Source organism: Streptomyces sp. NPDC029152 (assembly GCF_055564355.1).
Genome location: NZ_JBVHWR010000025.1, coordinates 1 through 57,023, shown reverse-complemented (window position 1 = coordinate 57,023; position 57,023 = coordinate 1). Strand labels below are relative to the sequence as shown.

At 73.2% G+C, this 57,023-nt stretch carries 48 protein-coding genes and 3 pseudogenes (1 of these 51 running past the window's edge); 41 read left to right on the top strand and 10 right to left on the bottom strand.

Going from position 1 to position 57,023, the window contains the following annotated elements:
* Window positions 1–1,440, top strand: the 3' portion of a protein-coding gene (locus ACZ4V6_RS32885; protein WP_467834436.1) for an FAD-dependent oxidoreductase. Its footprint begins 36 nt before the window's first position; the window shows 1,440 of its 1,476 coding nt (coding positions 37–1,476); the start codon falls outside the window, past its left edge; the stop codon is at window positions 1,438–1,440.
* A gap of 62 nt (window positions 1,441–1,502) precedes the next feature.
* Complete coding sequence (locus ACZ4V6_RS32880; RefSeq protein ID WP_467834435.1) at window positions 1,503–3,008, top strand: FAD-dependent monooxygenase; 1,506 nt, start codon at window positions 1,503–1,505, stop codon at window positions 3,006–3,008.
* Window positions 3,009–3,224: 216 nt separating this feature from the next.
* Here ACZ4V6_RS32880 and ACZ4V6_RS32875 read toward each other — a convergent pair whose 3' ends face one another.
* Window positions 3,225–4,310 carry a methyltransferase gene (locus ACZ4V6_RS32875; protein ID WP_467834433.1) on the bottom strand — a complete coding sequence of 362 codons (1,086 nt, stop codon included), beginning with the start codon at window positions 4,308–4,310 and terminating at the stop codon, window positions 3,225–3,227.
* 250 nt (window positions 4,311–4,560) lie between these two features.
* Here ACZ4V6_RS32875 and ACZ4V6_RS32870 point away from each other — a divergent pair, with 250 nt between their 5' ends.
* From ACZ4V6_RS32870 to ACZ4V6_RS32785, 18 genes are all read left to right on the top strand, one after another.
* The gene (locus ACZ4V6_RS32870; RefSeq protein WP_467834432.1) at window positions 4,561–5,658 is read left to right on the top strand and encodes a ScyD/ScyE family protein; all 1,098 of its coding nucleotides are present in this window, start codon (window positions 4,561–4,563) and stop codon (window positions 5,656–5,658) included.
* A gap of 273 nt (window positions 5,659–5,931) precedes the next feature.
* Window positions 5,932–7,062, top strand: coding sequence for an inositol-3-phosphate synthase (locus ACZ4V6_RS32865; RefSeq protein ID WP_467834431.1), 1,131 nt, complete (start codon window positions 5,932–5,934; stop codon window positions 7,060–7,062).
* Window positions 7,063–7,202: 140 nt separating this feature from the next.
* Window positions 7,203–8,045, top strand: coding sequence for an SCO3242 family prenyltransferase (locus ACZ4V6_RS32860; RefSeq protein ID WP_467834480.1), 843 nt, complete (start codon window positions 7,203–7,205; stop codon window positions 8,043–8,045).
* Window positions 8,042–8,887, top strand: a complete 846-nt coding sequence (locus ACZ4V6_RS32855; protein WP_467834429.1) for a sugar phosphate isomerase/epimerase family protein — start codon at window positions 8,042–8,044, stop codon at window positions 8,885–8,887. The genes ACZ4V6_RS32860 and ACZ4V6_RS32855 overlap by 4 nt, the downstream gene beginning before the upstream one ends.
* The gene (locus ACZ4V6_RS32850; RefSeq protein WP_467834427.1) at window positions 8,884–9,483 is read left to right on the top strand and encodes an EboA domain-containing protein; all 600 of its coding nucleotides are present in this window, start codon (window positions 8,884–8,886) and stop codon (window positions 9,481–9,483) included. The genes ACZ4V6_RS32855 and ACZ4V6_RS32850 overlap by 4 nt, the downstream gene beginning before the upstream one ends.
* The gene (locus tag ACZ4V6_RS32845) at window positions 9,483–10,355 is read left to right on the top strand and encodes a TatD family hydrolase (protein WP_467834425.1); all 873 of its coding nucleotides are present in this window, start codon (window positions 9,483–9,485) and stop codon (window positions 10,353–10,355) included. Before ACZ4V6_RS32850 ends, ACZ4V6_RS32845 begins: the two co-directional genes overlap by 1 nt.
* Window positions 10,356–10,359: 4 nt before the next feature.
* Window positions 10,360–11,529, top strand: coding sequence for a metabolite traffic protein EboE (gene eboE, locus ACZ4V6_RS32840; protein ID WP_467834423.1), 1,170 nt, complete (start codon window positions 10,360–10,362; stop codon window positions 11,527–11,529).
* The gene (locus ACZ4V6_RS32835; protein ID WP_467834421.1) at window positions 11,526–12,962 is read left to right on the top strand and encodes a nucleotide pyrophosphatase/phosphodiesterase family protein; all 1,437 of its coding nucleotides are present in this window, start codon (window positions 11,526–11,528) and stop codon (window positions 12,960–12,962) included. Before eboE ends, ACZ4V6_RS32835 begins: the two co-directional genes overlap by 4 nt.
* Before the next feature lie 345 nt (window positions 12,963–13,307).
* Window positions 13,308–13,745, top strand: coding sequence for an Rrf2 family transcriptional regulator (locus tag ACZ4V6_RS32830; RefSeq protein WP_467834419.1), 438 nt, complete (start codon window positions 13,308–13,310; stop codon window positions 13,743–13,745).
* A 120-nt stretch (window positions 13,746–13,865) separates the two neighbouring features.
* Window positions 13,866–14,864 carry a quinone oxidoreductase family protein gene (locus ACZ4V6_RS32825; protein WP_467834417.1) on the top strand — a complete coding sequence of 333 codons (999 nt, stop codon included), beginning with the start codon at window positions 13,866–13,868 and terminating at the stop codon, window positions 14,862–14,864.
* A 28-nt stretch (window positions 14,865–14,892) separates the two neighbouring features.
* Window positions 14,893–15,375 (top strand): GNAT family N-acetyltransferase, encoded by a 483-nt coding sequence (locus tag ACZ4V6_RS32820; protein WP_467834416.1) that lies wholly within the window; start codon window positions 14,893–14,895, stop codon window positions 15,373–15,375.
* Between the two features lie 407 nt (window positions 15,376–15,782).
* Entirely contained in the window at window positions 15,783–16,112 is a 330-nt protein-coding gene (locus ACZ4V6_RS32815; RefSeq protein WP_467834414.1) for a 4Fe-4S dicluster-binding protein, read from the top strand.
* Entirely contained in the window at window positions 16,109–18,040 is a 1,932-nt protein-coding gene (locus tag ACZ4V6_RS32810; RefSeq protein ID WP_467834412.1) for a hypothetical protein, read from the top strand. Before ACZ4V6_RS32815 ends, ACZ4V6_RS32810 begins: the two co-directional genes overlap by 4 nt.
* 63 nt (window positions 18,041–18,103) lie before the next feature.
* On the top strand, window positions 18,104–19,504 hold the full coding sequence (locus tag ACZ4V6_RS32805) for an amidase (protein ID WP_467834411.1): 1,401 nt from the start codon (window positions 18,104–18,106) through the stop codon (window positions 19,502–19,504).
* A 3-nt stretch (window positions 19,505–19,507) separates the two neighbouring features.
* Window positions 19,508–21,013 carry a type I glutamate--ammonia ligase gene (locus tag ACZ4V6_RS32800; RefSeq protein ID WP_467834409.1) on the top strand — a complete coding sequence of 502 codons (1,506 nt, stop codon included), beginning with the start codon at window positions 19,508–19,510 and terminating at the stop codon, window positions 21,011–21,013.
* 101 nt (window positions 21,014–21,114) lie between these two features.
* Window positions 21,115–22,401 (top strand): adenylosuccinate lyase, encoded by a 1,287-nt coding sequence (gene purB, locus ACZ4V6_RS32795; protein ID WP_467834407.1) that lies wholly within the window; start codon window positions 21,115–21,117, stop codon window positions 22,399–22,401.
* Window positions 22,385–22,789 (top strand): GNAT family N-acetyltransferase, encoded by a 405-nt coding sequence (locus tag ACZ4V6_RS32790; protein ID WP_467834405.1) that lies wholly within the window; start codon window positions 22,385–22,387, stop codon window positions 22,787–22,789. The genes purB and ACZ4V6_RS32790 overlap by 17 nt, the downstream gene beginning before the upstream one ends.
* A gap of 183 nt (window positions 22,790–22,972) precedes the next feature.
* Window positions 22,973–23,743, top strand: coding sequence for a response regulator transcription factor (locus ACZ4V6_RS32785; protein WP_467834403.1), 771 nt, complete (start codon window positions 22,973–22,975; stop codon window positions 23,741–23,743).
* A 57-nt stretch (window positions 23,744–23,800) separates the two neighbouring features.
* On the opposite strand, the gene ACZ4V6_RS32780 is transcribed toward ACZ4V6_RS32785, so the two are convergent.
* Window positions 23,801–24,838: a transcriptional regulator gene (locus tag ACZ4V6_RS32780; protein WP_467834401.1), complete on the bottom strand. Its 1,038-nt coding sequence runs from the start codon at window positions 24,836–24,838 to the stop codon at window positions 23,801–23,803.
* 373 nt (window positions 24,839–25,211) lie between these two features.
* Here ACZ4V6_RS32780 and ACZ4V6_RS32775 point away from each other — a divergent pair, with 373 nt between their 5' ends.
* The 5 genes from ACZ4V6_RS32775 (at window position 25,212) to ACZ4V6_RS32755 (ending at window position 33,189) form a co-directional block, all read left to right on the top strand.
* Window positions 25,212–26,774 (top strand): MDR family MFS transporter, encoded by a 1,563-nt coding sequence (locus tag ACZ4V6_RS32775; protein WP_467834400.1) that lies wholly within the window; start codon window positions 25,212–25,214, stop codon window positions 26,772–26,774.
* 598 nt (window positions 26,775–27,372) lie between these two features.
* The gene (locus ACZ4V6_RS32770) at window positions 27,373–29,373 is read left to right on the top strand and encodes an FAD/NAD(P)-binding protein (protein WP_467834398.1); all 2,001 of its coding nucleotides are present in this window, start codon (window positions 27,373–27,375) and stop codon (window positions 29,371–29,373) included.
* A complete protein-coding gene (locus tag ACZ4V6_RS32765) occupies window positions 29,370–30,914 on the top strand; it encodes a nitrosuccinate lyase (protein WP_467834397.1) in 1,545 nt (514 codons plus the stop codon). Before ACZ4V6_RS32770 ends, ACZ4V6_RS32765 begins: the two co-directional genes overlap by 4 nt.
* Window positions 30,911–32,452: an FAD-dependent monooxygenase gene (locus tag ACZ4V6_RS32760; protein ID WP_467834395.1), complete on the top strand. Its 1,542-nt coding sequence runs from the start codon at window positions 30,911–30,913 to the stop codon at window positions 32,450–32,452. Before ACZ4V6_RS32765 ends, ACZ4V6_RS32760 begins: the two co-directional genes overlap by 4 nt.
* Entirely contained in the window at window positions 32,449–33,189 is a 741-nt protein-coding gene (locus tag ACZ4V6_RS32755; protein WP_467834394.1) for an SDR family oxidoreductase, read from the top strand. The genes ACZ4V6_RS32760 and ACZ4V6_RS32755 overlap by 4 nt, the downstream gene beginning before the upstream one ends.
* A 239-nt stretch (window positions 33,190–33,428) precedes the next feature.
* Here ACZ4V6_RS32755 and ACZ4V6_RS32750 read toward each other — a convergent pair whose 3' ends face one another.
* Window positions 33,429–34,205 carry an alpha/beta fold hydrolase gene (locus tag ACZ4V6_RS32750; protein ID WP_467834392.1) on the bottom strand — a complete coding sequence of 259 codons (777 nt, stop codon included), beginning with the start codon at window positions 34,203–34,205 and terminating at the stop codon, window positions 33,429–33,431.
* A 337-nt stretch (window positions 34,206–34,542) separates the two neighbouring features.
* Here ACZ4V6_RS32750 and ACZ4V6_RS32745 point away from each other — a divergent pair, with 337 nt between their 5' ends.
* The 3 genes from ACZ4V6_RS32745 to ACZ4V6_RS32735 all read left to right on the top strand — a co-directional run bounded on the left by ACZ4V6_RS32745 (window position 34,543) and on the right by ACZ4V6_RS32735 (window position 38,278).
* Window positions 34,543–35,745, top strand: a complete 1,203-nt coding sequence (locus ACZ4V6_RS32745) for an FAD-dependent monooxygenase (protein ID WP_467834390.1) — start codon at window positions 34,543–34,545, stop codon at window positions 35,743–35,745.
* Window positions 35,746–35,934: 189 nt separating this feature from the next.
* Window positions 35,935–37,446: an FAD-dependent monooxygenase gene (locus ACZ4V6_RS32740; protein ID WP_467834388.1), complete on the top strand. Its 1,512-nt coding sequence runs from the start codon at window positions 35,935–35,937 to the stop codon at window positions 37,444–37,446.
* 67 nt (window positions 37,447–37,513) lie between these two features.
* On the top strand, window positions 37,514–38,278 hold the full coding sequence (locus tag ACZ4V6_RS32735) for an SDR family oxidoreductase (RefSeq protein ID WP_467834387.1): 765 nt from the start codon (window positions 37,514–37,516) through the stop codon (window positions 38,276–38,278).
* A gap of 90 nt (window positions 38,279–38,368) precedes the next feature.
* Here ACZ4V6_RS32735 and ACZ4V6_RS32730 read toward each other — a convergent pair whose 3' ends face one another.
* The gene (locus ACZ4V6_RS32730; protein WP_467834385.1) at window positions 38,369–38,611 is read right to left on the bottom strand and encodes a DUF6059 family protein; all 243 of its coding nucleotides are present in this window, start codon (window positions 38,609–38,611) and stop codon (window positions 38,369–38,371) included.
* Window positions 38,612–39,109: 498 nt separating this feature from the next.
* Between ACZ4V6_RS32730 and ACZ4V6_RS32725 the strand changes: the two genes are divergently transcribed.
* The 5 genes from ACZ4V6_RS32725 (at window position 39,110) to ACZ4V6_RS32705 (ending at window position 44,395) form a co-directional block, all read left to right on the top strand.
* Window positions 39,110–39,742 (top strand): cupin domain-containing protein, encoded by a 633-nt coding sequence (locus tag ACZ4V6_RS32725; protein ID WP_467834383.1) that lies wholly within the window; start codon window positions 39,110–39,112, stop codon window positions 39,740–39,742.
* A gap of 52 nt (window positions 39,743–39,794) precedes the next feature.
* Window positions 39,795–40,358, top strand: a complete 564-nt coding sequence (locus ACZ4V6_RS32720) for an NADPH-dependent FMN reductase (RefSeq protein ID WP_100044786.1) — start codon at window positions 39,795–39,797, stop codon at window positions 40,356–40,358.
* 198 nt (window positions 40,359–40,556) lie between these two features.
* Window positions 40,557–42,116, top strand: a complete 1,560-nt coding sequence (locus ACZ4V6_RS32715; protein WP_467834382.1) for an FAD-dependent oxidoreductase — start codon at window positions 40,557–40,559, stop codon at window positions 42,114–42,116.
* 157 nt (window positions 42,117–42,273) lie between these two features.
* The gene (gene qcrB, locus ACZ4V6_RS32710) at window positions 42,274–43,923 is read left to right on the top strand and encodes a cytochrome bc1 complex cytochrome b subunit (protein WP_467834380.1); all 1,650 of its coding nucleotides are present in this window, start codon (window positions 42,274–42,276) and stop codon (window positions 43,921–43,923) included.
* 100 nt (window positions 43,924–44,023) lie between these two features.
* A complete protein-coding gene (locus ACZ4V6_RS32705; protein ID WP_467834379.1) occupies window positions 44,024–44,395 on the top strand; it encodes a DUF3099 domain-containing protein in 372 nt (123 codons plus the stop codon).
* A 67-nt stretch (window positions 44,396–44,462) separates the two neighbouring features.
* Here ACZ4V6_RS32705 and ACZ4V6_RS32700 read toward each other — a convergent pair whose 3' ends face one another.
* The 4 genes from ACZ4V6_RS32700 to ACZ4V6_RS32685 all read right to left on the bottom strand — a co-directional run bounded on the left by ACZ4V6_RS32700 (window position 44,463) and on the right by ACZ4V6_RS32685 (window position 48,356).
* A complete protein-coding gene (locus ACZ4V6_RS32700) occupies window positions 44,463–45,575 on the bottom strand; it encodes a ParB/RepB/Spo0J family partition protein (protein WP_467834377.1) in 1,113 nt (370 codons plus the stop codon).
* A complete protein-coding gene (locus ACZ4V6_RS32695) occupies window positions 45,562–46,734 on the bottom strand; it encodes a ParA family protein (protein ID WP_467834375.1) in 1,173 nt (390 codons plus the stop codon). The genes ACZ4V6_RS32700 and ACZ4V6_RS32695 overlap by 14 nt, the downstream gene beginning before the upstream one ends.
* Window positions 46,735–47,158: 424 nt before the next feature.
* The gene (locus ACZ4V6_RS32690) at window positions 47,159–47,698 is read right to left on the bottom strand and encodes a hypothetical protein (protein ID WP_467834373.1); all 540 of its coding nucleotides are present in this window, start codon (window positions 47,696–47,698) and stop codon (window positions 47,159–47,161) included.
* Between the two features lies 1 nt (window position 47,699).
* Window positions 47,700–48,356 (bottom strand): hypothetical protein, encoded by a 657-nt coding sequence (locus ACZ4V6_RS32685; protein ID WP_467834371.1) that lies wholly within the window; start codon window positions 48,354–48,356, stop codon window positions 47,700–47,702.
* Window positions 48,357–49,077: 721 nt separating this feature from the next.
* Between ACZ4V6_RS32685 and ACZ4V6_RS32680 the strand changes: the two genes are divergently transcribed.
* Window positions 49,078–49,959 carry a 2-hydroxy-3-oxopropionate reductase gene (locus ACZ4V6_RS32680; protein WP_467834370.1) on the top strand — a complete coding sequence of 294 codons (882 nt, stop codon included), beginning with the start codon at window positions 49,078–49,080 and terminating at the stop codon, window positions 49,957–49,959.
* 79 nt (window positions 49,960–50,038) lie between these two features.
* Here ACZ4V6_RS32680 and ACZ4V6_RS32675 read toward each other — a convergent pair whose 3' ends face one another.
* Window positions 50,039–50,449, bottom strand: a complete 411-nt coding sequence (locus tag ACZ4V6_RS32675; RefSeq protein ID WP_467834369.1) for a RidA family protein — start codon at window positions 50,447–50,449, stop codon at window positions 50,039–50,041.
* Between the two features lie 77 nt (window positions 50,450–50,526).
* On the opposite strand from ACZ4V6_RS32675, the pseudogene ACZ4V6_RS32670 reads away from it, so the two are divergent.
* The 3 genes and pseudogenes from ACZ4V6_RS32670 to ACZ4V6_RS32660 all read left to right on the top strand — a co-directional run.
* Window positions 50,527–50,886 (top strand): annotated as a pseudogene (locus tag ACZ4V6_RS32670) (winged helix-turn-helix transcriptional regulator); the annotation flags it as partial.
* Between the two features lie 181 nt (window positions 50,887–51,067).
* Window positions 51,068–51,874 carry a MerR family transcriptional regulator gene (locus ACZ4V6_RS32665; RefSeq protein ID WP_467834367.1) on the top strand — a complete coding sequence of 269 codons (807 nt, stop codon included), beginning with the start codon at window positions 51,068–51,070 and terminating at the stop codon, window positions 51,872–51,874.
* On the top strand, window positions 51,871–52,872 hold the full coding sequence (locus ACZ4V6_RS32660; protein WP_467834365.1) for a BtrH N-terminal domain-containing protein: 1,002 nt from the start codon (window positions 51,871–51,873) through the stop codon (window positions 52,870–52,872). Before ACZ4V6_RS32665 ends, ACZ4V6_RS32660 begins: the two co-directional genes overlap by 4 nt.
* Window positions 52,873–52,969: 97 nt before the next feature.
* Here ACZ4V6_RS32660 and ACZ4V6_RS32655 read toward each other — a convergent pair.
* Window positions 52,970–53,643 (bottom strand): annotated as a pseudogene (locus ACZ4V6_RS32655) (DEAD/DEAH box helicase); the annotation flags it as partial.
* Between the two features lie 284 nt (window positions 53,644–53,927).
* On the opposite strand from ACZ4V6_RS32655, the gene ACZ4V6_RS32650 reads away from it, so the two are divergent.
* The 4 genes and pseudogenes from ACZ4V6_RS32650 (at window position 53,928) to ACZ4V6_RS32635 (ending at window position 56,699) form a co-directional block, all read left to right on the top strand.
* Entirely contained in the window at window positions 53,928–54,296 is a 369-nt protein-coding gene (locus ACZ4V6_RS32650; protein ID WP_467834363.1) for a MerR family transcriptional regulator, read from the top strand.
* A gap of 47 nt (window positions 54,297–54,343) precedes the next feature.
* Entirely contained in the window at window positions 54,344–55,360 is a 1,017-nt protein-coding gene (locus ACZ4V6_RS32645) for a zinc-binding dehydrogenase (RefSeq protein WP_467834361.1), read from the top strand.
* Window positions 55,351–56,146: pseudogene (locus tag ACZ4V6_RS32640) on the top strand (helix-turn-helix domain-containing protein); the annotation flags it as partial. The gene ACZ4V6_RS32645 and the pseudogene ACZ4V6_RS32640, both read left to right, overlap by 10 nt.
* A gap of 256 nt (window positions 56,147–56,402) precedes the next feature.
* The gene (locus ACZ4V6_RS32635; RefSeq protein ID WP_467834359.1) at window positions 56,403–56,699 is read left to right on the top strand and encodes a hypothetical protein; all 297 of its coding nucleotides are present in this window, start codon (window positions 56,403–56,405) and stop codon (window positions 56,697–56,699) included.
* Window positions 56,700–57,023: the final 324 nt, after the last annotated feature.

Below are 57,023 nucleotides of genomic sequence, written 5' to 3'. Positions count from 1 at the left end.
GTCGGGGCCGGTCCCGTCGGGCTGATGCTCGCCGGTGAACTGGCCCGCGCCGGCGTCGGCGTGGTCCTCCTGGAGAAGCGGCACGCCCCCGGCAACGAGTCACGGGCCTCCACGCTGCACGCCCGCACCATGGAGATCCTCGACAGCCGGGGGCTGCTGCCCGACTTCGCCACCCCGCCGGACGAGCCCCGCGGCCACTTCGGGGGCGTCCCCCTCGACCTCACCCTGCCCAGCACCCACCCGGGGCAGTGGAAGGTGCCGCAGACCAAGACCGAGGCGGTCCTGGAGGAATGGGCGCTGGCGCTGGGCGCCGAGCTGAGGTGCGGGCACGAACTCGTCGCCGTCGGCGAGGTGGGGGACTGGGTGGAGGCCGAGGCGACCGGCCGGGACGGCGTGCTGCGCCTGCGCTGCCGCTACCTGGTGGCCTGCGACGGCGAGGACAGCACCGTGCGCCGCCTGCTCGGCGCCGACTTCCCCGGCCAGGACGCCGGGCGGGAGCTGATCCGCGCCGACGTCGACGGCATAGAGATCCCCGGCCGGCGCTTCCAGCGCCTGGACCAGGGCCTCGCCATCGCCGCGCGCCGCCCCGACGGCGTGACCCGGGTGATGGTGCACGAGTTCGGCTCGTCCGCCCGCGAGCGCACCGCCGACGCCTCGTTCGAGGAGATCGTCACCGTCTGGAAGCGGGTCACCGGCGAGGACATCAGCGGCGGGACACCGCTGTGGGTCAACGCCTTCGGCGACGCCTCCCGCCAGCTCACCCACTACCGGCACGGCCGGATCCTGTTCGCGGGCGACGCCGCCCACCAGCAGATGCCGATCGGCGGGCAGGCCCTCAACCTCGGCATCCAGGACGCCTTCAACCTCGGCTGGAAGCTGGCCCTGCACCTGGGCGGCAAGGCCGGCGACGAGCTGCTGGACACCTACCACACCGAACGGCACGCGGTCGGCCGGCGGGTGCTGGCCAACATCCGGGCCCAGGCCCACATGCTGCTCGGCGACCGCAGCGTGGAGCCCCTGCGCACGGTGCTCAGCGAGCTGATCGCCCAGGAGGACGTGCGGGCCCACCTCGCGGGCATGATCAGCGGCCTGGACGTGCGCTACGACGTCGGCGGCCCCGCGCACCCGCTGCTCGGCGCCCGGATGCCGCACACCGTGCTGCACACCGGCCGCAGCCGGCTCCACCCCGCCCAGCTGCTGCGCACCGGCAAGGGCGTCCTGCTGGACCTGCGCGGCGGCGACCCGGCCGGGCCGCCCGACGGCTGGACGGACCGGGTGGGCGCGGTGGCGGCCCTCCCGGAGGACCCCGGCCCCCTGCACGGCGCCGACCGCGTGCTGCTGCGCCCGGACGGCCACGTCGCCTGGGTGGGCGAGGGCTCCCGCGAGGAGGGGCTGCGCACAGCCCTGAGCCGCTGGTTCGGCCCGCCCGCGGGCCGGTAGGCCGCCCCGGCCCCCTCCCCCCACCGCAAGCGCCAAGGACGATTCTGAAGAAAGGGAACACCATGGAAGGGACAGCGGTGGACACCGATGTCGTCGTCGTGGGCGCGGGGCCGACCGGCCTGATGCTCGCCGGGGAACTCGCCCTCGGCGGAGCACGCGTCGTCGTGGTCGAGAAGCTGACCGAACCCACCATGCAGTCGCGCGGCCTGGGCTTCACCGCCCGCACGATGGAGACGTTCGACCAGCGCGGACTGCTGCCCCGCTGGGGCGGCCTGGAGACCATGCCGGTCGGCCACTTCGGGGGCGTGCAGTTCGACTACTCCGTGCTCCCGGACTCCCACTTCGGCGCCCGCGGCGTGCTGCAGTGGAAGACCGAGGAGGTCCTGGAGAAGTGGGCCACCGAACTGGGCGCGGACATCCGGCGGGGCTGGGAGTTCGCCGAGCTGGCCGACGGCTTCCTGGACGGCGACGCCGTCGAGGTCGCCCTGGAGACCCCCGAGGGGCCGCGGCGGCTGCGCGCCTCGTACCTGGTGGGCTGCGACGGCTCGCGCAGCCGCATCCGCAAGGCGGCCGGCTTCGACTTCCCCGGCATCCCGGCCAGCCGCAAGATGTACGTCGCCGACGTCGTCGGCTGCGAACTGCGCCCGCGCTACCTCGGTGAGCGGCTGCCCAGGGGCATGGTCATGGTCGGCCCGCTGGGCGACGGCGTGAACCGGCTCATCGTCTGCCCGCACGGCACCCCGGCCAGCGACCGCGACGCGACCGTCCCGTTCGAGGAGGTCGCCGACGCCTGGGAGCACATCACCGGGGAGGACATCCACCACGGCAGCGCGAAGTGGGTCAGCTCCTTCACCGACGCCACCCGCCAGACCTCCCGGTACCGGCGCGGCCGGGTCTTCCTGGCCGGCGACGCCGCCCACATCCACCTCCCGGCCGGCGGGCAGGGGCTGAGCACCGGTGTGCAGGACGCGGTCAACCTCGGCTGGAAGCTGGCCCTGGTCACGCGCGGGGCGGCACCCGAGGCGCTGCTCGACAGCTACCACGCCGAGCGGCACCCGGTGGGCCGGCGGCTGCTGATGAACACCCGCGCCCAGGGCACCATCTTCCTCGGCGGCGAGCAGGCGGACCCGCTGCGCGAACTGTTCGCCGAACTGCTGCAGTACGAGGACGTCAAGAAGCACCTCTCGGGCGTCGTCAGCCACCTCGACATCCGCTACGACCTCGGGGAGCAGGAGGCCGACGGCCACCCGCTCGTGGGCCGCAGGATGCCGCCGCGGACGCTGGTGGGCGAGGACGGCGAACTTCGGATCGCCGAACTGCTGCACGCCGGGCGCGGGGTGCTGCTGGACCTGGCCGACGACGCCGGGGTGCGGGACGCGGCGGCCGGCTGGCAGGGCCGCGTGGACGTGGCGACCGTGACCGCCGCGGACGCCGCCGGCACCGAGGTGCTGGCCGGGGCGACGGCCGTCCTGGTCCGCCCCGACGGCTACGTGGCCTGGGCCGGCGCCCCGGCGGCCGCCGGTCTCGCCCCCGCCCTGGAACGCTGGTTCGGCCCGGCGGCCCGCTGACCCGCCTCCCCTCCGGCCGCCCGGCCTCCGGCGCACACCCCCCGTCGCACCGGACCGCCGGGCGGCCGGCCCCTTCCCCGGCGCGCGTCCCTCCCCCGCCCGGCCCCGCCCACCGGCGGGGCCGGGCGCACGGCCGAGTGCCCCGGCCGACGACCGAGGCCCCGGCCGCGCCCCTCACGGGGCGCGGCCGGGGCCTCGACGGATCCGGTGGGACGATCAGACCGGTACGGCCTCGACGACCGACACCGCGGCCGCCGTCTCCACGACGCGCTCCAGCCGGAAGCCGGCGCGGGCCAGGAGGTCGGCGTACTGGCCGGCCGTGCGCTCCCGGCCGCCGACCAACAGCATCAGCCACAGGTCGACCAGCTTGCCCGAGTGCGGCTGGTCGCCCTGCTCCGGCACGACCATCTCGACCAGCAGCAGCTTGCCGCCCGGCCGCACGGCCGCCCGCACGTTCCGCAGGATCCTCAGCGCCTCCTCCTCGGGCCAGTCGTGCACGATGTGCTTGAGGACGTAGGCGTCGGCGCCGGCGGGCACCGGGCCGAACATGTCACCGGCCACGGTCGTGCAGCGGTCCGCGATCCCCTGCCGGGCGAGGAACTCGGCCGCCCCGTTGGCCTCGACGCGCGGGTCGAACAGGATGCCGCGGGTCTGCGGCGCCTCGCGCAGGATGCCCGACAGCAGCCCGCCCTGCCCGCCGCAGAAGTCCAGCACGGTGCCGAAGGCGGAGAAGTCGTAGGCGGCGGCCACCGGGTCGGTCTCGGTGGCGGACATGTTGCCCATGCCGTTGATGAAGACCGCGCCGTACTCCGGGTTGCTCTCCAGGTACTCGAACGCGCTCATGCCGCGCAGCTTGGGCAGGCTGGGCTCGCCGGTGACCACCGTCTCCAGGAAGGCGCTCCAGTCCTCCCAGTGGGTCGGGTGCCCCATCAGCAGCGCGATGTCCCGCATCGTCATCGGGTGGTCGGCGCGCAGTGCCTCGCCCATCGGGGTCAGCCCGTACGTGCCGTCCGGGTGGCCTGCGAAGACGCCCTGACTGGCCAGCAGCCGCAGCACCCGGCCCAGGGCGTCCGGGTTCGCGCCGACGCGCCCGGCGAGCTCCTCCGGGGCGAGCGGGCCGTCCGCCAGCGCCTCGGCCACCCGCAGCTCGGCGGTCGCCCGCAGGGCCTGCGTGATCATCGAACCCATGATCAGTTCCAGCAGGGCGAAGGGCGGCGGCGCCATTTCCCTGACCTGCTTCTGGAGTTCCGCCCGCTGTTTTTCCAGGTCGCGGACCACTGAAGGGGGCGGCAGTTCGGGCATGCGATTCCTCCCGTGCAGTAAATGCTCGTTCCGTCCCAGCCGCCGAACGGGCAAGGGACCCGGCTGTCCACGGTAGGAATAATTTTCGGGACTCACTGGAGGGCCGCTCGAATTCCGATCGCGCCCGAATTAACTCTGTTTAAGTGCGGAAAATAAGCGGTCAAACACACCCGTCAGCTCCCCTATGGTGGCGCAGGTTTCGCATCCGGCTCTCCGAAAAATCGGGGGAAGCATGCAGCGAAGGAGAGACATGTCGAATTCACTCACCTCCTGGAAGAAGGTCCTGCCGGCGGCCGCCGCCGCGGCGCTGATGCTGACGGCCACGTCGGCCGCCGTCCCGGCCCAGGCGGGGGCGGAGGAGAAGCCCGCGGCCACGCTGACGGTCATCGCCTCCGGCCTGAAGAACCCCCGCGGCATCACCGCCCAGTCCGACGGCTCGGTGCTGGTGGCCGAGTCCGGCGAGGGCCTGCCGGGCTGCGCCGCGGGCACCCGGTGCCTGGGCGCCACCGGCGCCGTCGTCAAGGTGCCGTTCGGCGGCACCATGAGCCGTGTGGTGACCGGCCTGCCCTCCGTCGCCGTCGGCGCCGCCGACCCCACCACCGTCAACGCCAGCGGCCCGTCCCAGGCCGTGCGCAGCACCACCGCGGGCGGCGGCTACACCGTGCTGTCCGCCTTCGGCGGCCCCGGCACCCCCGAGCTGCGCTCCTCCCTCGGCGACTCCGCCAAGCCGCTGGGCACCGTCTACCGCACCGGCGACGGCAAGATCCTCGGCGACCTGGTCACCCACGAGGCCACCTTGAACCCCGACGGCGGGGACATCAACGGCAACCCGTGGCGGTTCGTGCAGGACGGCACGGGCTTCCTGGCCACCGACGCCGGCTCGAACGACGTGATCGCCGCTCCGGGCGACGGCACCACCTCCACCAAGTACCTGATGCCGAAGAACGGCACCGCCGAGTCGGTGCCCACCGGCATCGTCAAGAGCTCGGACGGCACGCTCTACATAGCCGACATGGGAGGCGGCCAGGTCGGCGGCTCGCGCATCTGGAAGGTGCCGCCGGGCCAGCAGCCGCAGGTCTTCGTCTCCGGGCTGACCAACATCGTGGACATCGCCTTCGACTGGAAGGGCGACCTGCTGGCCCTGTCCTACAGCTCCTCCTCGCTGGCCGGGGCTCCGACGCCGGGCTCGCTGTCCGAGATCGACCTGAGCACCAAGAAGGTCACCACCATCCCGACCGGCGACAGGCTGCGGCAGCCCTCCGGTCTCGGGGTCGACATCTTCGGCTGCGTGTACGTCACCAACCACTCCGTCGGCACGAACGGCCAGCTGGTGCGCGTCTGGTACTGAGGCCGGCCCGACACGGACCCACCGCGCCTCCCCCGAGGCCGCCCTTCCCCTCACGGCCCCGCCGGCTCCCCCCGCCGGCGGGGCCGCTGCCGTGCCCGGGCCTGCCCGGGACGCGGAGCACGAGGTGGTCGAGCGGTGGCCGGGCCTCCGGTGGGGAACCGCTCGGCCGCCGCTCGACGGCGACCGGAGAGGGACGGCTGCCGGCCGCACGGATCGGCATTCTGGCCGGGCATCCGCTTGCGCGGACCCATCCGACGTCCAAGGAGGCCGCCCGTGTCCGTACACGCCCACACTCCCGCCGCAGCAGGGCCCACCGGCGTGTGGCTGGTCGGTGCCCGGGGCTCGGTCGCCACGACGACCGTCGCCGGCTGCGCGGCCCTCGCGGGAGGGCTGCTCGCGCCCACCGGCCTGGTCACCGAGACGCCCGCGTTCGCCCACAGCGGTCTGCCCGAGCTGTCCTGCCTGGTCTTCGGCGGCCACGACACCAGCAGCAGCCCGCTGCCCAAACGGGCCGAGCAGCTCGCCGCACAGGGCGTGCTGCCGCACTGGCTGCCGGGCGCCGTGCACGCCGAACTGGCCGCCGCCGACAGCCGCATCCGCCCCGGCGGTCCGCTGGCCGGCGACGAGCGCGGCACCGAGGAACTGATCGACGCGTTCGCCACGGACCTGCGGGAGTTCACGCGCGCCACCGGCGCCGTCCGCACCGTCGTGGTGAACGTCGCCTCCACCGAGCCCGTCCCCGGCCCCGGCGAGTGGCCGGCCAGCTCCCTGTACGCGGCGGCCGCCCTGCGCACCGGCTGCTCCTACGTCAACTTCACCCCCTCGGCCGGACTGGGCCATCCGCGACTGGCGGACGAGGCCGCCCGCGCGGGGACGCCGTACGCGGGCCGGGACGGCAAGACCGGCCAGACCCTGCTGCGGGCGGTGCTGGCGCCGATGTTCCGCCAGCGGGCCCTTCACGTGCGGGCCTGGTCGGGCACGAACCTGCTCGGCGGCGGCGACGGGGCCGCGCTCGCCGACCCGGCGGCCGCCGCCGCGAAGAACGCCGGCAAGGAGCGGGTGCTGGTCGACAACCTGGGCATGCGGCCCGAGGGCGACGTGCACATCGACGACGTCCCCGCGCTCGGGGACTGGAAGACGGCGTGGGACCACGTCGCCTTCGAGGGCTTCCTCGGCACCCGCATGGTGCTGCAGACCATCTGGCAGGGCTGCGACTCCGCGCTCGCCGCGCCGCTCGTGCTGGACCTGGCGCGACTGCTGGCCCGCGCCCACGAGGCGGGCCTGTCCGGGCCCCGGCCCGAGCTCGGCTTCTACTTCAAGGACCCCGACGGCGACAGCACGTCCCTGGCCCAGCAGTACGCGGCCCTGCTGGCGTTCGCCGACCGGCTGGGGGAGCACCGGTGAGCCTCACCTCCACCGGCGTGGTCCGGCGGCTGCGGCCCCGCCCCGCCGCCACGGCGCGCACCGCCTCCACGGCCGTCACCGCCGGCCGCGCCGCCCGCCCGGCGGTCCCCGTCGCCGCCACCGCCCGGGCCTGGGCCGAACTGCTGCGGGCTCCCGCGGTGTTCACGGTGCCCGGCGACGCGCTGGCCGGCGCCGCGGCCGCCGGGGCGCGGCCCGGACGGACGACCGCCCTCGCGGTGGGCGCCTCGGTGTGCCTGTACGAGGCGGGCATGGCCCTCAACGACTGGGCGGACCACGAGGAGGACGCGGTGCAGCGCCCGCACCGCCCGCTGCCCTCGGGCCGCGTGCGGCCGCGTGCCGCGCTGGCGGCGGCGGGCACGCTGACGGCGGCGGGCCTGGCCCTGGCCGCCTGCGCCGGCCGGCGGACCCTGGCCGTCGCCGTACCGCTGGCGGCCACGGTGTGGGCGTACGACCTGAAGCTGAAGCACACCCCGGCCGGTCCCGCCGCGATGGCCGCCGCGCGCGGACTGGACCTGCTGATGGGGGCGGCCGCCACCGGCCGCCCGCTGCGCCCGGCGCTCGCCCCGGCGGCCACCCTGGCCGGCCACACCTGTGCCGTCACCCTGGTCTCCCGCCGCGAGACCGAGGGCGGCTCGCCGGCGGCCCCGCTCACGGCGCTCGCGGCCACCGCGGCCGTGACCGCGAGCCTGCTGCCCGCCGCGCACCGCCCGGCCGCGGACCGGCACGCCGTACGCACCGCCCTGGCGCTCGGCTACCTCTCCACGGCCGCCCCGCCGCTGGCGCACGCCGCCCTCAACCCCTCGCCCGTGCTCGTCCAGCGGGCGGTCGGCGCCGGGATCAGGGCCACCGTCTGTCTGCAGGCGGCGCTCGCGGCCCGGGCCGGGGCGCCCGTGTCCGGTCTGCTGACCGCGGCGCTGGCCCCGGTCGCGGCCCGGCTGGCGCGGAAGGTGAGCACCACATGAGCCGGCTGAACCTGGGCTACGGCACCAACGGGCTGACCGACCTGCGCCTGGACGACGCGCTCGCCCTGCTCGCCGACCTCGGCTACGACGGCGTCGGACTGACCCTCGACCACATGCACCTCGACCCGCTGGCGGCGGACCTGAGCGCGCGCACCGCCCGCCTCGCGCGCCGCCTGGACCGGCTCGGGCTGCAGGTCACGGTGGAGACCGGCGGCCGCTACGTCCTGGACTCGCGCCGCAAACACGCGCCCACCCTGCTGGACGAGGACGAGGACGCCCGCGGGATGCGCGTCCGGCTGCTGGTCCGCGCCCTGCGGGTCGCCGCCGACCTCGGCGCGCACGCCGTGCACTGCTTCAGCGGCGTGACACCGGCCGGGACCGATCCGGACACCGCCTGGAAGCGGCTGGCGAACGCCCTCGAACCGGTCCTCGACGTCGCGGAGGACACCGGGGTCCCGCTCGCGATCGAACCCGAGCCCGGTCACCTGCTGGGCGACCTGGCCGGCTTCCACCGGCTGCGGGCCGACCTCGGCGACCCGCCCCCGCTCGGCCTGACCCTCGACATCGGCCACTGCCAGTGCCTGGAGCCCCTGCCGCCCGCCGACTGCGTGCGCGAGGCCGCGCCCTGGCTTAGGCACGTGCAGATCGAGGACATGCGCCGCGGCGTCCACGAGCACCTGCCGTTCGGCGAGGGCGAGATCGACTTCCCGCCCGTCCTGGCCGCGCTGGCCGCCACCGGCTACCGGGGGCTGACCGTGGTCGAACTGCCCCGCCACTCGCACGCCGGACCCGAACTCGCCGCGCGATCCCTGCACTTCCTGCGAAACGGAGGCACCGGATGACCGCCGTCCACGCCGAGACGGACCCCGCCGTCCCCCCGCCCGCACCCGGCGCCGGACAGGAGGCGCGCGAATGGCTCGCCCGGTCCTGCGCCGCGGCCGCAGCCGGGGACCCGGGCTGGGAGCTGCTCTTCGCCCAGGCCGGCCGCCGCTGCCGCGCCCTCGGCGACGCCGCCCGGGTGGACCTGCTGGCCGCCGCCCGGCCCGACGCGGCCACCGTGACCCGGCTGTACCGGCAGGGCACGGCCGCCGAGCGCCGCGCCGTGCTGCTGGCCCTGCCGCGGCTGGACCTCGCGCCCGCGCACGGAGTGCCGCTGGTCGAGGACGCCCTGCGCACCAACGACACCGGCCTGCTGGCCGCCGCCGTCGGCCCCTACGCCGCCCGGCACCTGGACGCCCACGCCTGGCGGCACGCGGTGCTCAAGTGCCTGTTCACCGGCGTCCCGGTGAGCCGCGTGGGCGCCCTGGCCGAGCGGGCCCGCGGGGACGGGGAGCTGGCCCGGATGCTGCGCGCGTTCGCGGACGAACGCACCGCCGCCGCACGAGAGGTCCCCGAGGACCTGCACCACGCGCTCGCCCTGACCGAGGAGGAACGGTAATGCGCATCTTCGACCCGCACATCCACATGACGTCCCGGACCACCGACGACTACGAGGCCATGTACGCCGCGGGGGTCCGGGCGGTGGTGGAACCCGCGTTCTGGCTCGGCCAGCCCCGCACCTCGGTCGCCTCCTTCCTCGACTACTTCGACACGCTGCTCGGCTGGGAGCCCTTCCGCGCCGCCCAGTACGGCATCGCGCACCACTGCACGATCGCCCTCAACCCCAAGGAGGCCAACGACCCGCGCTGCCTGCCGGTCCTGGACGAGCTGCCCCGCTACCTGGTGAAGGACCAGGTCGTGGCGGTCGGGGAGATCGGCTACGACTCCATGACCCCGGCCGAGGACACCGCCCTGGCCGCACAGCTCCAGCTCGCCGCCGACCACGGCCTGCCCGCCCTGGTGCACACCCCGCACCGCGACAAGCTCGCCGGGCTCCACCGCACGCTGGACGTCGTACGGGAGTCCGCCCTGCCGGCCGGGCGGGTGCTGCTGGACCACCTCAACGAGACCACCGTCGCCGCGGCCCGGGAGGCCGGCTGCTGGCTCGGCTTCTCCGTCTACCCGGACACCAAGATGGACGAGCGGCGCATGGTCGCCGTGCTGAAGGAGTTCGGCCCCGAGCGGGTGCTGGTCAACTCGGCCGCCGACTGGGGCAGGAGCGATCCGCTGAAGACCCGCAAGGTCGGCGACGCCATGCTCGCCGCGGGGTTCACCGAGGACGAGGTGGACCTCGTGCTGTGGCGCAACCCGGTCGCCTTCTACTCCCTCAGCGGCCGCCTCGACCTCGACGTCGCCGCCACCGGCCCCACCCACGAGGGCAACTCGATCCTGCGCGGCGCCCCGGCGCACCCCGTGCCCGCCGGGCGGTGACCCGGTGCGCTTCAGCCACCCGGACGGCAGCGTCGTCCACCTCGCGTACTGCACCAACGTGCACCCCGCCGAGGACCTCGACGGGGTGCTCGCCCAGCTGGGCGCCCACTGCGCGCCCGTGCGCCGTCGCCTGGGCGTGGACCGGCTCGGCGTCGGCCTGTGGCTGGCCGCCGGCGCCGCCCGCACCCTGGACAGCGACCCGCGCGCCCTGCGCACCCTGCGCGACGAACTCGACCGCCACGGGCTGGAGGTCGTCACCCTCAACGGCTTCCCCTACGAGGGATTCGGCGCCGGCGAGGTCAAGTACCGCGTGTACCGGCCGGACTGGGCGGACCCGCGCCGGCTCGCCCACACCCTCGCGCTCGCCCGGATCCTGGCCGGCCTGCTGCCCGACGACGTCGCCGAGGGCACCGTCTCCACCCTGCCGCTGGCCTGGCGCACCGCCTACGACGACACCCGCGCCGACAAGGCCCGCGGCGCCCTGGTCACCCTGGCCGAACGCCTCGACGTCCTGGAGGAACTGACCGGCCGCTCCATCCGCGTCGGCCTGGAACCCGAGCCCGGCTGCGTCGTGGAGACCACCCACGACGCGATCGCCCCGCTCACCGCGATCGGCCACGACCGCATCGGCGTCTGCGTCGACACCTGCCACCTGGCCACCTCCTTCGAGGAGCCGGAGACCGCCCTGCCCGCGCTGACCGCGGCCGGCGTCGGCGTGGTCAAGGCCCAGGTGTCCGCGGCACTGCACGTCGAACACCCGGACCGCCCCGAGGCACGGACCGCCCTGGCCGCGTTCGCCGAGCCGCGCTTCCTGCACCAGACCCGCACCCGGACCGCCGCCGGCCTGCGCGGCACCGACGACCTCGCTCCCGCCCTGGCCGGCACCCGGCTGCCCACCGACAGCCCCTGGCGCTCCCACTTCCACGTGCCGCTGCACGCGGCGCCCACCCCGCCCCTGACCTCCACCCTGCCCGTGCTGCGCCGCGCGCTGTCCGTCCTGGTGGGCGGCGACCGGCCGCTGACCCGGCACCTGGAGGTGGAGACGTACACCTGGCAGGCGCTGCCGCCGGACGTGCGCCCCCGCGACGCCGACGGGCTCGCCGACGGCATCGCCGCCGAGCTGTCCCTCGCCCGCGACCTGCTGACCGACCACGGCCTGAAGGAACTGCCATGACCCGCCCCGAAGGGCCCGCACCCCTGCTCGTGCTGGACGTCGTCGGCCTGACTCCGAAGCTGCTCGCCCACATGCCGCACCTGGCCGCGCTGGGCGAGCGGGGCTCGAGCGCCCCGCTGGAGACCGTGCTGCCCGCGGTCACCTGCTCGGTGCAGGCCACCTTCCTCACCGGCCGCTCCCCCGCCGAGCACGGCATCGTCGGCAACGGCTGGTACTTCCGCGAACTCGGCGAGGTCCTGCTGTGGCGGCAGAGCCACCGGCTGATCGAGGGCGAACGCGTCTGGGACGCCGCCCGCCGCGCCCACCCCGGCTACACGGTCGCCAACATCTGCTGGTGGTACGCCATGGGCGCCGACACCGACTACACGGTCACCCCCCGCCCCGTCTACTACGCCGACGGCCGCAAGGAACCCGACTGCTACACCCGGCCCCCGGCCCTGCACGACGAGCTGACCGAACGCCTGGGCACCTTCCCGCTGTTCAGCTACTGGGGGCCGGGCGCGGGCCTGGCCTCCAGCCAGTGGATCATCGACGCCACCCGGTACGTGATGACCTCCCGCGACCCGCACCTGACGCTCGCCTACCTGCCGCACCTCGACTACGACCTGCAGCGCTTCGGTCCCGACGACCCGCGCTCCCTGAAGGCCGCCGCCGACCTGGACGCGGCGCTCGCCCCGCTCCTCGACGACGCCCGTGCGCAGGGCCGCACCGTCGTCGCGCTGTCCGAGTACGGCATCACCCGCGTGAACCGGCCCGTGGACATCAACCGCGCCCTGCGCCGCGCCGGCCTGCTGGAGGTCCACACCCAGGACGGCATGGAGTACCTCGACCCGACGGCCTCCCGCGCCTTCGCGGTCGCCGACCACCAGATCGCCCACGTCTACGTGCAGCGTCCCGAGGACCTCGACGCCGTCCGCGTCGCCCTCGACGGCCTGCCGGGCATCGGGCAGCTCCTCGACGACGAGGGCAAGAAGGCCCACCGCCTGGACCATCCGCGCTCCGGCGAGCTGGTCGCCGTCGCGGAGCCGGACGCCTGGTTCACGTACTACTACTGGCTCGACGACGACCGCGCCCCCGACTTCGCGCAGCTCGTCGAGATCCACCGCAAACCCGGCTACGACCCCGCCGAGCTGTTCCTCGACCCCGCCGACCCCTACGTCAGGGCCAGGGCGGCCACCGCCCTGGCCCGCAAGAAGCTCGGCATGCGCTACCGCATGGCGGTCGTGCCCCTGGACCCCTCACCCGTCCGTGGCAGCCACGGCCGCCTCCCGGCGAGCGACGACGACGGTCCGGTGGTGCTGTGCTCCGCCCCCGGCGCCCTGCCCGGCCGGCTGGCGGCCACCGAGGTCAAGCAGCTGCTGCTGGACCTCGCCGACGGGCGCGGCGACGCCCGCCGGGCGACCGCACCCGCGCGGGCCGCGTCCCGGGCCTGAGCCCGTTCCTCGTCCTCCGGCCGGAGTGTCCGGCGGCCGGAGGACGAGCAGGGCGTCCCGGCCCAGGAAGCGGGACGGCTTGCTGTGCGCACCATGGACCGGGTGACGTTCTTCCGGTGTCTGCGCGTACTCGGCCCGGTGCGACTTCGTGGACGGGACCCTGGAAGGGCTCCGTCACCGCCCGGGCCGAAGGGCTGATACGGACCGGCGGTAGCCCAGGCACCCGTGTGGTCCCTCACCGCTGCGGCTCAGAGGATGCTTCGTCGTTCTTCCGGAGCGAACCGCCCGACCCCCGGCCGAGACCCTTGCTGTAACTGTTATCGTTGCAGCAAGGGGGTGGAAGATGTGAGCGCGAACAGCAGAATGACGGTCGCCGTCCATGTGCTGACCTGGATGGCCCTGGTACACGGCCGCGGACGCGACGTGGTCACCTCGGACCAGATCGCCACGAGCGTGGCCACCAACCCGGTCGTGATCCGGCGCAGTCTCGCCGATCTGCGGAAGGCGGGACTGGTGACGGTCCGACACGGCGCGGGGGCCGGCTGGACGCTGGCCCGCGCCCCGGAGTCCATCGCGCTGCTCGACGTCTTTCGCGCGGTGCACGACGAGCCGCTGTTCGCCCTGCACCGCGGCGAACCGAACCGGGCGTGCCCCGTCGGCCACGGCATCCAGCCCGCGCTGCGCCACGTCTACGCCGACGCGGAGGAGGCCGTCCGGCGGGAGTTCGCGGGGGTTTCGATCGCGGACGTCCTGCGAGAAACCTTGACCGCCCGCTCCGCCTGAACCCCCGAACCGGGCCGGTCGGCCCACCCTGTGCACAGTTGTAACAGGACCTGTTTCATTGACTTGGGTCACCAGGGGCCGCCGGACGGTCCGTGATCCGACGTACGGAGGTGGAACGCCATGCGGGCGATCGAGTACCGGCGCCACGGCGGCTACGAGGAACTGCAGCTCGTGGACCGTCCGGCCGAATCGGCCACCGGCGGCCGGGCGTCGGTCCAGCTGTCCTACGCCGAGGTGAGCCCGGCCGACGACACCATCAGGGCGGGCCGGATGGACCCCTCCCTGCACCAGAAGCCGCCCCATGTACCTGGCGGCGGTGCGGTGGGGCGCATCACCGACCCCGGGGCGACCGGCCTGGCGCAGGGGGCGCGCGTCGTGGTCTGCGGCGGAGGGCTCGGCTGGCGCACCGACGGCACCTGGCGCGAGCAACTGACCGCGGACGCCGACCAGCTGATACCGGTCCCCGACGGGGTGAGCGACGAGGCCGCCTGCGCGCTGTTCGCCGGTGCCGGATACAGCACCGCCTACCTCGTTCTGACCAGGCTCGCCGGGCTGAAGGCCGGCGGTACCGTCCTGGCGCCGGGCATCGGCGGCTCCGTCGGCATGGGCACCGTGGAGGTGGCCCGCGAACTCGGCGCGTCCCTGACCGTCTCCACCGCGAGCCGCACCGACAAAGCCGAAGCCGCCCGCGCCGCCGGCCACCAGCACGTCATCGACCTGTCCTGCGAGTCCCTGACCGACGGCGTCGCGCGCATCACCGGCGGCAGGGGCGTGGACGTCGTGGTCGACGGCGTCGCCGGTCCACTGCTCGGCCCCTGCATCGCCTCCCTCGCGCACGGCGGTGTCTACGTCGGTGTCGGATACTCCGGCGGCGCCGAAGGCACGGTGAACGTCACCGACCTGATGTGGAAGAACGCCACCGCCTACGGCTACACGTTCACGATGACCCCGCCGGACGTCGCCCGCGCCGCCCGCGTGACCCTGCTGGAATGGCTGGACGCGGGCCGCATCTCCCCCGCCGTCGCCCGCGTGTTCCCGCTGGAACAGGCGGCCGAAGCGCAGCGTCATCTGGTCGAGGAGCGTCCCTTCGGCCGCGTCCTGCTCACCATGGCCCGTTGAACCGGGCCGAAACGAGGGTAACCACGACATGCAGCCTCGCAAGGCCTCCACGGCCGACATACCAGAACTGATCCGGCTGCGCGCCGTCGCGCTGGAGAGCCTGGGTACCGATCCCGGACCGACCGGCGCGCCGTGGCGGCGGATCGCCCGCGACTGGTTCGACGAACGCATCAACCGCCGCGACGATTGCGTCTGCCTCGTCGTCGGCGGCGGCCCCGGCGACCCCATCCTCGCCTGCGGCATGGCCTGGATCACCTACCACTTGCCCGGACCGTGCCAGCCCGACGGGCGCCGCGGCTACCTCGACGGCATCGTGACCGACCCCCCTGCCCGTGGCCGTGGCCACGCACGCCACATCGTGGACGAACTGGTCGGCTGGCTCCACGGGGCAGGCATCCACTACATCCAACTGCACGCCAGTGAGGCCGGGAAACCGGTCTACGAAGCCGCGGGCTTCGTCACCGGCCGCTACCCGGGCATGGACCTGATCACGGCACCGTCCGCCGGGTGACCCCTGACGGGCCCCGCACAGCGCACGTGCAAGCCGCGGTCCGGACCCTGTGCGGTGAACTGCTCCGGACCGTGCCGTGGCACGCCCAAGGCGGTCGCGGCCCTCAGCGCCGCAGCCTTGGGCGTGTCCCCCTCGGGGGAACCGTGCTGCTGCCCGCGCCGCAGGTCCCGCGGGCGGCAGCTTCCCGGCCCACGCCCGTGGGAAGGCCGTGCTGTTCGCCCGGTCATCGAGGCGGCCGCTCCACGACGACCCCGACCGCCGACAGGGCGGACGGAACCAGGCCGGAGCCGCCGCGGTTCGACCCGCTCCCCATCCGGGCTCCGGGCCCGGTCTAGGGGGCGCGCCGAACATCGGATGCGTCCGGTTTCCGGCTGTGGCCGGAAGACTCGTCAGAGGGGTCCCTGCCCGTGAAAAAGATCGCCTCGTCGGCTGCGCTGTCCGGGCGGGCCGAGCGGATCGCCCAGCGCACCCGCCCCGACAACTGGAAGAAACCGCCGCGCCGCATCGAGAAGTCCGAGTGCATCACCTGTGACACCTGCCTGCGCAGCTGCCCCGAGGAGTTCGGGGCCATCTTCGACCGCGGCCTGGACGTCGTGATCATCCCCGAGCTGTGCTCGGGCTGCCCCTCGTGCGTCCTGGAGTGCCCCGTCGACTGCATCTACGTCGACGAGGACTGGACACCGACCGACGAGACGATGTGGAACCACATCGAACTGACCGCCGGGGACACGAAATGAGCGGGCTGTCCGAACGCGGCGAGTCGCGCCGCCAGATCAACGCGCGCAAGCGGATCAGCCGCCGCCCCAGCCGCCTCGGCATTCCCGCGGGCACCGTCAAGCCGGACCGCGAGTTCGACCCCGAGGCGGGGTTCCCGGGCCTGCTGAAGCGGACCTGGCGGCGCGCCGAGGAGGAAGAGGGCCTGCGCCCCTTCGTCGAGGTGCTGCTGACCCTCGACGGCCATGTGCCCGCCGACGTCCAGCTGCGCGCGCTCACCGCCGCCGAGGAGGCCGCGCTGCACGCGCTGTGCGGCCTGACCTGGCGCACGCCGGACGCGGCCGGGGACGCCCCCGGCGAGCGGCCGGACGGCGACGAGACCGTCTTCCTCGGCGAGATCGGCCTGACCACCTCCGGCCGGATCGTGCTGAGCGTGCCCTCCCAGGGGCCGCTGAAGAAGGACGGCCTGGTCGGCGGCGTGCGCCGGGTGCCCTGGACGGACCGCGCCCTGCGCGCCTACGGGGAGCGGATGCGCGCCGCCGCGGCCCGTCTGGAGGAGACCGCGGCCGACTGCCGGCGCTGGCTCGACGAGCAGGGCCCCGAGGGCCGCGACGAGCTGCTGGCGCAGGCCAGGGAGGCGGCGCTGCGCAACGCGCCGTTCGTGCTCTACCAGCAGGAGCGGCAGTACACCAACTTCCGTGAGGCCAACAACCTCACCGGCAAGACGCTGTGGCCCGGCCACCCGGACTGCGTGCTCAGCAGCCTGCGCGGCCTGCCGCTCGAACTGTGGTCGGACCACGACGTCCAGCTGATCGTCTGCCTGACCCTCCTCATCCGCTCGGCCGGCTTCGGCCGCGTCGAGGAGGCCAACAACACCCAGCTGACCGTCGACCACGTCGCCCACATGCTGGAGCGGATCAGGCAGGGCTACAACGGCGTCCCCGGCGGCACTCCGGTCCCGCCCGCCGCCGCGCCCACCGTCGCGGCCCTGAACGACCTCGCCGTGGCCCTGCGCGCCCGCCGCGCCGAGGCCGGACGCGGCGCCCAGCTGTACCGCGAGATCCACGGCGCGCTCATGCACAAGATCGAACGCGTGGCGCAGGCCCCCGGCGAGCGGGCCCGGGCCCGCGAGGACGCGATGGTCGCCCGTCTCACCGAGCGGCTGCCGCTGTCCGGCGCCACCCTGCACGAGCTGGGCGAGGACCTCGCCGCCGATCCCGGCTGGCTGGCCGGCCCGGCCGGCGGCTTCGGCACCGGCCTGGAGCACCTCGTGCACGAGACGGTGGCCGCGGTCACCGAGGTGTTCGAGGCCGACTTCACGATGAGCCGCGGCATGCGGTCGCTGCCCGACCTGATCGAGGCGCTGCGCGAGGAGCGCTGGCCGGAGATCTGCGACTGGGACATCACCCGCTTCTTCTGCTGCGTCGTCCCGAGCCCGTCGGCCGCACGGCACTACGGCGGCTCCGCGGCCGGCCTCGCCGACGCCGCCTGGGCGATGTCCTCGCGCATGCAGTACAACTCCTGGCACTTCATCGCGGGCAACCTGCCCCGCACCGACGAGGTGGCCGCCCGCGACCACTTCGTGCCGCCGACGATCCCGGACGTCGCGTTCTACTCCGACCAGCACCACCACGGCCACGTCAACAACAAGGTGCGGTTCTCCATCCGCTCCCCGCAGGCCGTCGAGGTGGGCGGGCGGGTCTTCGACGGCTTCATCGACCTGCGGCTGCTGCGCTGCGCGGGCACCCCCTTCGACGAGCAGGACCTGCTCGCCGTGCACCGGGTCTCCGCGCTGGTGGCCCGGGCCACGGGCCTGGCCGCCGCCCTGGCCGCGGCCGGCACGCCGCTCGAGGTCACCGCGTTCGACTCGCCCTGGCACTGGTCGGCCATCGCGGGCGGCGATCCCGCGGCGGCCGCCCCCGAGGCCGGACCGGTCCGCCGTGCGTCCTGACGCGCACGGCGGGCCCCGCCCCGTTCCGCTCCCCGAGCGCCGCTGAAGGACAGGAGAGCTGCGATGACCGCGCGCGGCATCAGCCACATCAAGGACCTCCTCTCCCGGGGGGAGATCACCGTCGTCGAACACGTCCGTTCCGTCCTGAGCGCCATCCGCGAGCGGGACACGTCGGGCGCCTACGTCGCGGTCGCGGGCGAGGAGGCCCTGCGGGCCGCCGAGCAGGCCGACGCCCGCATCCGCGAACGCGGCCGCGAGGCCTGGTGGGACCAGCCGCTGCTGGGCGTCACGGTCTCCGTCAAGGACCTGCTGCAGACCCGCGACCTGCCCACCACCCGCGGCTCGCTGCTGCCCAACGACCGCCCCCGCGAGGACGCCCCCGCGGTGGCCCGGCTGCGCGCGGCCGGCGCCGTCGTCGTCGGCAAGACCACCACCTCCGAGTTCGGCTGGAGCGCCTCCACCGTCGGCCGCGTCGCCCCGCCGACCCGCAACCCCTACGACCCCCGGCTGACCGCCGGCGGCTCCTCCGGCGGCGCCGGCGCCGCGGTCGCCGCCGGACTGTGCGAGGGGGCGCTCGGCACCGACGGGTCCGGTTCCATCCGGATCCCGGCCGCGTTCTGCGGCGTCGTCGGCTACAAGCCGTCGTACGGCAGGGTGCCCTACTGGCCCAACGGCGCCGACCGCCTCGCCCACCAGGGGCCGCTCGCCGCGAGCGTCGCCGACGCCGGGCTGCTCGGCCAGGTCATCGCGGGCCCCCACCCCACCGACCCCGACTCCGGGCTCGGCTCCCTGGACTCCCCGCGCGACCTGCGCGCCCTCAGGATCGGCTGGATCGAGTACGAGGGCACCGACCCGGAGATCCGCCGGGTCACCGAGCAGGGCAAGGAGCTGCTCGTCGCCGAGGGGCACCGGGTCGAGGACGTCGAGGTGCGCTGCCAGAACCTCTACCCGGCCGTCGTCGACATCCTCGCCGCCACCGAGGCGGCCGGCACCCCGCCCGAGCACGAGGCGTTCTGCGACCCCGGACGCCTGGAGATCGTCCGCCACGGGCGCACCCTCAGCGGGGTGCGGGTCATCCAGGCCGAGGAGGTGCGACAGAACCTGCGCGCCACCCTGCGCTCGGTCATGGACCGCTACGACCTGCTCGCCATGGCGACCGTGCCGGTCGAGCCGTTCGAGGCCGACGCCATCGGCCCCGACTGGGCGTCCGACCCGCGCGACCTGATGTGGCTGGCCTGGGCGCCCGCCTCCTACCCGTACAACATGACCGGGCAGCCGGCCGTGTCCCTGCCCGCCGGGCTGACCCGCTCCGGGCTCCCGGCCGGTCTGCAGCTCGTCGGCCCGGTCGGCGCCGACGACCTCGTCCTGACGGTGGCCCGCCGCCTGGAGGCGATGCTGGCGCCGCTGCCGCACCCGCCCGCGACCGGCCCCATCCCCGTCACCACCGGCGAAAGGACGTTCTGAACCATGTATGCCAGGTCATGGTCCGCCCCCGTCGCGGAGGGCGGCGCCGGACGCCCGTCGTTCGTCACCGACCACGGGCTGTGGGACGCCGGGCAGCTCGCCGCCGCCGAACGCGTCGAAGCCGCCCTCGACGACGTCGACCTCGTGCGGCTGGCCTTCGCCGACCCGCACGGTCTCGCCCGTTCCAAGACGCTGACCGCGCAGGTCTTCCGCGGCGTGCTGCGCGACGGCATGAACTTCAGCCCCGGCCCGTTCCTGTTCGACACCGGGCACGCCGTCGCCGTCGACTTCCTCGGCGAGCACGGCATCGGCGTCGACGAGATCGCCGGCGCCGGCAACTTCGTCCTGGTGCCCGACCCGCTGACCTTCCAGGTGCTGCCCGGCGACGGGCCGCGCACCGCCTGGGTGATCGGCGACGAGTACCTGCGCGACGGCACCCCGCACCCGCTGTCCGCGCGCGCCGTCCTGCGCCGGGTGCTGCGCCGCTACGCCGAGCAGGGGCTCTCCCCCGTGCTCGGCCTGGAGGTCGAGTGGTACCTCACCCGCCGCCTGGACGACGAACCCGGCAACCGGGGCAACGGCTTCGGCCTCCAGGGCCGGGCCCCGCGCGTGGCCGCCGTCAACGCCGGCTACCAGTTCAACCTGGACGCCGCCTACGACACCGTCGCCCCCGTCACCGACCCCCTCGCCCTGGACCTGCTCGCCCTGGGCCTGCCGCTGAGGTCGATGGAGCACGAGTCGGGCCCCGGCCAGGTGGAGACCACCTTCAGCCCCATGTCCGCCCTGGACACCGCCGACGCGATGCTGCTGTTCCGCACCCACACCAAGCGGCTGTGCGCCCGCCTCGGCCACCACGCCTCCTTCATGTCCCAGCCGCTGCTGGACGCCGCCGACCCCAGCGGCTGGCACCTGAACCAGTCCGTGGTGGAGACCGCCACCGGCCGCAACGTCTTCAGCGCCGAGGGCCTCACCGGCGGGCTGTCCCCGCAGGGCAAGGCGTACGCCGACGGCCTGCTGTCCTGGGCGCGCGAGCTGTGCATGCTGTCGGTGCCCACCGTCAACGGCTACCGGCGCCTGGCCGCCGAGCACGCCCTCGCCCCCACCCGCGTCGGCTGCAGCGTCGAGGACCGCACCGCGATGCTGCGGGTGGTCGGCAGCGGGGCGGGCGCCCACGTCGAGAACCGCATGGGCGAGCCGTGCGCCAACCCGTACCTGAACATCGCCGCCCAGCTGTTCGCCGGTCTCGACGGCCTGACCGGCGCCCCGGCCGACTCGGGCGAGGGGGCGGGCGACGGCCCCGGCCAGGTGGTGCCGCAGTCCCTGCGGGAGGCGCTCGAGGCCTTCACCGCCGGCCGCGCCGGACAGCTGCTGGGCGCACCGCTGGCCGCCTGCCTGGCCAAGCTCAAGGAGAGCGAGCTGCGCCGCTTCGAGGGCTGGTGCGCGCAGGCCGCCCCCGTGCCGGGCCGCGTCACCGAGTGGGAGCAGCGCGAGTACTTCGGGGCGTACTGAGCGCCGCCGGAGCCGGACCCGGTGCGGCCGTGGAAGCGCCCTCCACCGCACCGGGTCCCCAGTCCCCCTTTTCTCCACCAGCCCCCGGACGAAGGCCGACGATGATTCCTCGTTACACCCTGCCCGAGATGGCGGACCTCTTCGCCGACCAGTCGCGCTACGCCACCTGGGCCGAGGTCGAGATCCTCGCCACCGAGGCCCAGGTGCGGCTCGGACACGTGCCCGCCGAGGCGCTCGCGGACATGCGCCGCGCCCCGGTCCCGCTCGCGGCCCGGGTCGCCGAGTTCGAGAAGGAACGCGACCACGAGGTGCTGTCCTTCCTCGCCGCGTACTGCGAGAACATCCCCGAGTCCTCCGCGCGCTGGGTGCACCTCGGCATGACCAGCTACGACCTGGTCGACACCGCCCTCGGCCACACCCTGGCCCGCGCCACCGACCTGCTCGTCGCGGCGGGACGGCGGCTGCGGCGGGCGCTGACCGGCACGGCGCTCGCGCACTGGGACACGGTCATGGTGGGCCGCACCCACGGTGTGCACGCCGAGCCCACCACGTTCGGCCACAAGCTCGGCGGTTACGCCTTCGCCGTCGACCGTTCCCTGGCCCGGCTGGCCGCCGCCCGCGACGCCGTGGCCGTCGGCACGATCTCCGGCTCGGTCGGCACCTACGCGCTGATCGACCCCGCCGTCGAGGCGCACGTGTGCGGGGCGCTCGGCCTCGGCGTCGAGCCGGTGCCCAGCCAGGTCGTCGCCCGCGACCGGCACGCCCAGCTCCTCCAGGCCGTCGCCGCGCTCGGCGCGTGCATCGAGCAGATCGCCTTGGAGCTGCGGCTGTTGCAGCGCACCGAGGTCCGCGAGGTCGAGGAGCCCCGGGCGAGCGCCTACCAGGGCTCCAGCGCCATGCCGCACAAGCGCAACCCCACCACCAGCGAGCGGCTGTGCGGCCTGGCCCGGCTGCTGCGCGGATACGCCACCACCGCCCTGGAGAACGTGGCGCTGTGGCACGAGAGGGACCTCGCCCACCAGTCGGTGGAGCGGGTCATCCTGCCCGACAGCCTGTCCGTGGGCCACTTCCAGGCGACGAAGGCGGCCGAGCTGGTGGAGTCGCTCACCGTGCACCCGCAGCGGATGCGGACCCACATCGACGCCACCGACGGCCTGATCTACAGTTCGTCGGTCCTCGCCGAACTGCTGGGCGGGGGCACCGAACGCGAGCGGGCCTACCGCTCGGTGCAGGCCGCGGCGAACCGCACGATCGCCACCGGCGAGCACTTCGCCACCACCCTCGCCCAGGAGGGCATCGACCTGCCCGCGCTCGGACCCGAGCGCTTCCTCACCCACCACGACGTACTGCGCAGCCGATTGGAGAAGCTCCGTGAACTGGACGATTGAGCGGGTGGAAGGCACCGCCCTGGACCTGGACGAGGTGCTGGAGGTGTACCGCTCGTCGGGCCTGGGTGAGCGGCGGCCGGCCGACGACCGGGAGCGGATGGCGGCGATGGTGCGCAACGCCAACCTCGTCCTGGTCGCCCGCGACACCGACGGCGCGCTCATCGGCATCGCCCGCAGCGTGTCCGACTTCTCCTACGTCACCTACCTGTCCGACATCGCGGTGTCCGGCACGTACCAGCGCTCCGGCATCGGCCGCGCCCTGATCGACGCCACCCGCAAGGAGGCCCCGACGGCGAAGATCGTGCTGCTGTCGGCGCCCGCCGCGACGGAGTACTACCCGCACATCGGCTTCACCGCCCACCACTCGGCGTGGGTGCTGAACCCGTAGCGGCACCACGGGCGGCACCGCGGGCTCCACGCGGTCGAGCCTCGCGCTTCAGCGGGACTCGACCGCCGGTCCGTAGGGTCGACGGCGGGGGTACGGCCCGGTGACCGCCTGCGCGGGGCGGGCCGTGTCCGGCTGCCCCACGCGGCAGCGCGCACGGGCCGTGCAGGACCCTTGGGGGAAGGCATGAGTCAGACGATGACGGCACAGGTGCTGCCGGAGCTCCGGACACCCGCCCCGCGGCCGGTCCGGCCGGCCCAGGGCCCGCCCGCGTCCGCACCGGCCGCACCGGCCGTGGCGACCACGGCGTGGCGCGTCCTGGTCGTGGACCCCGACCTCGGCGACCCGCTGGCCGACCAGCTGCGCCGGCACGGCCACGAGCCCGTCGGCGTCACCCAGGGCAGCGCGGCCCTGCAGCGCCACGCGGACGCGGACCTGGTGCTGCTCGCGCTGGAACTGCCCGACCTGGACGGGCTGGAGGTGTGCCGGGCCATCCGCTCGGTCAGCCGTGTCCCCGTCATCATCGTCACCGCCCGCCAGTCCGAACTGGACTGCGTCCTCGGCCTGCAGGCCGGCGCCGACGACTACGTCACCAAGCCCTACGGCACGCGCGAGCTGATGGCCCGCATCGAGGCCGTGATGCGCCGCGCCCAGTGGCAGCCGACCGCCGTGGAGGAGATCCGGCACGGCTCGCTGCTCATCGACGTCAACTCCCGCCGGGTCAGCGTGGACGGGGCCGAGGTCGCCCTGACCCGCAAGGAGTTCGACCTGCTGTGCCTGCTGGCCTCGCACCCCGACACGGTCGTCCCGCGCAAGCAGCTGCTCAAGCAGGTCTGGGGCGACTCCTGGTCGCGCCGCACGGTGGACACCCACGTCAGCAGCCTGCGCGGCAAGCTCGGCGACAGCGGCTGGATCGTGACGGTACGGGGGGTGGGCTTCAGGCTCGGCCACCGCTGAGGCGGTCCCCGGGCCCCGGGCGGCCGGCGAGCACCCCCCGGCGCGGTCCGGCCGGTCTCAGCGGGCCGGGCCCGGCCGGACCGCGCCGGTGCCCAGTTCCTCGGCGAACTCCTGGCACAGCTCCGCGTAGCCGCGCATCAGCTCCGCCAGCTGCTCGGTGCAGTGCGGCGGCAGGTTGGCGATGATGCGTCCCCGGTCGCGGGCGAGCAGCGCACACGCCTCCAGCATCCGCAGCGTGCTGCGGCCCATCTCGTTCAGCCGCAGCGACGGGTCCCGCCGCAGCGCCTCGAAGAGGGTGATCAGCTCCTCGGCCGACCGTGTCTCCTCCTCCCGGTCCCGGCCGCCCGGCTCCCGCCCCTCCCGCGCGCCGCGCCCGCCCGCCGCCAGGCCGCGCTGCCGCGGCGGCACCGGATCGTCGCCCCGCAGCAGCCGGTCGCGCACGTCGGCGACGGTCGCCGGCGAGATCCCCGCGCGCCGCGCGATCGTCCGCAGCGACGCGTTGGGGTCGGCCCGCAGCAGTTCCCCGGCCAGTTCCCGCCCCTGCACGGTGCTCAGCGGCCGGGCCCGCCCGTCGAGGCCGACCCGGCGCTCGCAGCGCGGCAGCCCCTCCATGCGTGCCCGCAGCTCCGACACCTTCTTCGCGGACAGTCCCGCCACCACGGCGATGGCGCGGTCCGACCACTGGGGCCGCGTAGCGACGATGCGCTCGGCGGCGGCCACCCGGTCGCTCTGGGACAGCGGCCGGCCCTGGGCCACGTTCATCGCCACCGCCAGCAGGGCCGCGTCCTGCCGGGACCCGTCGAAGAAGCGCGCCGCGACGTGCGTACGGCCCTTCAGCCGCGCGGCCCGCAGCCGGTGCAGCCCGTCGATGACGGACAGGGTGGGGCGGTGCACGACGATCGGCGGCAGCTCACTCTCCAGGTGCGCCAGGGCCAGCGCCCACTCGCCGTCCACCCCGCCGGAACGCGGGGTGAACGAGGCCGTCAGGTCGGCCAGGCGCACCCGCTCCACGGGGGCCTCGCCCAGCGCGTCCTTGAGGGCGAGCAGTCGCTCCGAGCTGCTGTCGTGGTGCACGCGCACGGTCTGGTGGGTCATACCGCGACTCCTCGTGGACACAGCGGGCTGACGGGCCGGGGCGGGGCCCCGCACGGACCCTGGCAACGCCTCCTGACACGGGGCTGACGAACCTCTGACACCGTCGCGTCCCGGCCCCGCCGCACCGGCTTGCCGAGCGGCGGAAAGACCGCGGGCGGGCGTGAAAGCCCAGCTCATCCGGGCGGGGCGGGACAGGCGGGGCGCGGTGGGCCGTGAGCGGGACACGAGCGGCACGCGAGCGGTCCCTGCTGGACTTCCGTGCGCTGCTCACCGCGCGCGGTGCCCGCGCCGTCCGGGCGGCGCCCCAGCACGGCCGGCGGGCGACCCACGCTGCGCGCCCGCGCGGACAGCCCGATCGAACGAGGTGAGCACCGTGGCGACGACCATCGACAAGGCGGCGGGCACAGCACAGCCGGAGGCACGCGGGCCGAACATACGGCTCATGCTGCTCCCGCTGATGATCGCCATGCTGCTGTCCCAGCTGGACAACATGATCGTGGGCACCGCGATGCCCACCGTCGTCGGCGACCTGGGCGGCATGGAACACCTGTCGTGGGTGGTGACCGCCTACACCCTGGCCACCGCCGCCGCGACCCCGATCTGGGGCAAGCTCGGCGACCTGCACGGTCGCAAGGGGCTCTTCCTCACCTCCGTGGTGATCTTCCTGGCCGGTTCGGCGCTCAGCGGCATGGCCCAGGACATGACCCAGCTGATCGGCTTCCGGGTGATCCAGGGGCTCGGCGCGGGCGGCCTGATGGCCGGAGTCATGGCGATCGTCGGGGAACTGGTGCCGCCGCGCGAGCAGGGCCGCTACCAGGGCATGCTCGCCGCCGTGCTGGCCCTGTCGATGATCGGCGGGCCGCTGGTCGGCGGCGCGATCACCGACCACCTCGGCTGGCGCTGGACGTTCTACATCAACCTGCCGATCGGCGCGGTCGTCCTCGTCATGGCGGGGATGGTGCTGCGGCTCCCGGCCCGCAGGTCCAATGCCCGCATCGACTATCCGGGGGCGGCACTGCTGATGGCGGGCATCACCGCCCTCGTCCTGGTCGCCACCTGGGGCGGCACCGAGTACGCGTGGGGCTCGGACGTCATCGTCTCGCTGTGCGCCGCCGCGGTGCTCTGCCTGGGCGCGTTCGTCTTCTGGCAGACGCGGGCCGCCGAACCCGTGCTGCCGCTGCACATCTTCCGCAACCGCAACTTCGCGCTGATGTCGGTCACCGGGTTCGTGATGGGCTTCGTGATGTTCGGCGCGGTGCTGTTCCTGCCGCTGTACCAGCAGGCCGTGCAGGGGGTGTCGGCGACCAACTCCGGGCTGCTGCTGCTGCCGATGATGAGCGCGATGATCGTCGTGGCGATGGCGGCCGGCCGCGTCACCAGCGGCTCCGGACGCTACAAGGCGTTCCCGGTCGCGGGCGGCGCGCTGATGCTGACCGGCATGCTGCTGCTGTCCACCATGGACACCTCCACCTCGCGCACCGAGGCGGCGCTGTACATGGCGGTGCTCGGCGCGGGCCTGGGCTGCCTGCTCCAGGTCGTCATGCTCATCTCGCAGAACAGCGTGGACATCCGGGACATCGGCGTGGCCTCCGCCGCCATCACGCTCTTCCGCATGCTGGGCAGCTCCTTCGGCGTCGCCGTGATGGGCGCGCTGTTCAACCGCCGCGTCCTGGAGGTGATGGCCGAGCGCGCGCCGGACCGGCCGGCCCTGGCCAACGCCCAGCTCGACGCGGCCAGCCTGGCCCGCCTGCAGCCCGCCGTCCAGGAGGCCTACCGGCACGCCACCGCCGCCGGCACCCACAGCGCCTTCCTCGTCGGCTCCCTCGCCGGCGCGCTCGCCCTGCTGGCCGGGCTCCTGGTGCGCGAGGTGGCCCTGCGCATGTCGGCGTCCTCCGGCGTTTCTCGAGCGAACCTCGGCCGCACCGGCCAAGACTGAGGGGGCGTCAACGAACGGGACGCGACCGGCCCGCGCCGGCCGCGGACATCCCGCTTCAGCCGAGGGACCGGGCGTCGAACCCGACGTCCCCGCCACCGGTGCGCGGCCACCCCGCGCAGCCCGAGTCCCTCCTGCCACGGCCCCCGCGCGGTGACCCCGCCGACCGGGCCCACGACAGCGGCTGACCGTGCGGCGACCCCGCGCAGCATCACCCGGCACCTCCCGTACGCCCCGGGCGACGGGAGGTGCCGCGCGTGCGCCCGGGCCTCCCCCGGGCCCGGATCCCGTTGCGCGCCCGGATCCCGTTGCGCGCCCCTACCCCGTTGCGGGCCCCGGTCCGCGGCCGCGCCCCAGTCCCGTTTGAGCCCCGTTTGAGCGCCCCGGCCGAACGTGGCGTCGGAAGGAGGCGCTGTGGACGGTACGTGCGGAAGCGAGCGGGACGGTTCGCCGGATCCCCAGCGGAGCCGCCGGTGACGGCGGCCGGTTCTCCCCGCCCGGAACCCCGGGAACCCACCAAGACCTTCGGGGACGGCGTCCGGCGTGCCCGCCGCGCGGCCGCGCCGCACGTCCGCCCCCGTCTGCCGAGCGGAGTGTCCTTGTGAGCAGCGGACGTACGGAAGTGTGCCTCGTCGGCGCCGGACCACGCGGCCTGTCCGTGCTGGAGCGGCTGTGCGCCCACGAGCGCACGTCCCCCCGCTGGGACCACGTCACCGTGCACGTCGTCGACCCGGGCCCGCCCGGCTCGGGCCGGGTGTGGCGGCCCTCGCAGTCCCGGCACCTGTTGATGAACACCGTCGCCTCCCAGGTGACGGTCTACACCGACGCCAGCGTCGCCATCGCCGGCCCTCTGGAGGGGGGTCCCAGCCTCTACCAGTGGGCCAAGGCGATCGGCCCGAGCGCGCTCACCCCGGGCCGCGGCGCCGCCTACGACGACGAGACGCTCGCCGAGGCCCGTGACCTGGGCCCGGACAGCTACCCCACCCGCGCCCTGTACGGCCAGTACCTGGGCTGGGTGTTCCAGCAGGTCACCGCGAACGCCGCCGCGCACGTGACGGTGCGGGTGCACGCCCAGCGCGCCGTCGCCCTGGACGACGCCGGCGCCGCGCCCGGCGCGGCGGCCCCCCAGACCGTGGTGCTGGAGGACGGCACCCGGCTGACCGGCCTGTCCGCGGTGGTGCTGGCGCAGGGACACCTGCCCGTCCTGCCCGGCCCCGCCGAACGGGAACTGGCCGCCTTCGCCTCCCGACACGGCCTGACCTACCTCGCCCCCGCCAACCCCGCCGACGTGGACCTGTCGTCCGTCGCGCCCGGCGAGAGCGTGCTGCTGCGCGGCCTGGGCCTGAACTTCTTCGACTACATGGCGCTGTTCACCCGCGCCCGCGGCGGCGTCTTCGAACGCGTCGACGGCCGCCTGGTCTACCGCCCCTCGGGCCGCGAACCGCGCCTGTACGCCGGTTCCCGCCGCGGGGTGCCGTACCAGGCGCGCGGCGAGAACGAGAAGGGCGCCCACGGCCGCTGCTTCCCGCGCCTGCTGACCGCCGAGCACGTCGCGGCGCTGCGCGCCCCGGGCCGCGGCCCGATCCGGTTCGCCACCGACCTGTGGCCCCTGATCGCCAAGGAGGTCGAGAGCGTCTACTACGAGACGCTGCTGGCCGCCCGCCGGTCGCCGGCCCTCGCCGCCGGCTTCACCGCCCGCTACCTGCGCGCCGAGCCCGGCCCGCAGCGGGAGGAGCTGCTGCGGGCGGCCGGCATCGACGCGGCCGAGCGCTGGGACTGGGACCTGGTGGCCCGCCCCTACGGGGACCGGTCCTTCCCCGACCTGGCGGCCTTCCGGTCCTGGCTGCGCGGCCACCTCGACGAGGACGTGCGCCAGGCCCGCCGGGGCAATGTCTCCGGCCCGCTCAAGGCCGCCCTGGACGTGCTGCGGGACCTGCGCAACGAGGTGCGCCTGGCCGTCGAGCACGGCGGTCTGGACGCCGACTCCCACCGGGAGGACCTGGACGGCTGGTACACGCCGCTCAACGCCTACCTGTCCATCGGCCCGCCCGCCTCCCGCATCGAGGAGATGGCCGCGCTGATGGACGCGGGGGTGCTGGAGGTCCTCGGCCCCGGGACGCGGGCCGGCACCGACGCGGAGCGGGGCCGCTTCGTCGGCACCAGCGACATCCCGGGCGTACTGGTCCGGGCCACCACGCTGATCGACAGCCGGCTGCCGGAGATCGACCTGCGGCGCACCGCGGACCCGCTGCTGGCCCACCTGCTGGGCACCGGGCAGTGCCGCCCCTTCCGGGTCCCGGCCCGAGGCGGCGCCCCGTACGAGACCGGCGGCCTGGCCGTCACCGGGCGGCCCTACCACCTGCTCGACGCGCAGGGGGAGCCGCACCCGCGGCGCTTCGCCTACGGCGTGCCCACCGAGTCCGTGCACTGGGTGACCGCGGCGGGCATCCGGCCGGGCGTCGGCTCGGTGACGCTGGAGGACTCCGACGCGATCGCCGCGGCCGTACTGGAACTGCCCGCGCTGTCCGCCACCGGGGACCGCGCGGCCGTACGGGCGCGCCGGACGCCGCTGGGCGGCGGGACCACGAAGGCGGCGGCATGACGACCACCGGCCACGACAGCGCGGACACCACCCGTCACGACAGCGCGGACGCCACCCGTCACGACAGCGCGGACGCCACCCGTCACGGCGGCGCGGACGCCACCCGTCACGAGGCCACGGACGCCCGCCCCGCCCCCGACCCGGACAGCGGGCTGCTCTCCCCGGTCAGGGCGGGCACCCCCGTGGAGGCGGCGGTGGGCGACACGGCCTGGCTGCAGGCGATGCTGGACGCCGAGGCGGCCCTGGCCCGCGCCCAGGCGCACTGCGGCACCGTTCCCGCCCCGGCGGCCGCCGCGATCACCGCCGCGGCCCGCGCCGAGCGTCTGGACCTGCGGCACCTGGCCCTGGCCGCGCGCGAGACGGCCAACCCGGTCGTCGGCCTGGTCCGGGCGCTGACGGCGGTGGTGGCCGCCGACGCCCCCGAGGCCGTCGCGTACGTCCACCGGGGCTCCACCAGCCAGGACGTGTTCGACACCGGTGCGATGCTCGTCGCCCGGCGCGCGCTGCGCCTGATCGTCGCCGACCTGCGCCACACCGCCGGCGCACTCGCCGCACTGGCCGCGGAGCACCGGGACACGGTGATGGCCGGCCGCACGCTCGCCCTGCACGCCGTACCGACCACGTTCGGGCTCAAGGCGGCGGGCTGGCGGCAGCTCGTGCTGGAGGCCGCCGAGCGCCTGGAGCAGGTCGCCGGCCGTCTCCCGGTCTCCCTGGGCGGCGCGGCCGGCACCCTGGCGGGCTACCTCGCCCACGCCGGCCAGGACGCGGACGCCGCCGAGGTCGTCGACGACCTCACCGCCGCCTACGCCGCCCAGACCGGCCTGGCGGCCCCCGTGCTGCCCTGGCACGCCCTGCGCACCCCGGTCGCCGACCTGGGGGCCGCCCTCGCGCACACCGCGGGCGCCCTCGGCAAGATCGCGGCCGATGTGCTGGTGCTGGCCCGCACCGAGGTCGGCGAGGTCACCGAGCCGCAGGCGGCGGGCCGCGGCGCGTCCTCCGCGATGCCACACAAACGCAACCCCGTCCTGGCGACGCTGATCCGCTCCGCCGCCCTCCAGGTCCCGGCGCTGTCCGCGGTCCTGACGCAGTGCCTGGTGACCGAGGACGAGCGGTCGGCGGGCGTGTGGCACAGCGAGTGGCAGCCGCTGCGCGAGTGCCTGCGGCTGACCGGCGGCGCCGCCCACACCGCGGTGGAGCTGGTCCGCGGCCTCACCGTCCACCCGGACCGGATGCGCACCAACCTCGAGGCGACCGGCGGCCGGATCGCCTCCGAGCGCCTCAGCGCCGTCCTGGCCCCGCTGCTGGGCCCCGCGGCCGCCCGGGAACTGCTGACGCGGGCGTCGCTGCGGGCCGCCGAGACCTCCCGGCCGCTCGCCGACGTCCTCGCCGGACTGCCGCAGCTGCGGGGCGTACTGGACCCCCCGGAAGCCGCCGCCCTGCTGGACCCGGCCGGTTACACCGGCGCGGCGGGCGCCCTGGTCGACCGGGCGCTGACCGACGTCCGGGCCACCTCACCCGATCCTCACCTGGGAGCGACATGAGCCGCATGGACACCGACGCCGTGGAGACCGGCGCCATGGACACCGATGCCATGGACACCGACGTCATCGTGGTGGGAGCCGGTCCCGTCGGGCTGATGCTGGCGTGCGAGCTGCGGCTGGCCGGCGTCGGGTGCGTCGTGCTGGAGAAGTCGACGGAGCCGACCGACCAGTCCCGCGCCCTCGGCTTCACGGCACGCACCATCGAGACCTTCGACCAGCGCGGGCTGCTGCCCCGCTTCGGCGGCTTCGACACCATCCCCGTCGGCCACTTCGGCGGCGTCCCGCTCGACTACCGGGAGGTGCCGGGCGGCTCCTACGGCGCCAAGGGCGTGCCGCAGTCGCTGACCGTCGCCGTCCTCGGCGAGTGGGCCGGCGAACTGGGCGTCGACGTGCGCCGGGGCTGGGAGGTGACCGGCCTCGCCGACCGCGGCGACGGCGTCGAGGTGACGGTGAGCGGCCCCGACGGCCCGGCGCGGCTGCGCGCCGCCTACCTGGTGGGCTGCGACGGCGGCCGCAGCACCGTCCGCAAGAGGGCGGGCATCGGCTTCCCCGGCCACGACGCCACCATCGAGATGGCGTTCGCCGAGGTCGTCGGGGTGACCGGGGTGCGTCCGCGGCCCAACGGCGAGCGGGTGCCCGGCGGCATGGTGCTCGCCTTCCAGCAGGGCCCGGACATCTTCCGCGTCACCTACTACGACGCCGGTGTCGTCCCCCGCAAGGGCGACGCCCCGCCCTCCTTCGAGGAGGTCGCCGGTGCCTGGCGGCGGCTGACCGGCGAGGACATCAGCGGCGGCACACCGCGCTGGATCGGCAAGTTCACCGACGCCACCCGGCAGGCGAGCCGGTACCGCAGCGGGCGGGTGTTCCTGGCCGGCGACGCCGCGCACATCCACCTGCCCATCGGCGGGCAGGGCATGAGCGCGGGCGTGCAGGACGCGGTCAACCTCGGCTGGAAGCTGGCGCTGGCGGTCAAGGGCCGGGCCCCCGGGCACCTGCTCGACACCTACCACGACGAGCGGCACCCGGTGGGCGCCCGCGTCCTGGTCAACACCCTCACCCAGCGCAGCCTGTACGTCACCGGCGAGCACATGCAGCCGATGCGGGAGCTGTTCGCCGAACTGATGGAGCTGCCCGAGGTCCGCCGGCACCTCATCGGCATGGTCACCGGCCTGGACATCCGGTACGCCATGACGGCGCCGGACCATCCGCTGCTGGGCCGGCGGCTGCCGAACGCCGAACTGGTCGACGGGGCGGGCGTGAAGAGCACGGCCTCGCAGCTGCTGCACCGCGCGCGCGGTGTGCTGCTCGACCTGGCGGGCGACGCCCGGGTGCGCCGGGCCGCCGCCCCCTGGCAGGACCGGGTCGACGTCGTGGCCGTGTCCCCGCACACGACCGGCGCCGACGACCCGTTCGAGGGTGCCGCCGCCCTGCTGGTGCGCCCCGACGGATACGTCGCCTGGGCCGGCGACGGGCGCGGCGCCGAGGGCCTGACGGACGCGCTCGCCCACTGGTTCGGCGAGGGGGTGGCGGCGGCATGAGCGGCATCCCCGAAGGCGGCCTGATCGCCCTGGTCACCGGCGCCAACAAGGGCCTGGGCCGGGAGGTCGCCCGTCAGCTGGGCGCGCGGGGGGCGACCGTGCTGCTCGGCGCCCGCGACGCGCGGCGCGGCGAGCTCGCCGCCGAGGCGCTCGCCGCCGAGGGAATCGACGCGCACCCGCTGCCGCTGGACGTGACCGATCCCGCCGGTGCCGCGGCCGCGGCCGCCGTGATCGACGGGCGGTACGGCCGCCTGGACGTCCTGGTCAACAACGCGGGCGTCAACGGCACGTTCCACGGCCCGCCCAGCGCGGCCACCGCCGAGCAGCTGCGCGAGGTGTACGAGACCAACGTCTTCGGCGTGCTGACGGTGACCAACGCGATGCTGCCGCTGCTGCGCCGCTCCCCGGCCGGACGCATCGTCAACATGTCCTCGGCCGTGGGCTCCCTGACCCTCAACGCGGACCTCTCCGGCGGGTTCGGCGACTACAACCTGGTCACCTACCAGTCCTCCAAGACGGCCCTGAACGCCCTCACCCTCGCCTACGCCAGGGAGCTGCGCGACACCCCGATCAAGGTCAACGCGGCCAACCCCGGCTTCACCGCCACCGACATGAACGGCCACCGCGGCCACCAGACGGTCGAGCAGGGCGCCGTCACGGCGGTGCGCCTGGCCCTGCTCCCCCCCGACGGCCCCACGGGCACCTCCCAGGACGAGTCGGGTCCGGTTCCCTGGTGATCCCGCGCCGCCGCCCGGGCCCCGGCCGGACCCTCCTCCGCCCGGGGCCCGGGCCCGGCTGAAAGCCGTTCCGCCCGGGGCCCGTCGCTCCTCCGCGGGAGGCAGCCCCGGGCCCGTCGGCCCGACGCCCCGTCCGCCGGCCACGTGCACGGCGAGCCCCCCGCCGGGCCCGCCCGGGTCTCCCCGTCGCGGCCCCGGCAGGGGGCTCGTCGTGCGCACCGCCCGCGCGCCGGCCGGTCTCAGGCGGTGAAGAACTCCACCAGCACCGGCCCGAGCACCTCCGGCAGCACCCGGTGCCACACGCCGGGCAGCTCCAGCAGGCGCCCGTTCGGCAGGGCCGCCGCGGTCGCCTCGGCCGCGGCGAGCAGCCAGTCACTGGTGTGGTCGCTGTTGACGACCAGCGTCTCCACCCCCATCCCGGCCATCCGCTCCACCGGCACCCGGCCGTCGCCCATCACCGCGGTGTCGTAGGGCAGGGTGTGCGCCAGCGCCTCGTTGGACGGCCACAGCGGGCTGTCCTTCCACTCCTGGACCCACTCCGGCGGGAAGCCCACGTGCTCGCCGAGGAAGTACTCGACGGCCTCACCGCGCCGCCCCTCGGCGAGCAGCGCGTCCAGGCGTTCGGCGAAACCGGCGGGAGGCGTGCGGAAACCCGGGACCCGGTAGGGCGGTTCCAGCAGGGCCAGCCTGCCGATCGTCGCCCCGGCGAGGGCCGCCTCCAGTGCCAGGATCGCCCCGCTGGAGCCGCCGAACACCGCCGCCCGGCCGCCCGTCTCGTCGATGACCGCCTGGAGGTCCTCGATCTCCCGCTCGACCGCGTAGTGGGGGGAGTCCCCGCTCTGGCCGCGCCCGCGCCGGTCGTAGGCGTACACGGTGCAGTGGGGTGCCAGGTGCGGGACGAGCGTGTCGAAGGCCGTGTGGTCGCGGAAACCGCCACCGAGCAGCACGACCGGGGGGCCCTCACCGGCCTTCTCGTAGGCGATGGTGGTGCCGTCCCGCGATACGACCTTGTGCATCACACACTCCCCCAGGGACACATTCCTGCCAGCTTTTTCCGCCCGGGAAAGTAGTCGCTGATTTCGACGGCGGTCAATGCGGGAAACGCGGACAGTTGAACGCGCGACTGTCCAACCTCGGTATTCCGCAGTCGAACACCGTGATTCCTTCGAGTGTTGTCGGAAGACACCCGCTGAATTACCCTCGCCGGATAAGTCGGCCAGGCCAGGAAACCTTCCCGCGATCAGCCGGCGCAGGTCGAGAAATCCCGAGCCGACGCCCGTACACGGCCGATGCGGAAGCCGTCCGCGCGCCCCGCAGCCGGCCGACCGACGGCCCCCGACCGAGGCAGGAGTTATGACCTCCCACATCCGCACCGCACTGGTCATCGGCGGTGGCATCGCCGGCTCGACCACGGCCATGGCGCTCCAGCGCGCAGGCATCGAAGCCCGCGTCCACGAGGCGTACCACGTCACCGCCGACGGCATCGGCGGCGGCCTGAGCCTGGCCCCCAACGGGGTCAACGCCCTCGACACGATCGGCGCCGGCGACGTCATCCGCCGGGTGGGCACCCCCATGCGCGGCACCGTCCTGCACAGCGCGGACGGCGAGCTGCTCGGCGAGATCACCCTTCCGGCCGATCTGCCGCCGTCCCGCTTCGTCTGGCGCGGGGAGCTGTACCGGGCGCTGTACGACGAGGCCACCCGCCGCGGTGTCCGCACCCGGCACGGCAAGCGGCTGGTGCACGCCGAGGACACCGGTGACGGCGTCACCGCCCGCTTCGACGACGGCACCGAGGAGAGCGCCGACATCCTGATCGGCACGGACGGCATCCGCTCCACGGTGCGCGCCCTCATCGACCCGGCCGCCCCCCGCCCGCAGTACGCCGGCCTGCTCGGTTTCGCCGCCCCGCTGGCCGACACGGGACTGCCCGGCACCGGCGGCAGGCTGCACGTGAGCTACGGCCCCGCCGGCTCCTTCGGCCACCTGGTGCACGCCGACGGCTCCGGCGGCTGGTTCGTCAACCTGCCGCACCCCGAGCCGCTGACGCTGGCCGAGGCCCGGCGGACCCCGCGGGAGCAGTGGCTGGAGCGCCTGCGCGAGGCGTTCGCCGGCCACTGCGCGCCCGCCGCGGACCTGCTGGCCCGCACCGAGGCGGCCGACCTGCTGATCACCGGCCCGCTGGAGACCATGCCGCCGGTGCCGACCTGGAGCCGCGGCCGGATGGTGCTGGTCGGCGACGCCGTGCACGCGGCCTCCCCCAGCTCCGGGCAGGGCGCCTCCCAGGCCGTGGAGAGCTCCGTGCAGCTGGCGCGCTGCCTGCGCGACCTGCCCCACGACCAGGCGTTCACGGCGTACGAGGGGCTGCGGCGGGCCCGCGTGGAGCGGATCATCGCCCTCGCCGCCCGCACCAACGCCAGCAAGGCCAGCCCGCTCGCACGCCCGGCACGCGACCTCAAGCCCGAGCCCCTCGACTGGCAGTTCACCCACCGCATCGACTGGGAGGCCCCCGTCCTGCCTCCCGAGCCCGCTCTCGAATTCCAGTCGAAGTCCGCTTGAATTTCGCTCGAGGATCGCTCGAGGAGTACTCGGGGAAAAGTCCCCGATCGCTCGATCCGTACGGGTGAGGCTGCCGGAGTCCGCTGGCGCGGCTATTTCGCGAGTGGCATTCATGCCATGATGGCTGCCACATCGGCGCTCGACGTCGTGGGCGGATATGTGTCTTCGACGCTGCAAAGGGAGCGGATAGTGGAAACTCGCGTCATAGTGGTCGGCGCCGGTCCCGTGGGTCTCATGCTCGCGGGCGAACTCAGGCTCGGCGGCGCGGAGGTCACCGTCTACGACAGACTGCCCGCGCCGTCCGGGGAGTCCCGGGCCCTCGGTTTCACCAAGCGCGTCGCCGAGATCTTCGACCAGCGCGGCCTGCTCGCCCGCCTGGGCGAGTTCCGCCGCGGCCAGCGCGGTCACTTCGGCGGTGTCGGCTTCGACCTGAGCATGCTCGACGAGAGCCACCACGGGGTGCTCGGCCTGCCCCAGTCGCGCACCGAACAGATGCTCACCGACTGGCTGGGCGAACTGGGCGTCACCGTCCGGCGCGGCCACGAGGCCGTCGCCTTCACCGAGACCGCCGACGGCGTCGAGCTGGTCCTCGACGGCCCCGACGGCCGCCACCGGGACACGGCCGCCTACCTCGTCGGCTGCGACGGCCCCGACAGCACGATCCGCACCCTGGCCGGCATCTCCGCCCCCGGCTGGGAGTCCACCCGCGGGATGTACATGGCCGACGTGAAGGGCATCGAGCCGCGCCCCCGGCCCACCGGCGAGCACGTCCCCGGCGGCAGCATGGTCCTGTGCGTCGGCCTGGGCGACGGCTACCACCGCGTCCTCATCCACGACCGGAGCCTGCCGCCCCACCCCGACACCGCCACGCTGACCTTCACCGACGTCGCCGACGCCTGGCAGCGCATGACCGGCGAGTCCATCCACCACGGCAGCGCCCGCTGGATGGCCGCCTTCGGCAACGGCGCGGGCCTGGCCACCACCTACCGGCGCGGCCGCGTCCTGCTCGCCGGGGACGCCGCCCACGCCACCCCGCCGCTGGCCGGCTGGGGCCTGAGCACCGGCATCCAGGACGCGGTCAACCTCGGCTGGAAGCTCGCCGCGGTGGCCACCGGCCGCGCCCCCGAAAGCCTCCTCGACACCTACCACGCCGAGCGCCACCCCCTCGGCGAGCAGCTGCTGCGCAACACCCACGCCGCCACCGCCCTCTACCTCAGCGGCGAGGAGATGGACCCGCTGCGCGCCGTCATGCGCGAGCTGATGGACGACAAGAGCGCCGCGGAGCACTTCGCCGGCATGGTCAGCGGCCTCGGGGTCCGTTACGACACCTGCCCCGGCGACCACCCCCTGCTGGGCCGTCGGCTGTCTCCCGACCACGCCCTCGACCTGCCCGACGGCAGCCGCACCCGCGTCGCGGAACTGCTGCGCCCGGGCCGGGGCGTCCTCATCGTCACCGAAGGCACCGAAGGCACCGAAGACACGGACGGACCGCGGCACCGGGCGGCCGCCTGGTCCGACCGCGTCGACGTCGTCACCGGCACCTGGGCGCCCGCCGGCGCCCCGGGCGTGCCGCCGCGGCTGCCGGCCGCCGCGCTGGTGCGGCCCGACGGCTACGTCGCCTGGGCGGGGCCGGGCGGTGCCGGCCTGACCGCAGCCCTGGAGAGCTGGTTCGGCCCGGCCCGCGTCACCGCGGGCGTCTGACACCGGACGATCCCCCGAACCCGCCAGGAAACCCCCGACCCCAGAGCGAAGAGGAGACAAGGGAGCGATGACCGCACCTATTCTGGTCACCGGTGGCACAGGCACCCTGGGAGGCCATGTGGTGCCGCTGCTGCAGCAGGCGGGCCACGACGTACGCATCCTCGCCCGCAAGCCCCGCGAGTCCGCCAACGGCATCGAGTACTTCGCCGTCGACCTGATGACCGGTGAGGGCATCGACGCCGCCCTGCGCGGCGTGGAGACGGTGCTGCACCTCGCCGGCAGCAACAAGGGCGACGACAAGGTGGCCCGCACCCTGGTGAACGCCGCGAAGAAGGCCGGCGTCCGCCACATCGTCTACATCTCCGTCATCGGCACCGACACGATGCCGCTGAGCTGGTTCAAGACCCAGCTCGAGGCGGAGAGGATCATCATCGACTCCGGCATCCCCTGGTCCATGCTGCGCGCCGCCCAGTTCCACGACATCGTGTGGATGATGGCGCAGAAGATGGCCAAGATGCCCGTCGTCCCCGCCCCCGGCGGCCTTCAGTTCCAGCCGGTCGACTCCCGTGAGGTGGCGGCCCGCCTGGTCGAGCTGACCCTCGGCGAGCCGGCCGGCCGCGTGCCCGACCTGGCCGGGCCGAAGGTCTACCCGCTCGGCGACCTGCTGCGCAGCTACCTGGCCGCGCACGGCAAGCGCCGCCCGATGCTGCCCGTGCGCATGCCCGGCAAGGCCGGCAAGGCCTACCGCGCGGGCCAGAACCTCGCCCTGAAGGGCAACGACGTGGGCAAGCGCACCTGGGAGGAGTTCCTCGCCGAGCGCGTGGCCGCCTGACCGTCACCCCGAACGCCGCTGCCGGGACCCCTTGGAGGGGCCCCGGCAGCGGCGTTCCGCGTCGCCGGCGGCACCGCGTGCGGCGGTCCCTCAGTGCGCTTCCAGCTCCCGCGCCAGGGAACGCTCCAGCGGCGTGAGCGGAACGTCCCCGCGCACCTGCTCGGGATGGTCCGGCCCCGGCCCCCGCAGCGGGCCCACCGGCTCCCCGGGAGCGGCGTCCCGCAGCGCCCCGGTCGTCGCGCCCGGGTCCAGACCCGTGTGGACGGTGCCGTACACCACCAGGCAACGGTAGATCTCGCGCAGCACACGGCGAGGGCGCAGCAGATGCCACATGGCGGGCCTCCTTGAGTGGTCGGCGGTCACAGGCCGTCCACGCCACCTTCGGGCGGGGCGGCGGAGAAGCGCCGCAGATCCCCTGGAGTCCCGCTCCAGCCCGCCCGCACTGCCGCCGGAGCCCGGCCTGCCGCCCGCCGCAGTACGGCCCGCACCCCGCCACAGCCTCCCCCGGGCCCGCCCCGGGCCGCACCGGGTCCCGCCGGAGCCCCGGTGGCCACCGGTCCCCCGGCGGCCACCGGTCCCGGCGCGGTCCGCGCCCCGGCCCCGCACCCGCGCACCACCGCGCCACCAGGCACGACACCCCGGGCACGGCCCCGCCCCAGCCGCCGCACGCCCGCGGCCGGCGCCCTCGCGGCCCGCCCGGCCGGGCCCGCCGCGCGCGCGGACCGTAACGGCAGGCCGCCCTGTTCAACCGCGCCGTCGCGGCCGCAGTCGGACACCCGGGCCGCGGGTTAGATCGAAGACGCCGTGCGACGCGATCCGAGAGAGGACTCCATGACGTACATCATCCACCCCGGTGACCGGCCCGAAGGCCGCCGCGGATTCGAGATCGTGCTGTCGAGCAAGATGACGGACGGGGCGGCTTCGTTGGTGGAGACCCGCCAGGGACCGGCCTGGTCCGGACCGCCGCTGCACACGCACGCGGAGTCCACGGAGACCTACTTCGTCGTCTCCGGCAAGCTGATCGTCCAGGTCGACGACGAGGTCGTCGAACTCGGCCCGAGCGCCATGGCCCACATCACCGTCGGCACCCGGCACACCTGGGCCACCCCTCCCGGCGAGGGCGCGCACTTCCTGACCCTGCACATGCCCGGCGGCTACGAGGACTACCACCCCACCGCGCTGCAGGCCGAGAAGGACAACGGCGGCCCGCTCACCCAGGAGGACCTCTTCAAGATCGCCGCCCGGTTCGACTGGCGCCCGGCGGGCGAGCGGCCGATGCGCCTGACCCCCGACGGCCGTCTGGTCCCCGCCGCGCAGGCCGACGACGAGGCCGCCCGCCTGCGCGAGGAGTGGCTCAAGGCCAACGACCGGCCGGTCGAGATCCAGCCCATCCACGAGGACGGCTTCTACGACAAGGCCGACAAGGCCGACGACGCCGGTGCCGGTGCCGGACAGAACGCCTGAGCACCTCGAGCGCACGTTGCCACCGCCCGAGCGCCCCACGAAGGAGCCCCCCGTGAGCGACCTGAAGATCGCCGTCATCCTCGGCAGCACCCGCCCCGGCCGCAACGGCAAGGCCGTCGCCGACTGGGTCATGGACCGGGCCGGCGCCCGCACCGCCGCCGAGTACGAACTGGTCGACCTCGCCGACCACCCGCTGCCGCTGCTGGACGAGCCCGTCCCGGCGGCCCGCCGCCAGTACCGCAACGAGCACACCAAGGCCTGGGCCGCGACGATCGCCGCCTACGACGGATACGTCTTCGTCACCCCCGAGTACAACCACTCCGTCCCGGCCGCGCTGAAGAACGCCATCGACTACCTGCACCAGGAGTGGGCCGACAAGGCCGCCGCCTTCGTCTCCTACGGCACCCTCGGCGGCGCCCGCGCCATCGAGCACCTGCGTGCCATCGCCAGCGAACTGCGCCTGGCGCACGTCCGCCAGCAGCTGTCCTTCTCGATGTTCACCGACTTCGAGAACTGGTCCCTGTTCAAGCCGGGCGAGCAGCACGACGAGTCCGCGCCCGTCCTGTTCGACCAGCTGGAGTCCTGGGCCCGCGCCCTCAAGACCGTCCGCGCCTGAGAGGACCCCCAAGGCACGACCCGCCGCGCGGCGCGAAGACACCGGCGTCTTGCGCCGCGTACGCGAAAGCCGCTCGAGTTCCCCTCGCGGCCCCGTCGACGAACCCTCGAGCCATCGCTCCCCGTCGGCCGATCCCCGCCGCGGGAACCGCCGTTGCCCGCATCATGCAAGAACAACCCACACGGAGGGGGCAACCGAGTGAGTGTGCACGCACATGCCGCCGGGTCCGCAGCAGGGGGCGGCGGTCACGGCCACGCCGTGGTCCTCGGCTCGTCCCTCGCCGGGCTCACCGCGGCCCGCGCCCTGGCCGGCTTCATGGACCGGGTCACCGTCGTCGAACGCGACTGGGTCCCGCGCGGACCCGGCCGCCGCCGGGGCCTGCCCCAGGCGAGGCACACGCACAGCCTCATGGAAGCCGCCCAGCAGGGCCTGGAACAGCTGTTCCCCGGCATAGTCCGGGACCTCACCGACGCCGGAGCGGTGCACGTCCGCATGCCCGAGGACATGCTGCTGCTCGGCCCGAGCGGCTGGCTGCCCCGGGTCGGCTCCGGCCTGTCGATGCTCAGCGCGAGCCGCGACCTGATCGACGCGGTGACCCGCGAGCGGCTGCTCGCCGATCCCAAGGTGACCCTCCTGGGCGAGCACGAGGCGGTCGCGCTCCAGCCCGGCCCCCACGACACCGTCACCGGCGTGTGGATACGCCGGCGCGACCGCAAGGCGTCCGACGGATGGGGTCCCCGCCGCCTGCTCTCCGCCGACTTCGTGGTGGACGCCACCGGACGCGGCTCGCGCGCCCCCCGCTGGCTCGCCGAACTCGGCTACGAACCTCCCCGCGAGACCGTGGCCGACGCCGGCACCGCCGTCGCCACCGCCCTGTTCACCGCGCCCGTCGGCCACGTCGCCGACTGGAAGAGCCTGTTGCTGATGCCCTCGCCCGACAACCCGGCCCAGGGCATGCTCAACCCCCTGGAGGGCGGCCGCTGGTCGGTGTCGGTCTGCACCGGCGACGGCGGCAGCGCACCCACCGGCCACGCGGCACTGCTGCGCGCCGCGGGCGGCCTGCGCCACCCCCTGCTGCACGACGTCCTGCGGGCCGCCACCCCGCTCGGCCCGGTCTACGTCTGCCGCACCACCGAGAACCGCTGGCGGCACTACGAGAAACTGCGGCGCTGGCCCGACCAGTTCCTCGTCCTCGGCGACGCCTTTGCCGCCTTCGACCCGGCCCACGGCCAGGGCATGACCGCCGCGGTGCAGTCCGCCCTCGTCCTCGGCCACATGCTGGCCGACCACGGCACGGCCGTCGGCCTCGGCTACCGGCTGCGCCGGGCCCTCGCCCACCGCCTGGCCCCCGCCTGGCGGACGAGCACCCGCGCCGTGCGGGCGGCGAAGAACGACCAGGACCCCGGCGTCGGCGCCCGGCTCGGCAGGCGCTACCACGCCCGGATCGCGGCGGCCGCGACCAGCGACCCGTACGCGGCGACAGCGCTGCTGCGCCTGCTGAAGACGGACGCGTCCCCCGCCACGGCGCTACGGCCGCGGGTGCTGAGAGCCGCGCTGCGCGGCCCTGACGGCCCCGCCCCGGCGGCTCTCGCGACGGCGCCCGCGGCCCCGCCCGTCGCCCCCCACGGCCCGGGCGCCCGCCGCCCCCGCCCCGCCGCGCCCACCACGGCCGGTCTCCCCGCCGGCCCGGCCCGGCAGAGCCTTCCCACTCGTAACCGCCTTGAGAATGACTTGAGTTGGCACATCAATCCGACTTGAGAGTGCTTGTTCGGCACCACCGCGCGCGGATAACGTTCCAGCTGCTCCAAGGCACGGGCCCGCTTGCGCCGCAGCAGGCCGACCCGACCACCGACCGCTCACCGGCCGGACCGGGTGTGCCAGTGACGGCCGAGCGGCGAGGGGAGGGTGCGCGCAGATGAGCACGACCGAAACGGCGCCACCGGGTGCGCGCACCGAGACGTCCAAAGGCGCCCGCATCGCGGACTGGGCGGACGGACGGCTCGGGATCTACAGCTTCCACAGCCTGATCCGCAAGGTGTTCCCCGACCACTGGTCGTTCATGGTCGGCGAGATCGCCCTCTACAGCTTCGTCGTGCTGCTGCTCACCGGCGTCTGGCTCACCCTGTTCTTCGACCCGAGCATGGCCGAGACCGTCTACGAGGGCTCCTACGCCCCGCTGCACGGCATCCCGATGTCACAGGCGTACGCCTCCACCCTCGACATCAGCTTCGACATACGCGGCGGCCTGCTCGTCCGCCAGCTGCACCACTGGTCGGCCCTCACCATGATCGCCGCCCTCTGCGTGCACACGATGCGCCACTTCTTCACCGGCTCGTTCCGCAAGCCGCGCGAGATGAACTGGCTGATCGGCTTCGTGATCCTGGTGCTGGTGATCCTCGAGGGCTTCCTCGGCTACTCGCTGCCCGACGACCTGCTCTCCGGCACCGGCCTGCGCATCGCCGAAGGCGTCACCCTCGCCATCCCGGTGGTCGGCACCTACCTGTCGATGTTCCTCTTCGGCGGCGAGTTCCCCGGCCACGACGTGATCCAGCGGTTCTACGGCCTTCACATCCTGCTGCTGCCCGGAATCATGGTGGCCCTGGTCACCGTCCACCTGATCCTGGTCTTCTACCACAAGCACACCCAGTTCCGGGGCCCCGGCCGCACCGAGAAGAACGTCGTCGGCCAGCCCCTGATGCCGAACTACGCGGCCAAGGCGGGCGGCTTCTTCTTCCTGGTCACCGGCGTCCTCGCCCTGACCGCCGGCCTCGCGCAGATCAACCCCGTGTGGACCTACGGCCCCTACCGCGCCGACCAGATCTCCCAGGGCTCGCAGCCCGACTGGTACATGGGCTTCCTCGAAGGCGCCCTGCGCGCCATGCCGCCCTGGGAGTTCGTCCTGTGGGGCCACACCGTCAACCTCGGCGTCCTGATCCCGGCCGTCGTCGTGCCCACCCTGATGGCCGCCGTCCTCGCCCTGTGGCCCTTCCTCGAGGCCTGGGTCACCAAGGACACCGAGGAACACCACCTCCTCGACCGACCGCGCGACCACCCCACCAGGACCGCGTTCGGCTGCGCCTTCATCGCCCTCTACCTCGTGCTGTTCTTCGGCGGCGCCAACGACGTCCTGGCCGAGCGCTTCCACCTCTCCCTCAACGCCGTCACCTGGACGGTACGCATCGGCTTCTTCGTCATCCCCGTACTGACCTACGTCGTCACCCGCCGGATCTGCCTCGGCCTCCAGCGACGCGACCGCGACAAGCTCCTGCACGGCCGCGAGACCGGCAGGATCCGCAGGCTCCCGCACGGCGAGTTCATCGAGGTGCACGAGCCCCTCGACCGCGGCACGCAGTACGCGCTGCTGTCCAAGCAGGACTACCGGCCCCTGCCGGCGCCCGCACCCGAGCACGACGGCATACCCAACCCGGACCACCGCAAGGAAGTCCTGCGCCACCGCCTCAGCCGCTGGCTCTACGGCGGCCAGATCGCGAAGCCGACCCGCGAGGAACTGGCCCACGACGAGCACACCGTCGAGCGGCTGGAGCAGGGCCAGGACGTGCACTGACCCGGCGGCACATCGCAGAGGGCCGACCCGCACGGCTGCGCGGGTGACCAGGGGACGGGTCACCCGCGCAGCCGTTTCGCGTACGACGAACGGAGGCCCGATGAGCACGAGCCCATGGCACCGGGAAGTCCCCCGCCCCGAGTCCATCACCCGGGCCCGCACCGGCCTGACCCAGGACCTGCGGGGCCGTGAGCGCCGCTACTTCACCGCCATGCTGATCCGCACCGCCTGCGTCGTCCTGATGGCCCTCACCTGGACCCGCTGGCCCGTCGTGGCCATCGGCGCCCTCGTCGGCTCGGTCGTCATCCCCTACGTGGCCGTGGTGGCCGCCCAGGCCGGCTGGCGCCAGCAACGCGGCCCCCGCCCACTCCTGGTTCCGGCCCCGGCCCCGGTGCCGGAAGAACCCCCCGTCCCCCACACCGTCCTCGAACCCACCCTGATCCTCCCGCCGGACCAGCAACCGACGCCCTGACGCCGTCGGCCCGTTCTCCCCGCCGCGCGGCGGGGAGAACGGGCCGACGGGGGCTCCTCGTCGAGGACTACCGGGAACCCAGCTCGGCGAGCAGGGCCTCGTAGTCGTCCGGGTGCTGTTCTCGCAGAAGGTCCATCCACACCCGGGCCCCCTGGACGAACGTCCTCGGCTGCATCTTCCGGTGGAGATGGTGCACGCAGTAGAAGGCGTCGTCGTACGGGAGCCGCTTCGGCTGCTCGGGCCGCGCGCCGCCCGGCGTCGCCGCCACGGGTCCCTCCGCGCCGGTCCGCGGTTCCGGGATGGACTCGGCGCCCTGCTCACCGTCGGCCGACGGCACATCCGGAAGGGGCCGCGACGGGGGCGACGGAGGAACAGCGGGAGCGGCGGGCGTCCCCGGAATTATCACGCCGTGATAATCGGCGGGGTCCGCGGGCCGGGCCACGGCCCTGCCCGACCGGGCCTCCGCCTTCCTGCGGGCCGCCTCCGCCCGTTCGTCCGCCTTCGCCTTCTGCTCCTCGGGAGGCAGCTTGCCGAGGTTGCGGACGTGCTCCACCTTCCGTTCCCCGGTCACCAGGTCCTTCTGGAGCTCAGGGGTGAGCTTGAGCAACGACAGCTTGCTGGAGATGGTGTTCTGCGGAATGCCCAGCCGCTTGGCGGCCTTGGTCTGGGACCCGTAGTAGTCGACCAGGGTCTTCAGGGCGTGAGCCTCTTCGAGGTCGGTCATGTCGTCGCGGTGGTAGTTCGCGACGAACGCGGCCTCGAGCAGGGCCTCGTCGGTGGCGACACGGCCGTTGTCGACGCGGACCGGGATGGTGGCCATCCCGACACGGCGGGCCGCCTCGAGACGGCGGTGGCCGTCGACGACGATGTACTGCGCTCCGTCGTCGAGGTCGCCGGCACGCTCCGGCCGGTTCCGCAGGTAGGCCTCGACCGTGGCGACGGCGATGGGAATGACGATGCCGACCTCGCGCACGGTCTGCACCGTCTCGTCGAGGTTGCGCAGGTGGTTGCGCGGGTTGTCCGGGTTGTCGCTGATGAGGGTGACCGGCAGCTCGGTGACGGCCGCCGCGGTCGACTCCTCCCCCCCGATGGTCCTGTCGATGAGGTTGCGCCGTGAGGACCGGGCTCCGCGCGCCGCGCCGAACGCGGGTGCCGATCCCAGGGAGTCAGCCTTGCTCAACGGTCGCTCCCCTCGCCACCTGTCGCATGGCCTCCGCCTGGTCGCTGTGCGGGGCGTAGGACAGCAGCGGCATCCGCTTGCGGACCGCTTCCCTCTGCTCCTTCAGATCACCGATGACGGCGAGGACCTTCGGATCACCGAGCGCCTTCCAGTTCTCCAGGGAGGACGTGGCGACGTAACCGCGCCGGGAGTCGTACAGGTTCACGACCAGACCGAGGTAGTCGACCTCGAGGGAGAGGTCCTGGCAGAGGTCCTCGATCTGCTGGGCGAGCATGCCGTAGGCCGTGGCCGACGAGTCCTCGGCCAGGACGGGGATGACGACGCCGGAGACACCGGCGGGTTCCCCTCGGCGCCGGTGGCCGTAGTACAGAGCGGCGTCCATGGCGATGCCGAGGCTGGGCGGGCAGTCGATGATGATGACGTCGTAGTCCACCTCGAGGGGACGCAGCGCCAGTTCGAGGGCCGCCTCCTTCTGGAAGCCGCGCTTCTGTGTCGCCACGACGGCGATCTTCGCGTCGAGGAGGAAGCCGTCGAAGCAGGCGGGCAGTACGTGCAGCCGCTTCTCGAACCGCTGGTCCTCTATCACCACGACCAGGTCACGCAGGTCCCCGGAGCCTTCGCCGCACATGTGGGAGACGAGGCTGTCGTGACCGGGCTCGATCTGGGGGACCCCGAGCTGTTCGCTGAGGTGCCCCTGAGGGTCGAAGTCGACGATGAGGACGCGCTTGCCCGCTTCGGCGTAGGCCTGACCGATGCCGGCGGAGACGGCGGTCTTGCCGACACCGCCCTTCTGGTTGCCGACGATCTTCCGTTCGGGATCCGTTCCGCGGACCCCGTGCCGGGGAGACGGGTTCGCCTCGAGCCAGCCGCGGATCGACTGGGCGAGACCCTGCGTGTACGAGACACCGCGGCCGCTGCACGTCTCCTTGAACTGCTCGTACAGGCCCGGCGGAAGCCAGGTGGAGAACGACCTGGCACCGGAGGTGTCCACCTCCGTGCCGCTGCCGACGCCGGCACGCCACCTGTTGATGGCCGCTTCGACGGCTTCCTGAATGTCCAGACTGAGCTCGGCGGCGCGGACCTTGAGTGATTGCTGGAGCGCCGGCGGCAGCTTGGACGCTACCTTTTCCCGGTCTCCGTCAGGGTATGGAGAGGCCATGGCGTCAGTATACTGACGTCAAGGGCGGTAAAGGCAAGCAGCTTGCGGAGTTTGACACGGTTTCACCCGGTGCTGATGCCCTGCTCGGTGATTATCACGGCGTGATAGTCCGGCCCGGCGACGGCGCTGCGGCCCGAACTATCACGGCGTGATAATCGACGGCCCTCTCCGGCGTTGTCACGGCGTGATGACCACCAGCCCCTTTGGCACTATCACGGCGTGATAATCACCGGCTCCCTCGTCCGTCCTCCACCGCGGACGGGGGCCTGACCAGGCGGGCTTCGCCCGTACCGTAGGGGTCGGCATGTCCCCTACGCCGAGGTCCGTCTTGGCGCCGCTGGGAACCAAGCGGTAGGCTGTGCCGCGAAACCTAGACACATTGAGGCCCCCGCTCCGGCGGGGGCCTCAATGGTGTGCGGCCGTGTCACGGCCTGGACTGCCTCCGCCGTGACCGGCCGCGGGCCGCCGAGAGGTTCAGCACGTCCGCCGTTTCCCCGGCAGCGGGTGCGGTGGGCTTGGGGCGGCCCGGCGTGCCGCGGCCCAGACGCTTCTCCCTCTTCTCCCGCTCGGCCCGGGCGACAGCGGCCTCGTAACGTTCCTGGTAGTCGTCGACGTCGAGGCGGTCGGCGGGGTCGAGCGTCCCGATGGCCTCCAGGTGCTCCGTGACGCTGCGGGCACCGCTGATCATCGGGTTGAGGAGGTAGACGCCCTTGGTCTGGCGGAACACGAGCCTGGCGAGGATGAGGGCCTGCAGACCACGTCCCACCATGGAACGGTGCACATCCAGGGCCTCGGCCAGCTCCTCTTCCGTGACCAGGCAGCGCCCTCCCGGCTCCTGGATCCCCAGGAGCCGGAAGAGTACGCGGTAGGCGATCCCCGGCATCGCGGGCATGTACGCGAAACCGTTGAAGGTGCCGTACGTCAGCTCCGGCGGCTCCGGGTTCGCAGACGCTGCAGTCCTCATCTCACGCCTCCGGCTTCTTCTTCGTGCTCTTACGCTTGCGCGCCTTCGATGACGGTTCGGGGAGTCTCGCGCCCGGGAGGGCCATGTCTCTGAATTCCTCCGGAACACCCGTGTCAAGTACGAGTTCATTCAGAAGGCTCAGTTGTTCCACCTGCACCTTGACCCTTTTGGCGGCCGCCCCTCGGACGGGCTTCTGGATCAGCCGGTACCCTCCGCGCAGGGTCACCGCGGGCTGGAGCTGGATGGCTCCCCGCTTCGGTGAGTAGGCCAGGCCCAGTCGCTTCAGCTTGGTCTGGGCGCGGGACACCTGGGCCGGATCCATCTCCAGCTCGGCAGCGATCTCGGCCTGCTTGAGCTCGACCGCCCCTCCCACTTCCTGACTCCCCATCATGTAGAGCAGTACGCACAGGGTGACATTGTCGTCCCGGAAGTACCTGGCGGCCCAGCGCAGGAACTCCAGGCTGTCCTGGGCGAAGTACTTGCCGATGAAGTCACCGGCCGTGACGGGGGGTCTGACCTCCGCCGTGTGGCCGACGGGCAGCTCGACGAGGTTCTTCCTCGGTCCGAGCGCGCCGGCGTACGGACTGCTGGCGCTCGGCGCACGGGGCGAGGACGGGCCGGGGGTCCGACGGGGGTTCCCCTGTGGCTGTGCGGGCATGACGCTATGCGCTCCTCAAGATCGAAACCTAGACGCGGAGCACACTAGTGATTGCGCATATAGATAGCAATGACGCGACCTATCTGCGCGTTGGACGTGTCGAACATGACTCCGAAGTCATGTTCGCGACGACGACACCCCCCGTATCCATTGCGCATCTAGGTCGCAATGGATACGGGGCAAGGTGACATCTCCCGTCGCGCCATTGCGCATCTAGGTCGCAATGGATACGGGGCAACTTGACTCGGGAAGCAACTTACGCACCCTCAAAATGACGTGTGAGTCATGTTCTGACGGCTCCTCAAGGCCTCTGACCTGCGATGATGTGAATGCCTCTATTCTCTATAAGCGCATGTCCGTCTCGGCACGACCCTCATTGAGCTGCTGCCGGGGAGCATCGCTCGGGTCACGTGTCTCTCCTCGCGTGCCGTCGGCACGCACGACCCCCGCACCGCTGTCGGTCCCGCCTCGACTCGGACCTTTCCCTCCTCCTGCCTGTCGGCCTGCACCACCGAAAGCCCGCCACGACGAGGGCCGCGCTCCGACGAGCAGGCGCGCGTATGTCTCCAGCAACCCCGTTCCGGTCCCAGCCACGCTGCTTCTGGTGAAAAGTCCAGAACCAGTCAGCCGGCACCTGTCGAAGGGGCAGGGGCGAGGGAGCTAAGCTATTTCGCAGAACGATATATTTATTCCGCATAATGGAAAGTTGGGGTGGGCGCGTATGGCGAAGATCGGATTCATAGGCCTGGGCATCATGGGCAGCCCGATGGCCGTCAACCTGGTGCGCGCCGGGCACGAGGTGACCGGCTGGAACCGCACCCCGGAGAAGACCGCTGCGCTCGTGGAGGCCGGCGGGCGGGCTGCGGACACCATCGTCGAGGCCGTCCGGGACGCCGAGTTCGTCCTCACGATGGTGCCCGCCGGTCCCCAGGTCGAGGCGGTCGCCTACGGCCCCGACGGCATCCTGGCGAACGCCCGGCCGGGCACCCTGCTCATCGACCACTCCTCCATCTCGCCGCAGACCTCCCGCGCACTCGCCCAGAGGGCGGAGGAGCACGGTGTGCGCGTGCTGGACGCTCCCGTGTCCGGCGGCGAGGCAGGAGCCGTGGAGGCCGTGCTGTCCCTCATGGTGGGCGGTGACACGGAGGACTTCCACGCCGCGCGGCCGGTGCTGGAAGCGGTGGGCAGCACGATCGTGCACTGCGGTCCGCACGGCGCGGGACAGACCGTGAAGGCCGCCAACCAGATGATCGTCGCCGTCAACCTCCAGGCCTGCGCCGAAGCGGTCACCTTCCTGCGCAAGTCCGGCGTCGACCTGGCGGCGGCGCTGGAGGTACTGGGCGGCGGGCTGGCCTCTTCGGCCGTCCTGGCCCGCAAGAAGGACAACTTCCTGCGCGAGGACTTCACCCCGGGATTCAAGGCGTCCCTGCACCACAAGGACATGGGGATCGCCGCCGACGCCGCCCGCACGGCCGGCGCGGTGGCTCCCGTCACGGCGGTCGCCGCCCAGCAGATCGCCGCCGCCTGCGCGAACGGCTGGGGCGAACTCGACCACTCCGTCCTGCTGCGCGGCGTGGCACGGCTCAGCGGAACGGACGGGTGAGCGCCGCACTGGCCGAGCACGCTCCCGGTGCTTGCCGCCGGTGACCCTCTTCTCGGTGCGGAACGGCGACGCTGAGGAATCAGTCCAGGATCGCGGTCGCCTCGACCTCGACGAGCACGTCCGGCTCGAAGAGGTACGCGACGCCGATGAGGGAGGCCGGAGGCATGGGAGTCGGGAGGCCGATCTCCTCGGCGACGGCCTCCACGCCGGCCATGAAGTCGCCGATCTTCTCCGGCGCCCACCGGGTCACGTAGAACGTCAGGCGCAGCACGTCCGCGAACGTCGCACCCGCGCCTGCCAGTCCGACGGCGGTGTTGCGCAAGGCCTGGGCGACCTGCCCGGCCAGATCACCGGGCGCGACCGGAGTCCCGTCGGCCTGACGTGCGACCTGTCCGCTGACGTGGACGTGCCTCGCCCCGGTGCCCACGGCGACGTGGTGGTACGGGACCGGCTGCAGCATGCCTTCCGGTGTCAAGCGTTGAACCGTCATGGGTTCCTCTCCTCCGAAGTAAGTATCTTGAAGCTACCTAGTAGGAGAAAGACACTTCAACGAGACCAGGTTTCGCCATGGATACCGCCGACGAACTCCGCATCGACGCCCCGTACCGCGAACTGCTCGACCAGATCCTCGACAAGTGGTCGCTCAGCGTCCTCAACGAGCTCTGCGAGCGCCCGTGCCGCTTCAACGAACTGCGCCGGGCCATCCCCCAGGTCACACAGAAGTCGCTGACCGCGACGCTCCGGCGCCTCGAACGCAACGGAGTCGTCGAGCGCGAGGTCGTCTCCACCCGCCCCGTGGCGGTCAGGTACCGGATCACACCGCTCGGCAAGACCCTTCGGCACCCCGTCGACGTGCTGCTGGCCTGGGCCTCGCAGAACATGCCCGCCATCGAACGCGCACGCGAAAATTTCGACGACCGTGAGGAAGAAGCCGCCCTCGGCAACGTCGCCGACCCCGGTACCCGGACCGGGGAAGGAAAAGGACACGGCGAGACACCTCCGGGCCATACGACACGTGCCCGCGGGCACGGGGAGAACGCCTGACAGGCGGCCCTCGCCGCGGCTCGGCGCTGGACTCTCCCACCGTGGGAGAGTCCACCATGACGGCATGCAGGACGGACTTCTCTCCATCGGGCGCTTCGCCCGGCTGTGCCGCCTCAGCGTGAAGCAGCTGCGGCACTACGACGACCTGGGGCTGCTGACCCCCCACCGCGTGGACGCCGGCTCCGGTTACCGCTACTACACATCCGAGCAGGCACGCGACGCCCTGACCATCGCCCTGCTACGGGAGATGGACCTCCCGCTGGCCGTCATCGCCCGGACACTGGCGGCCGGGCGCGAGGGCAGGGCGCGGATCCTGCGCACCGAGCGGGACCGGCTGGCCGAGCGGATCCGCAGGGACCGGGCCCGGCTCGAGATGCTGGAGCGGCTGACGCGGGACGGTCTGCCCGACTACGAGGTGACGCTGGGCAGAGAGCCGGAGCGACGACTGGCGGTGGTGCGCGCGGTGTGCACTCCCGCGCAGATCGGGACCACGGTGCAGGAGAGCACGGGCCGACTGCTGACCGGGCTCGGCGAGAGGGGAATCACGGGACAGCCACCGCTGTGGGGGCTCTACCCGCTCGACCTGGAGGAGCAGATGGAGATCGGCGTCGGAGCACAGATCCCGCAGACGGACGGCGTGCCCGGCCTGGAATGCACGATGCTGCCCGGCGGGCCCGTCGCCGAGACCGTACACGTCGGTCCCTACACCCAACTGCCCCTCGCCTACCACGCACTCTTCACCGCCGTCCACGAGCGCGGCCTGCGCCCGCTGGCACCCGTACGCGAGGCGTACCTCGTCGGACCGGCGCAGACACCGCCAGGAGAGCTGACGACCCGGCTGATCGTCCCCATCGAGGAGAACGCGGCATGACCACACTGACGGACATCGACACGCGCGGCATGCGGCACTGCGAGACGACGACCCTGGGGGTACTGCTCAGACACCAGGGACTCCACCTGTCCGAACCCATGCTGTTCGGACTCGGCTCCGGCCTGTCCTTCCTCTACTGGGACGGCAAGACCATGGACTTCCCCTTCCTCGGCGGACGGGTCAAGCCCTTCGACCTCACCAGGAACCTGGCCGGCAGGCTCGGACTGAACCTGCTGGTCCAGGAGACCACCTCCCCGCGCAAGGCATGGGGACACGTGACGGCCGCCCTCGACGCCGGCCGCCCCGTGGGGCTCCAGCTCGACAGCCACCACCTTGACTACTTCGACTCGAAGACCCACTTCGGCGGCCACGTCGTCGCCATGTACGGCTACGACGACCACCAGGCCTACCTGGTGGACACCGACCAGCAGGGCGGAGCGGTCCGCGTCAGCCTGGACGGCCTGGCACGGGCCAGGGCAGCACGGGGCCCGATGACCGCCAGGCACCGCTCCTTCACCCTCACCGCTCCGCGGAACCTGCCCGACCCGCACGGACACATCGTTCCCGCCATCACCGCCTGCGCCGACGCGTTCCTGAATCCGCCCATCGCCAACCTCGGCCACCGCGGCATCGAGAAGGCCGGCCGACTGGTACCCACCTGGCTCGAACGCACCGACCGCCCACAGCGGGACCTGCCCCGGACCGCCATGCTGATGGAGAAGGCCGGCACAGGTGGCGCCCTGTTCCGCAACCTCTACCGCGACTTCCTCGCCGAGTGCACCGAGTTGCTCGACAGCCGCCACCTGCGCACCGGCCACACGCTGTACACCGAGGCGGCCGGCCTGTGGACGTACACGGCGGCACTGATCGCGAAAGCCGGTGAAACGGGCGATGAGCAGTGCCTCACCCAGGCCGGCTCGACCCTCGGCGACATCGCCCGGATCGAACGCGAGGCCATGCGCGAGCTGAGCCGCCTGGACAGTGAACCCCCGGCGTGAGCCGGCCCCGACACACCGGCCCGTACACCACCGCGCGGTTCCTCAGACGCCAATGCGGGCCGGAACGGGGCATCCAGCCGGGTCCCGAGGTCCTTGCCGCGTCGATCGACGACGCGGGCAACCGGTCCGCGGCCGCCAGGTCCTCGTCCAAGGCATCGCCCGCGTACAGCGCGGCCGCGGACGTCGGCAGCTTCTCCGCGAACGCGGCCGCTTCCTCGATCTCCTGGTGGAACGTCATGACCGTACGCAGGTTGCACACCGCCGAGTGCTCCAGGAGCGCGGTCTGCAGCAGTGCAAGGAGCCGGCCCCGCCGCGCCTCCTCCGACTCCCCGACGACGGGCACGGGACCGTGGATCCCGAACCCGGCGAGGATCCCCGCTCGACCGCCTCCGGAAGCCCCAGCCCGACCAGCCACGGCCCGTACGTCTCAAAGTCCTGGTCTGTCGACGCCAGGCTCCACCTCCTGGCCGTAGAGCCGTTACCCGTCCGCCAGGGCGGCTTCCAGCGGCCCGCGAACCGCCCGCTGACCCCGTCAGGTCCTCCAGGTCCTCGCGATCCACGAGCGAGACGTACGCGGCGAACACGACCACGGGCCCGGGCCTGGCCCACAACGCGAGCTGGATCGCATCGATAATCGATAGTGGTGCGCACCCCCAGCGAGGCGAGCACAGGGTCGTTCTCCAGCGAACACACCGCCACCATCGGCGCCCGGTGACCGACCGCCCGTCACGCCTGCGCGGTCTGCGCGAGCAGGTCCGGGGCCGGCACCGTACGCCAGCACAATTGCCCTGCCGGCCGTGCGCAGAGGATGCCCCGACTGCAGGGGCTGTCCCTTTCCATACCGATCACGTGAGTCAGCAGCGTGAGCCCACAGCACACCTCGTTCGGACCGGCCTCGGAGTCCAAAAGCATGAAGAGGATTTCGTAGTCACTCATCTCCACGGCCTCATGCGCCGGTGTCCACGGCTCCACCTCAGGCCAGGAGCCAGGCGCTGCGGGACAGGAGGTTGTTGACGCCTGGAAGTTCGCGGAACGCCCGGACGTTCCTTCCAGGTATGAAGATCAGCGAAGCGTCCAGGGCCAGCGGCGTGAGCGCGAGGTCGTTGCGGTACTACGAGGATGAGGGCTTGATAGTCCCGGGTCGTTTCAGCAATGGGTACCGCGACTACTGCAGGTCGACCCTCGACCGAGTCCTCGTCATCCGCTCGCTGCTGGAGTCCGGACTGCCCGTGCGCTTGATCAAGGAGGTCCTGCCTCACCTCACGGACGGTCCCGGTGATGTCGTCACGGACGTGGTGCGCGCGGAGTTCCTTCACGAGGTGCAGAGCTATCGCGATCGGCTCGCTGCCCGCATCGCCGATCTCAGTGCTCAACAGGCGGCACTCGACACCTACCTGCGAGAGGCCCGGCCCACGGACGCATGATTCCTGCTTGACCTTGACGCCTGTGTGAAGCTTCTACGTTCCCGGGCATGGAGACCAACGAGCAGCACCACAACGCTGGGCAGACGATGCGGGCCCTGATCCAGCACTCGCACCGCGGACCGAAGGACCAGAGCCTCACGACGGACCGTCGCCGCCCCACCCCCGGTTCAGGGGAGTATCTGATTCGAGTCGGTGCCGCCGGGGTCAACTTCGCGGACGTCATGCAGACCCATGGAACCTACGCAGGAGGACCACAGGCACCCTACGTGGCGGGCTTCGAAGCGGCCGGCGAGATCGTTGCCGTTGGACCGGAGGTCGCCAACCCGCTTGAGGTCGGCACCCACGTCGTGGGAGCCGGACCGGGCGCCTTCGCGCAGTACATGACGATGCCAGCCGCGGAGGTGCTTGCCGTCCCATCCGGCTGGACGGACGCTGAAGCCCTTGGCCTGGTGCTGAACTGGGCGACCGCGTTGGCGGCACTGAAGCCGCTGGGCGAGGTCAAGAAGGGTGACGCGGTGCTCATTCATGCCGCGGCCGGCGGTGTGGGCCAGGCCGCCGTCCGCCTCGCCCACCACTACGGCGCACGCGTGATCGCCACGGCATCACCGGCCAAGCACGACACCGTCAAAGCGCTCGGAGCCGACGCAGTCCTGGACAGCGCCCGCCCCGATCTGGCCGCGGAGATCACGCGCCTGACCGGCGGCGTGGACCTGGTCCTGGAGTCCGTGGGACAAGCCACTTTCCAAGCCAGCTTGGCCGTCACCAAATCCTTCACCGGACGCATCGTCGTGTTCGGTGCCGCCTCCGGCAACGCCGGCCTGACCACACACGACCTGGTTTTCACCCATCCCGTGCAAGTCAAGGGCCTGCACATTGGCGCGCTGGCAACCGCGGCCCCGTCCATCTATGGCGAACTGCTCACCGAGATCGACACGCTCATCGCCGCCGGCGTGTACGTGCCCGGCACACCTCAGGTCCACCCCCTGGCGGAGGGACCGTCCGTGCTGCAGGAGCTCGAAGCGGGCCGGACCCGTGGCAAGCACGCTCTCGATCCGTGGCGCTAGAAGCCGGCTGTGACTCACCGAAACGCCCGCTGCCGTTCGAGGGACGACTGCGTCTCGTGCCGCACTGCCAGAACCACCCGATCGCGCACGTCGCCGCGGAGAGGAGGATCTTTTGCTCGTGCGCGTTGAAGTAGGCCAACCGCTACCGCCAACGCGGCGAACGCAGACTGCTGAACCGTTCCTCAACACCCCGACGCCAACCGACCGCGACCGACACCGACGTAGTGGCAAGGCTCGATGCGCCGCTCCGCCGTTCCGAGAAGTGGCCTGCCTCCCGGATCGCGTTCGACCTCCAGGCCGACGGGGGTGACGATCAGCCGCCGCACGGTGTCACGGCACCTGCTTGCCCTCGGGCTGAACCGGCGCCGCTTCACCGACCCCAGTGGCGGCTCGAACCAGGAGCCACGGAAGACCACAGCCCGCCGTCCAGACCACATGGTCCACATCGATGTGAAGAAGGACGGCCGGATCCCAAAGGGCGGTGAATGGCGAACCCACGGACGGGGAAGCAGCCAGACCAAGACCGTGGAGCGCCGCAAAAAGAAGGGTGACCGCGGCGGCCACGTCCACCTTCACTCCGCCGTCGACGGGTTCCGCCAACTCGCCTATACCGAGGCACTGCCCGACGAGAAGGCCGCGACCGCCCTAGCCTTCCTGCACCGAGCCAGAGCCTGGTTCGCAGCTCACGGCATCACCCGAACCGAACGCATCGTCACCCACAACGGCACCTGCTACCGCGTCGACGCGTTCACCCTGACCCTGCTGGGATCCCGCCACCAGCGCATCGGGATTCATCGTGCCTTCTCCTTTCCACCGGCCTTGCTGGGCCGTGGCTGTCAGATAGCGGACGGACCACGGACCTAACGCGCCGAGGCTGGTACGGCCCTCCCGATTCCCTGCTACCGGGTGTCCTCGATCTACGCCAAAGTTACATGCTGCATCAAAACGAAATGCAGACTTGCGAGCTCCCTCGGCAGAGCCTTCTCCACGAGATCTCGCCCGTCCCTGATGGGCATCATGCATCGGGGGTAGATGGTGCCGCATGGCATCGACGACCGAGCGCATCCAGTTCCTGCGGGCTGTGCGGCAATTGCGCCGTATCCGTTCCTTCTACGTTGTGGGCATTCTGTTGTGGACGGGGTCCGCTGCCTGGACGGGCTGGCAGGCGCCGGGGAGTCGGCAGATGTGGGTGTCTGTTCTCCTCCTGGCCGTGTTCACTGTTCTCCTCGTCACTGCGAGCCTGTCACTGCGGAGTCTCGCGGTTCCCGCGACGGGCTGGCCCGTGCGTCATGCTGCCTCGCACAAGCTGCCGAACGCCCGGCATCATGCGCATGCCTGAGGGGCGATCAGCCTGTCCGCCGACCAGGCCCGGACCGTCTTCTCCGTGTAGCCAGCCGGGCGCCGAAGGGGCCTTAGGTCCGGGAGCGCAGCGGACGGACCCTCACGTCCCGCTTGCGGGGCGTGGACGCGGGGAGCGCAGCGGACCGCGCCGCCCCGGACCGAAGGTCCGGGGCAAGCCCCTCGGAGCGTCAGCGGAGAGGGGCCGGCCGCTTGCGGCCGAACCGCCCCCGCTTGCGGGGGCGGTGACGCTCCGTCATGCCCGGCGCACAGCGCCGGGCTCGCGCTCCTCCGCGCGCCAGCGCGGAGGTACCCGCTCCGCGGG

Excerpts from the sequence above, each read along its gene's own strand:
- ACZ4V6_RS32725 (WP_467834383.1), top strand. The coding sequence starts at position 39,110 with ATGACGTACATCATCCACCCCGGTGACCGGCCCGAAGGCCGCCGCGGA.
- ACZ4V6_RS32730 (WP_467834385.1), bottom strand. The coding sequence starts at position 38,611 with ATGTGGCATCTGCTGCGCCCTCGCCGTGTGCTGCGCGAGATCTACCGT.
- ACZ4V6_RS32705 (WP_467834379.1), top strand. The coding sequence starts at position 44,024 with ATGAGCACGAGCCCATGGCACCGGGAAGTCCCCCGCCCCGAGTCCATC.
- ACZ4V6_RS32875 (WP_467834433.1), bottom strand. The coding sequence starts at position 4,310 with ATGCCCGAACTGCCGCCCCCTTCAGTGGTCCGCGACCTGGAAAAACAG.
- ACZ4V6_RS32650 (WP_467834363.1), top strand. The coding sequence starts at position 53,928 with ATGAAGATCAGCGAAGCGTCCAGGGCCAGCGGCGTGAGCGCGAGGTCG.
- ACZ4V6_RS32745 (WP_467834390.1), top strand. The coding sequence starts at position 34,543 with ATGACCTCCCACATCCGCACCGCACTGGTCATCGGCGGTGGCATCGCC.
- ACZ4V6_RS32665 (WP_467834367.1), top strand. The coding sequence starts at position 51,068 with ATGCAGGACGGACTTCTCTCCATCGGGCGCTTCGCCCGGCTGTGCCGC.
- ACZ4V6_RS32870 (WP_467834432.1), top strand. The coding sequence starts at position 4,561 with ATGTCGAATTCACTCACCTCCTGGAAGAAGGTCCTGCCGGCGGCCGCC.
- ACZ4V6_RS32825 (WP_467834417.1), top strand. The coding sequence starts at position 13,866 with ATGCGGGCGATCGAGTACCGGCGCCACGGCGGCTACGAGGAACTGCAG.
- ACZ4V6_RS32835 (WP_467834421.1), top strand. The coding sequence starts at position 11,526 with ATGACCCGCCCCGAAGGGCCCGCACCCCTGCTCGTGCTGGACGTCGTC.
- ACZ4V6_RS32690 (WP_467834373.1), bottom strand. The coding sequence starts at position 47,698 with ATGAGGACTGCAGCGTCTGCGAACCCGGAGCCGCCGGAGCTGACGTAC.
- qcrB (WP_467834380.1), top strand. The coding sequence starts at position 42,274 with ATGAGCACGACCGAAACGGCGCCACCGGGTGCGCGCACCGAGACGTCC.
- ACZ4V6_RS32820 (WP_467834416.1), top strand. The coding sequence starts at position 14,893 with ATGCAGCCTCGCAAGGCCTCCACGGCCGACATACCAGAACTGATCCGG.
- ACZ4V6_RS32685 (WP_467834371.1), bottom strand. The coding sequence starts at position 48,356 with ATGCCCGCACAGCCACAGGGGAACCCCCGTCGGACCCCCGGCCCGTCC.
- ACZ4V6_RS32735 (WP_467834387.1), top strand. The coding sequence starts at position 37,514 with ATGACCGCACCTATTCTGGTCACCGGTGGCACAGGCACCCTGGGAGGC.
- ACZ4V6_RS32750 (WP_467834392.1), bottom strand. The coding sequence starts at position 34,205 with ATGCACAAGGTCGTATCGCGGGACGGCACCACCATCGCCTACGAGAAG.
- ACZ4V6_RS32660 (WP_467834365.1), top strand. The coding sequence starts at position 51,871 with ATGACCACACTGACGGACATCGACACGCGCGGCATGCGGCACTGCGAG.
- ACZ4V6_RS32800 (WP_467834409.1), top strand. The coding sequence starts at position 19,508 with ATGTATGCCAGGTCATGGTCCGCCCCCGTCGCGGAGGGCGGCGCCGGA.
- ACZ4V6_RS32805 (WP_467834411.1), top strand. The coding sequence starts at position 18,104 with ATGACCGCGCGCGGCATCAGCCACATCAAGGACCTCCTCTCCCGGGGG.
- ACZ4V6_RS32675 (WP_467834369.1), bottom strand. The coding sequence starts at position 50,449 with ATGACGGTTCAACGCTTGACACCGGAAGGCATGCTGCAGCCGGTCCCG.
- ACZ4V6_RS32765 (WP_467834397.1), top strand. The coding sequence starts at position 29,370 with ATGACGACCACCGGCCACGACAGCGCGGACACCACCCGTCACGACAGC.
- ACZ4V6_RS32855 (WP_467834429.1), top strand. The coding sequence starts at position 8,042 with ATGAGCCGGCTGAACCTGGGCTACGGCACCAACGGGCTGACCGACCTG.
- ACZ4V6_RS32695 (WP_467834375.1), bottom strand. The coding sequence starts at position 46,734 with ATGGCCTCTCCATACCCTGACGGAGACCGGGAAAAGGTAGCGTCCAAG.
- ACZ4V6_RS32810 (WP_467834412.1), top strand. The coding sequence starts at position 16,109 with ATGAGCGGGCTGTCCGAACGCGGCGAGTCGCGCCGCCAGATCAACGCG.
- ACZ4V6_RS32635 (WP_467834359.1), top strand. The coding sequence starts at position 56,403 with ATGGCATCGACGACCGAGCGCATCCAGTTCCTGCGGGCTGTGCGGCAA.
- ACZ4V6_RS32680 (WP_467834370.1), top strand. The coding sequence starts at position 49,078 with ATGGCGAAGATCGGATTCATAGGCCTGGGCATCATGGGCAGCCCGATG.
- ACZ4V6_RS32850 (WP_467834427.1), top strand. The coding sequence starts at position 8,884 with ATGACCGCCGTCCACGCCGAGACGGACCCCGCCGTCCCCCCGCCCGCA.
- ACZ4V6_RS32880 (WP_467834435.1), top strand. The coding sequence starts at position 1,503 with ATGGAAGGGACAGCGGTGGACACCGATGTCGTCGTCGTGGGCGCGGGG.
- ACZ4V6_RS32845 (WP_467834425.1), top strand. The coding sequence starts at position 9,483 with ATGCGCATCTTCGACCCGCACATCCACATGACGTCCCGGACCACCGAC.
- ACZ4V6_RS32785 (WP_467834403.1), top strand. The coding sequence starts at position 22,973 with ATGAGTCAGACGATGACGGCACAGGTGCTGCCGGAGCTCCGGACACCC.
- ACZ4V6_RS32645 (WP_467834361.1), top strand. The coding sequence starts at position 54,344 with ATGGAGACCAACGAGCAGCACCACAACGCTGGGCAGACGATGCGGGCC.
- ACZ4V6_RS32760 (WP_467834395.1), top strand. The coding sequence starts at position 30,911 with ATGAGCCGCATGGACACCGACGCCGTGGAGACCGGCGCCATGGACACC.
- ACZ4V6_RS32755 (WP_467834394.1), top strand. The coding sequence starts at position 32,449 with ATGAGCGGCATCCCCGAAGGCGGCCTGATCGCCCTGGTCACCGGCGCC.
- ACZ4V6_RS32780 (WP_467834401.1), bottom strand. The coding sequence starts at position 24,838 with ATGACCCACCAGACCGTGCGCGTGCACCACGACAGCAGCTCGGAGCGA.
- purB (WP_467834407.1), top strand. The coding sequence starts at position 21,115 with ATGATTCCTCGTTACACCCTGCCCGAGATGGCGGACCTCTTCGCCGAC.